This is a genomic window from Geobacter grbiciae (assembly GCF_018531165.1).
GTDB classification, from domain to species: Bacteria; Desulfobacterota; Desulfuromonadia; order Geobacterales; family Geobacteraceae; genus Geobacter; species Geobacter metallireducens.
In genome coordinates this window covers 57,672-114,872 of sequence record NZ_JAHDIW010000006.1, presented here as the reverse complement: position 1 = coordinate 114,872, position 57,201 = coordinate 57,672, and the positions used below count along the sequence as shown (strand labels likewise).

Sequence of the window (57,201 nt, the reverse complement as noted above, 5' to 3'; positions counted from 1 at the left end):
CTTTCTCCTTTTCCTCCTTGGCGCCTGTGGAGAGGACCTGCTCGTCCCGGGAGCCGTCGCGGTAGATGGTGACCCCCTTGCACTCCAGTTTGTAGGCCAGGCGGTAGACTCTCTCCACCTCTTCGATGGTGGCGGCGTTGGGGAAGTTGACCGTCTTGGAGACGGCGTTGTCGGTGTATTTCTGGAAGGCGGCCTGCATCTCGATGTGGTCTTCCGGGGTGATGTCGTGGGCGGTCACGAAGACCTTGCGGACATCCTCGGGAATCTCGGCCAGGTCATGGACGGTGCCGTGCTGGGCGATCTTCTGCATGAGCTCCTCGGAATAGAAGCCCTGATCCCGGGCAATCTCCTCGAAAATGGGGTTTACCTCCACGAGGATGTTCTTGTCGAGGACCTGGCGCACGAAGGAGACTGCGAAGAGGGGTTCCACGCCGCTGGATGCGTTGGCAATGATGGATATGGTGCCGGTGGGGGCGATGGTGGTCACCGTGGCGTTGCGGATGGCACCCTCGCCCGGCCGGTCAAAGGTGGAACCCACGAAGTTCGGGAACGCTCCCCGCACGGCGGCCAGTTCGCGGGAATAGGCGTGCCCCTCGTCGTTGATGAAACGCATCACCTTCTCGCCGAGGCTGATGGCCTCCGGGGAGCTGTAGGGGATCCCCAGGAGGATCAGCATGTCTGCCCACCCCATGACGCCGAGGCCGATCTTGCGGTTGGAGCGGGTCATGTCGTTGATCTGGGGGAGGGGGTAGTTGTTCACCTCGATGACGTTGTCCAGGAAGTGGACTCCCAGGCGGATGACCTCCCGCAGGCGCTTCCAGTCCACGTCGCCGTTCTTCACCATCTTCCCCAGGTTGATGGAGCCCAGGTTGCATGACTCGTAGGGGAGGAGCGGCTGCTCGCCGCAGGGGTTGGTGGACTCGATCTCGCCGATGTGGGGAGTCGGGTTGTCCTTGTTGAGGCGGTCCAGGAAGATGATTCCCGGCTCGCCGTTTTTCCATGCCTGCTTCACGATGCGGCTGAAGACCTTGCGGGCGTTGAGGGTCCCGCAGGGTTTCCCGTCACGGGGGTTGCGCAGATCGTAATCGGCGTCCCTCTCCACCGCCTCCATGAAGGCCTCGGTGAGCCCCACGGAGATGTTGAAGTTGTTGAGGTGCTTCTGGTCATCCTTGCACATGATGAAGTCCATGATATCCGGATGATCCACGCGGAGGATCCCCATGTTGGCGCCGCGCCGGGTTCCCCCCTGCTTGATGGTTTCGGTGGCGGCGTCGAAGACCCGCATGAACGAGATGGGGCCGCTGGAGATGCCCGAGGTGGAACGGACCACGTCGTTGGCCGGACGCAGCCGCGAGAAGGAAAAGCCGGTGCCGCCGCCGGACTTGTGGATGAGGGCCGTGTACTTGACCGCGTCGAAGATCTCCTCCATGGAGTCCCCCACAGGGAGGACGAAGCAGGCGGAGAGCTGGCCCAGCTCGCGCCCCGCGTTCATGAGGGTGGGGGAGTTGGGGAGGAACTCGAAGGAGGTCATCAGGTCGTAGAACTTCTGGGCCAGGGCCTTGGTGTCGGCCTTCTTGTCGAAATTACGGTCAGCAACGGCAATGGCCTCGGCCACGCGCCGGAACATGTCGGCGGGAGTTTCGAGGACTTTCCCGTCAGTGTCTCGCTTGAGGTATCGCTTCTCGAGCACGGTGCGGGCGTTTTTCGAAAGGCCGGGGATATCCACTGTCGTCTTCGTTTCTGCCATAATTTCCTCTCCTTGCGCAGTGTTTGATGAATAATGCAGTATAAAGGCTGTTTGCCATATATGTTGTGGTGCCGCAAAAGAATATCCACAATATGTATGGCCTGTCAAGGAGTAAAAAAAAATGACCTAACGGGTTGATTCAACAAGGCATTACTCCATCGGCCGATTTGCTGTGGGTGCAGGTGGGGTGCTGGCAATTTACATCCCTGAGGTTTTGTGTTAGTTTTTTTCATTTTTCTGGCGGACGGAACAGACCATGGAACATAGCTTGAAATGCACCATTGAGCTGCTCGAAGAGGAAGTCAGCGCCCTCAGGGAGTTGATTGAGGTGGCGAGGATGGTGGTTTCCACCCTCGAACTTGATCAGGTCCTCCTGGAGATACTGACCAGCGCGATGCGCTTTGCCGACGCCTCCGCCGGAAACATTGTCCTTTACGACACCGTTCAGGGGGGACTGACTCTCCACGCCCACCAGGGGTTTACCCCCGAATTCGTCTTGGCCGAGCGGTGGGAAATCCGCCCTGGAGGGGTCACTGAACGGGTTATCTCCGGTGGAGAGATCCTGTTCGTCAACGACACCGAAGATAACCCCCTCCTTGTCGACCCCATTGTCATCAGGGAGGGGATCAGATCTCAGGCCTGCATTCCCCTTAAAGTGCAGAGCCGGCTTGCGGGCATTCTCTACCTGTGCGATTTTGTCCCCCGGGAGTTCGATCGGGAGAGAATGAAACTTCTGGACGTCCTCGCCTCCTTTGCCGCCATGGCCATCGACAATGCCCAACTCCATGAGCGGACCCGGCTCATGGCCATAACCGACGCCCTGACCGGTCTTTACAACCGGCGCTACTTTCAGCAGATGTTCAGTCGGGAACTGAACCGGGCCAAGCGTTACGGCAACCCCCTCTCACTGATCATGATGGACGTGGATGACTTCAAGAAGTTCAATGATACCTATGGACATCCCCTTGGCGACAAGCTCCTGGGGAGCATGGGAGATATTCTCACGGAGGCGCTGCGCAATACCGATTTTGCCTTTCGCTACGGAGGCGAGGAGTTTATCGTGCTCTTGCCGGAAACCGACTTTTCCAGCGCGCTTAATGTTGCGGAGCGGCTCCGGGAGTCCGTGGAACAGAAGAGTGTCGACGAAATGCGAGGGATCGCTCTCAATGCCGTAACCGTAAGTGTCGGCGTAGTCTCCTATCCCCAGGACGGCGAGACCAGCGACGACCTCCTCAATGGGGTGGATGAACTCCTCTATCGGGCCAAGGAGTTCGGCAAAAACAGGGTCTACTACCGGACCATGGGAGAAAAACCATGAGGCGCTCTACAATGGCGACCATAAGGATGCCGTTGGCTCTCTCCGTTTTGCTCGGGATGGTGGCAGTCCTCGGTGGGTGCGGGACGCTTTCGGAACTTTTCGCTCGGGGGAAGACCCTTGTTTCCCCTTCTTCCGCGCAGGTATCGGTGCCTGTCGTTGCGCCTGGTGCGACCGTTGCCAATGAGGAGTCTCCTCCGGTTCCGCTTGCGCTCTCTCCCGAAAACAAACCGGCCGTCGTTCCTCCCCAAGTGATACCGGCGCTTCCGGGGATATCGCGCATCGCACCTCGGATGACCGTGCCGGTAGAGCGGTTATACAGCGATGCCGTTCTGACCGAGGACACGGTCTGGAGCGGCGAGGTGTTTGTGGAAGGCTCACTCACTGTGGCGCCGCAGACGACCCTCACCCTTGAGCCGGGGACTGTCGTCCGTTTCAGGCGGACGGTCCCCGGGGATGGAGCCGGTCCGCTCCTCCTGGTTCAGGGGAGGCTCGTGGTTCGCGGAAACGCCGACGCGCCGGTCCGCTTCACGACCAGCTTTCCCGATCCCCTGGCCGGCGAGTGGCAAGGGATCATCCTGCTCGGCAGCGAGAAGAAAAACATCCTTGAGCAGTGCCGCATCGAGGGTGCGGTCGCCGGCATCGATGCATCCTTTTCCTCTGTGACCCTCAAAAAGGTCTTTTTTGCCGCCTGCGGAACCGGCGCCCGGTTTCAGGACTCCATCGTCACGGTCAGTGGCGGAGAAGCTTCGGACAATGCTGTCGGCATGGAACTCGTCGAGAGCGAGTCGGATATCCGTGACATGATGGTACGCGGCAATCGCCTTGGCATGACGGTGCGTGGCGGCTCCCTCCTCCTGGAAGGGGCCGGTTTATCGGATAACCGGGAAACCGGGTTAACCGGGGCCGCGTCCCGGCTCAGCATCTCCGGCTCTTTTTTCCAGGGAAACGGCACCGGCATTGTCCTCACCGACTGCGAAGGAAAGGTGACGGGTGCGCGGATCGCGGAGAACCGCCACGTGGGGATTCACCTCGTCCGGTCCCGGATTCGGGTATATGGCAACGAAATTGTGTCCAACGCTGACATCGGCCTGCGGGTCGAGGATGGGCAGGGTGTCGCGTGGGGGAACGCCTTTTCGGGCAATGGCCGCTTCGATATCGAAAACGCGGGACGTGACGATTTCAGAGCAATTGCCAACTGGTGGGGGGACCCCGCCCCGCCGCTGGACATGCGTCTTGACCACCAGACCCAGGACCCTGCCAGGGGAAGAATTTTCGTGAACCCGGTGCTCAAGGCGCGGCCGCATTTCCCGACCTTGAATTCCGTTGCTAAATAGCTGACGTCATGGTAGCTTTTTCCTAATGTCGCTTTATCTCGATAATGCAGCAACGTCGTATCCCAAGCCTGAGCCGGTCTATGAAGCGGTGAGCAGGGCCATGCGTGACGTGGGGGTCAGCCCGGGCAGGGGAGGGTACCGTCGCGGCATTGAGGCGAGCCGTCTTCTCTTTGAAACGCGGGAGTCGGTGGCGGCCCTCTTCGGCATCGGCGATTCGTCGCGGGTGGTCTTCACCCATAGTGCCACCGAGGCCCTCAATCTGGCGGTGCTGGGGCTTGTGCGGCCCGGTGACCACGTGGTCACCACCTCGGCGGAACACAATTCGCTCGTCCGCCCGCTCCATCTGGCCGGGCAGCGGGGAGTCGAGATTTCCTGGATCGATGCTGATCGTCGCGGGTTTGTCACCCCGGATCAGATCGCTGCCGCCATCCGCCCTTCGACGCGACTCATTGCCCTTGCCCACTGCTCCAACGTGACCGGCGCCATTCAACCGGTCGCGGAAATTGCCGCCGTGGCCCGTCGCGCCGGAGTTCTCACCCTTGTGGATGCCGCCCAGAGCGCGGGAATGATTCCCCTCGACGTTTCGGCCATGGGGATCGATCTCCTGGCAGCGCCGGGGCACAAGGGACTCATGGGGCCCCCGGGGACCGGCATGCTCTGTGTGGCCGAAGGTGTGGATCTGGAACCGCTTTTTGTCGGGGGGACAGGGGGATACTCCTCGGGCGTGGAACAGCCCGACACCATGCCCGAACGGTTCGAGAGCGGGACCCACAATCTGCCGGGCATCGCCGGTCTCGGGGCAGGTGTCGATTTCATCCGAGCCGTGGGACTGGATGTGATCCGGAAGCGGGAAGAGGAACTGGTCGCCTTTCTCATGGATGGGCTCGGAGCGCTGCCGGGAGTAACCTGCCACGGACCATTGCCGGACGAACCGCGGGGGGGGCTCGTGAGTTTCACGGTGAAGGGAATCGACCCCCAGACCATCGGCTTCCGGCTCGACCAGGAGTTCGACATCTGTGTGAGGGTAGGGCTCCACTGCGCCCCTGCTGCCCACCGGACCATCGGCACCTATCCCGGTGGCGCGGTCAGGGTGAGCCCCGGCTACTTCACTACAGATGAAGAGATCGGTACCTTTCTCCAGGCGATGGGGGAGATTCTCAGCTCTCCGTGAGAGTCCCCTTTCCGTACGGTTATGTCCGTGTTATGTCCCCACCACTCATAATGAATGATTCGTCAAAGGGAGAAGTATGGATAAGCGATTCCTTGTTGCACTCTGCCTCGTAGTGGCATGTCTCGCCGGATGTTCGCTTCCCCCCGAGAAGCCGGTGACCAAGGACGAACTCTACGCAACGGGTATCTACAACTTTTACACCATCAAGGAATCGCCCGAGAGCGTCCTTGCGGCGATCAACCGTGAGGGAGAGGTGATCCTCGACGCCAAGTACCGTGACCGGTCGGTCTTCATCAAGATCCTCGCCCTCTCGTCGGGCCTCCAGGTGCATGTCATCGAAAAATAGCATCCAACCCGCGGGCGGGTATGTAGCGCATTATCTCTAAACTCCATCCACGAAAAGAGAAACCTCGATGAAAAACTTCGTACTCGATACCAACGTCCTCCTCTACGATCCCCAGGCCATTTTCAAGTTTGAGGAAAACAACATCATTATCCCCATTACGGTCATCGAAGAGGTGGACCGCTTCAAGAAGGACATGAACGAGACGGGACGCAACGCACGCCAGGTCTCCCGTTATCTGGACGACATGCGCAAAATAGGGTCTCTCTCCTCGGGCATAACCCTCGAGACCGGCGGGATGCTCCGGGTGGAGATGTACGAGGAGAAGATCATGAAGCGGCTTCCTCCCGAGTTGCGCGAGGAGCGGGGGGACAACCGGATACTGGCGGTGGCCGTCAAGATTCTGGAAGAGAACGGTGGCGCGCCCGTCGTGTTCGTCACCAAGGATACGAACCTGCGGATCAAGGCCGACGCCATCGGCCTCAAGGCCGAGGATTACGAATCGGATAAGGTCGACATCGAAGAGCTCTACCCCGGTTTCACCGAGATCGACGTGGCGGCCGATACTGTCGACCGGTTTCATGGCCAGGGGTGGGTGGAGTTGCCCGGACAGACCTTCTTCCCGAACCAGTGCGTCACCCTGCGGGATGAAGCGAACCCTTCCCATACGGCCCTCGGCAAGTACCGGGTGGGGGATGGGAAAATCACTCCCCTCATCAAGACCGGCAAGGAGGGGGTCTGGAGCATTTTCCCCCGCAACCGCGAGCAGGCTTTTGCCTTCGATCTTCTACTCGACGACTCCATCAAGCTCGTGACCCTCGTGGGGAAGGCCGGTACAGGCAAGACGCTGCTGGCCATTGCTGCGGGCCTCCACAAGACCGCCGAGGAGAACGTCTTCAACCGCCTTCTCGTCTCCCGGCCCGTCTTTCCCATGGGGCGCGACCTGGGTTTCCTCCCCGGAGATATCGAGGAGAAGCTCGCCCCCTGGATGCAGCCCATCTTCGACAACGTGGAACTTCTCCTGTCGGGGCATGAGGCCGAGAAGCGACACAGCAAGGGGTATAAGGAGCTCATGGCCATGGGGATCATGGAAATTGAGCCCCTCACCTACATCCGGGGTCGCTCCATACCGAACCAGTTCATGATCGTTGACGAGGCCCAGAACCTCACACCCCACGAGATCAAGACCATCATCACCCGGGCGGGGGAGGGGACCAAGATCGTCCTCACCGGCGACCCCTACCAGATTGACAACCCCTATGTGGATGCCTCGTCCAACGGCCTCACCTACGTGGTGGAGCGCTTCAAGGAGCAGGCAATCGCCGGCCATGTCACCATGACCAAGGGCGAGCGCTCCGACCTGGCGGAACTGGCGGCGAATCTGCTGTAATGCTCATTCTCACCATCGAAACATCCTGCGACGAAACCGCCGCCGCGGTGGTCCGCGACGGGCGCACGGTGCTGTCGAGCATCGTTGCGTCCCAGGTGAAGGACCATGCCGTCTACGGGGGGGTTGTCCCCGAGATAGCCTCCCGCAAACATCTGGAGAGCATCCCGGTCGTCATCGACGAAGCCCTCCGCACTGCTTCGGTCTCCCTCGACGCCATCGAGGGGGTCGCCGTGACCCAGGGGCCGGGACTGGCCGGGGCACTCTTGGTTGGTACCGCCGTTGCCAAGGCCATCGCCTTTGCCCGCCGGCTCCCCATCGTTGGGGTGAACCATATCGAAGGACACCTCTCGGCCATTTTCCTGGAGCGGGAGGTAGCGTTTCCCTTTGTGGCCCTCGCCGTCTCGGGGGGGCATACCCATCTCTACCGGGTCGACGGCATTGGCCGCTACACCACCCTCGGCCAGACCCGCGACGACGCCGCCGGCGAGGCCTTCGATAAGGTGGCAAAGCTCTTGGGGCTCCCCTATCCGGGCGGGGTTGAAATCGACCGCCTTGCCGCCGAGGGGGACCCAGCCAGCATTTCCTTCCCCCGGCCGCTCCTCCACGACGGCAGCTTCAACTTCAGCTTCAGCGGCCTCAAGACCGCGGTTCTGAACCATGTCCGCAAGAATCCGGTCCAGGAGGATGGCCAGCAACTCCGGGACCTCTGCGCTTCGTTTCAGCGGGCCGCCTGCGACGTGCTCGTGACGAAAACGCTCCTTGCCGCAGAAACCGAGGGGATCGGCCGGGTCGTGGTTGCCGGCGGCGTAGCCTGCAACAGCGCCCTGCGCCGCGATATGGCCCGGGAGGCTGCTGCCAGGGGAATCGAGCTCGCCATCCCTTCTCCTTCTCTCTGTAGCGATAACGCCGCCATGCTGGCGGTTCCCGGTGATTTCTACCTCTCCCGGGGGATCAGCGACGGCCTCTCCCTGGACGCCCTGGCAAACTGGCCCTTGGATACGATCCGGACGAGGCTGGAGTCGTGAGAGGGGAGGGAATTCGCGCCCGCAAGGCGCTGGGGCAGAACTTTCTCGTGGACCGTAATGTTCTCGCACGGATCGCGGACATCGTCGATATGCGGCCCGACGACCGCATTCTGGAAGTGGGGCCGGGAAAGGGCGCCCTCACCGAGATGTTGGCTCATCGATGCGCGCGCCTTGTGGCGGTGGAGTTGGACACGCGGCTCGTGCCGGTACTCCGCCAGGCCTTTCGGGACAACCCGCGAGTGGAGATCGTCCACGGCGACATTCTGGAGATTGACCTGCGCGACCTTCTGGCTTCTGAAGGTGGAGAACGGTGGAAGGTGGCAGCCAATCTCCCCTACAACATATCCACGCCGGTCCTCTTTGCGTTTCTCGACAACCGCGATCTCTTCTCCCGCCTGGTTCTCATGCTTCAGAAGGAGGTGGGCGACCGCCTCGCCGCTTCACCGGGGACCAAGGATTACGGCATCCTGTCGGTCTTTTTCCAACTTCATTTCGACGTGACGCGGGAAATGATCGTCAGACCAGGTTCGTTCCATCCCGTGCCGAAGGTGGACTCGGCCGTCCTGAGCTTTGTCCCCCTCGAAAAGCCCCGCGTGGCTGTGGGAGACGAGCAGTATTTCCGCCGCCTGGTGAAAGGGGCTTTCTCCATGCGGCGAAAAACCCTCTGGAACTGTCTGAAAAATGCCGGCCTGGGGCTTTCCGGGGAGCAGTTGTCTGAAGCCCTTGCAGTGTGCGGGATAGAGGCGGGGAGGCGGGGTGAGACCCTGAGTCTTGACGAGTTCGCGGCCCTTTCCCGGGCCATGATGGCATTGGGGGGGAAATAGAAAAGCCGCCCGGGAGGACGGCTTTCACAGTTGCAGAGGGTAAAATGGCGGGTTAAGCCTTTTTCTTCCGCGGCGCTCCCTTTGGCTTTACCGGCTTCTCGGCGGGCGCCCCTTTCTTTTCCTGGATCTTGGCAGCCCTTACTGCGCGGGCCTTGGCCAGATTATCGGCAAGCCCCCGCTCTTGGGCCATTTTCTTGCGCGCTTCGGAGAACTTCCTGGCAGTCAGGGCCTGGGAAGACGGAATGTTGAACTGCTTCCGGTATTCCCTCGGCTTCATGTCATGGACCTGGGCCAGATGGCGGGTGAGGGTCTTCATCCCTCCTTTGCCGCAGATCATGCAGACGACCTGATCTGCCTGGAAAGCCTTCTTGAGACTGATGACGGGAGCCTTGGTCTCTTCTGCCGGCGCGGCCTCGGGCGCGCCTCCTTCAAGCTGCTGCAGAGTTGTGTACACTTTCTGAATTTCCTGTACCAGTTCCTCGGTGGAAAGTTCTGACATAGCAGCGTGTGAAGAGACAATGCCTGCCGTTAATTCCAACAATGTTGAAGCCATTCGGTTTCCCTCCCTTTGTCAATGAAAGAGTTTATGACGTTATTTAACCTTGTAACGTGAACATTGATCGAAATCAAGCGGCAAATCGCATTTTTACAGAATAAATTACAATTGACGCTCCTTGTGGGATTCTGTTAGGTTTGTTCCGTTGCCCGAATGCCGAAAATTTTGTGTGAAAGGAAAGCCTGCCATGGCGTACATTGAGATAGACGAATCGCGCTGCAAGGGGTGTGGCCTGTGCACGCTCGCCTGTTCGAGAAAGCTTGTAATAATGAGCGACACCGCCAATAAACAGGGGTATGTGGCTGCTATTGCAACCCGTCAGGATCAGTGCACCGGTTGTTCTCTCTGTGCTGAAATCTGTCCCGATGTTGCCATTGTGGTATTCAAGTGATATCGGGCTAATTGTTCGCATGCGCCTGCGGCGAAGTTTGATTTGTCCTGAAAGGTTTCTGCCAGACCGTTTTATCTGATTCATTCACGGAGGTTGCTTTGACAAAGCGTCTGTTCATGAAGGGGAACGAAGCCCTTGCCATGGCCGCCATTGAGGCCGGGTGCCGCTACTACTTCGGCTATCCCATCACTCCCCAGAGCGATATCCCCGAATACATGTCGCGGGAACTCCCCAGGCTTGGCGGCGAATTCATCCAGGCCGAGAGCGAGGTCGCTTCCATCAACATGCTTCTCGGCGCCTCGGCCACCGGCGTGCGGGCCATGACCTCGTCGTCCAGCCCCGGCATTTCCCTGAAGCAGGAGGGGATTTCCTATATGGCCGGCGCGGAGTTGCCCGGGGTGATCGTCAACATCTGCCGGTCGGGTCCGGGGCTCGGCGGCATCGATGCCTCTCAGGCCGACTACTTTCAAGCGGTCAAGGGGGGAGGGCATGGCGGCTATCACATCATCGTCCTTGCCCCGGCGTCGGTCCAGGAAATGTATGACCTGACCATGCTCGCCTTCGACCTCGCCGACCTCTACCGGATGCCGGCGATGATCCTCGGCGATTCCGTTGTCGGCCAGATGAAGGAGTCGGTCATTCCCAACAAACGCCCTGAGCGGAACCTCCCCCCTAAGGACTGGGTCGTCCGCGGCAAGGGGGACGGCGAACAGCGGGTCGTGAAGTCGCTCTATTTGGGGGACGGCGAGTTGGAGGCCCACAACTGGAAGCTTCACGCCCGGTACGGGGAGCTGAAAGCAAAAGAAGCCCGGTGGGAAGAATTCATGCTCGATGATGCCGAGCTCGTTGTCACGGCCTTCGGTTCGGCCGCCCGCATCGCCAAGAGTGCCGTCATGGCCGCCCGCGACAAGGGTCTCAAGGTGGGGCTGCTGCGTCCGATAACCCTTTACCCCTTTCCGGAGAAAGCCTTCCTCGCCGCAACGGAGCGGTGCAAGAAAGTGCTCGACATCGAGCTCAACGCCGGCCAGATGGTGGAGGACGTCCGTCTCTCCGTGGCCCGCGACGCAGAGGTCTTCTTCTACGGCAGGCCCCCGGGGGCTGGTTCTCTCCCCACTCCTGAGGAGTTGCTGGAACAGATCACTAACTATTACGTCTAGGGGGGATCGCCGGGGATGATCTGATTGATGGTTTTTACCGGTCCCCGGTCCCTGATCCCCGATCCCGAGGTTTTTAATGCAACAGGTCTTCAAAAAACCGGTCAGTCTCAAGGATGTCCAGACCCACTTTTGCCCCGGCTGCCATCACGGCACCTTTCACCGTCTCGTGGCCGAGGCCATGGACGAGTTTGGTGTCCAAGAGAGGACCATCGGCGTCGCATCCGTGGGGTGTTCGGTCTTTCTTTACGGCTACTTCGATATCGATGTGGTCGAATCCCCCCACGGTCGGGCTCCGGCGGTGGCCACCGGTGTCAAGCGTGCCCGGCCCGACGCCTTTGTCTTCACCTACCAGGGTGACGGCGACCTGGCCGCCATCGGCACCTCCGAGATCATCCACGCCGCCAACCGGGGCGAGGACATGACGGTCATCTTCGTCAACAACACCACCTATGGCATGACCGGTGGCCAGATGGCCCCCACTACCCTTGTGGGGCAGAGGACCTCAACCTCTCCCTACGGGAGGAACCAGGGGAAGGATGGCTCCCCCATCAGGATGGCCGAGCTCCTTGCCCAACTCGAGGGGGTAGCCTTCTCGGCCCGGGTGGCGGTCAACAATCCCAAGAACCTCATGGACGCCAAGCGGCAGATCAAGAAGGCATTCCGGTACCAGGCGGAGGGTAAAGGGTTTTCGTTCATCGAAGCCCTCTCGTCTTGCCCCACCAACTGGGGGATGGACCCGATCAAGGCAAACGAGCGCGTCGGTACTGAAATGTGTGCCTATTTCCCGCTTGGAGTATTCAAGAACGCTGCTGACCTCTAGTAGATCGCGGCAATCCATAGATTTGCAAGGAGTTTGTCCCCATGCGTCATGACGTTTTTATTTCCGGCTTCGGCGGCCAGGGAGTTCTCCTGGCTGGAAACCTCCTTGGTTACGCAGCAATGGGGGAGGGGAAGAACGTTTCCTTTTTTCCCTCCTACGGGGTCGAGAAGCGCGGCGGTGCCGCCATGTGCACCGTTGTCATCGCTGACGGCGAGGTGGGCTCGCCGGTTGTTGGCAATCCATCGGTCTCCGTCATCCTTAACCAGACTTCCTTCGATAAATACGCCTCCCGGGTGAAGCCGGGAGGGGTCTGCATCGTCAACACCTCTCTTGTGGAAGTGGGCGATTTTTCGAGGTCGGATATCGAACTGATCCCCATCCCCATGAACGAAATTGCCATGCAGTTGGGAGATCTCCGGATGGTCAATATGGTCGCCGTGGGGGCCTACGCCGCAAAGACCGGTGCCGTATCGCTGCAAACCCTTGAAGGTGCCCTGCGCGAGACGCTCCCCGAGCGCAATCACCGATTCATCCCGGCAAACGTCAGGGCCATCGAAGCCGGTGCGCAGCGGAGCGGAAGTTCCTTTTCAAAATAATCTAAAAAAACCGTTGACAGGGTTTGGGATCGTTTGCTATAAGGATGATCCTTGCTCTTGGGGTGTCGCCAAGCGGTAAGGCACCGGATTTTGATTCCGGCATTCCCAGGTTCGAATCCTGGCACCCCAGCCACTACCAACACATGCAAGCGAGGGTGGAAGATAATCCGGCGCAGCACGAAGTAATACAGTTTCGGTCCCATCGTCTAGCGGTTAGGACACCGGCCTTTCACGTCGGTAACAGGGGTTCAAGTCCCCTTGGGATCACCATATGAAGCGGCAAACCTTTTTGAAGGGTTGCCGCTTTTTTTATCCCCATTGTTGCATTGTGTAGGCATAAACCCCTTTAATTTTCCGGCGGCGTTTGCTATTGTTACTACCTTGAAATTTGGTGATTGGAGGGTCCTTACCCCAGCATCTTCACGGGCTTCCCTCAATGGCTGCCATGGAGAAGGCGAGGGCGTTGTTTATCGATTGACTTGAATATGAAAAATTCAATGGAGATTGGTTACGGAATGAAAAAAGCTCTCATTACCGGTATTACCGGACAGGATGGATCGTACCTCGCAGAACTGTTGCTGGAAAAAGGTTACGAGGTCCACGGCGTCAAGCGCAGGGCCTCTCTGTTTAACACGGATCGGATTGACCACCTCTACCAGGACCCCCACGAAACAGGGCGGCGTTTCGTGCTTCACTATGGCGACATGACCGATTCCACCAACCTGATCAGAATCATCCAGTCGGTCCAACCCGACGAGATATACAATCTGGCAGCACAATCCCACGTGGCGGTATCGTTTGAAACGCCGGAATACACCGCCAATGCCGATGCCATCGGCCCCCTGCGGATCCTCGAAGCGATTCGCATCCTCGGCCTGGAAAAGAAGACCCGCTTTTACCAGGCATCAACGTCCGAACTGTACGGTCTGGTTCAGGAAATCCCCCAGAAAGAGACGACCCCCTTCTACCCCCGCTCTCCCTATGCCGTTGCCAAGCTCTACGCCTACTGGATCACCGTCAACTACCGCGAATCATACGGTATCTATGGCTGCAACGGCATCCTGTTCAATCACGAATCACCGGTGAGGGGGGAGACCTTCGTCACCCGCAAGATTACCCGCGCCTTGGCTCGCATCAAGCTGGGATTGCAGGAGTGCCTCTATCTGGGCAACCTTGACGCAAAGCGCGACTGGGGGCATGCCCGGGATTATGTTGAAATGCAGTGGCTCCTGATGCAGCAGGATGAGCCTGAAGACTGGGTCATTGCCACCGGTATCCAGTACAGCGTCCGTGACTTTGTCAACGCCGCTGCCGAAGAGTTGGGGATGAAGATAGCGTGGCAAGGGGCGGGAGTCAATGAGACCGGAACCGATCACTCCGGCAAGGTCATGGTCAAGGTCGATCCGCGCTATTTCCGCCCCACCGAGGTGGAGACCCTCCTGGGCGACGCGGCCAAGGCCAGGGAGAAACTGGGGTGGGCTCCAAAAATCAGTTTCAGGGAACTGGTGTCCGAGATGGTGCGCGAGGACCTGAGAGCCGCCGAACGTGATGAGTTGGTAAAGAAACACGGCTACAAGGCGTTTGACCACCATGAATAAGGATTCGCGAATCTTCGTTGCCGGGTCCCATGGGCTCGTGGGTTCCGCACTTGTCAGGCAATTGCGGTCCCGTGGGTATGTCAATCTCTTGCTTCCCGAGAAGAGGGAACTTGACCTGGCCCATCAGCAGGCCGTGGCGGACTTCTTTGCAAGTCAAAAACCCGACTACGTATTCCTTGCTGCTGCCAAGGTCGGCGGCATCCATGCCAATAACACCTATCCTGCCGACTTCATCTACACCAACCTGATGATTCAGAACAACGTCATTCACCACGCCTGGCTGAACGGCGTCAAACGGCTCCTCTTCCTCGGCTCATCCTGCATCTATCCGAAGCACGCACCGCAGCCCATGCAAGAGGAGCATCTCCTGACCGGTCCCCTGGAACCCACCAACGAGCCCTACGCCATAGCGAAAATTGCCGGCATCAAGATGTGCGAATCCTACAACCGACAATATGGCACCAAATTTGTAGCAGTCATGCCTACCAATCTCTATGGTCCCGGCGACAACTTCCACCCCGAGAACAGCCATGTCCTCCCCGCGCTGATCCGGCGGTTCCACGAAGCCAAGAGGCAGAACGCTTCATCGGTTGTTGTCTGGGGAAGCGGCACACCTCGCCGGGAGCTGCTCTATGTTGATGACATGGCGGAGGGGTGTCTTCATGTCATGGATTTAACGGATGATCAGCTTGCTTCGGAGCTGTTGAGCTACCCCAAGCCGTGTTTCGTGAATCTCGGCACGGGGCATGATGTCACCATCCGTGAACTGGCAGAAACAGTCCGTAATGTAGTCGGGTTTTCCGGCGACCTGGTATTCGATGCATCAAAACCCGATGGAACTCCCCGCAAGCTTCAAGACATCTCACGGATGCACGGTCTAGGATGGCGGCACAGGGTGGAGCTTGAAGAGGGGATTCGGCGCACGTATCAGTGGTATGTGGAAAATTACGCAAAGTGAGGAAGTCGAACGTTGCGATCCGATCTTTCTGCATCTGTCGTAGATACCTTGAGGGCGGCGCTCGAGGATGAACCGCTGCTAGAACTGGCAGTACTGATCGGGAGTGGGGCAACGGGCCGCCGAGGCTTGGAAAGCGACTGGGACATCGCTATTCAGTGGGATCGGGATGTTTCCCTTCTTGGGCACCTGGGGCGAACCGAAAGCCTCCGAAGGCGGCTGGCGTCCATCCTTGGTATAACAGAAGACACCGTCGACCTGATCGACCTCCCCTCGGCCCGCTTGGCCATGCGCGCTGTGGTCGCAGAAGAGGGGATCCCTCTTAAAGGGGAAGACGGACTTCCCTGGCAGCATTTTCTCCGACGAACCTGGCGCGATCTTGAAGATTACTACTGGGAGCAGACCTATGCGGCTTGACCTGTACCAGGCTGAAACGGCATATATCGCCCAGGAACAAACGGCGCTGCTGGATGAGGCCCGTGCTATTTTGCTTTCTGAAAGGCCCCTGTCACGTCTTGAAGAGAACGGTGTACTCCATGCCATACAGGTGCTTGTAGAGAATGCCATCGGCAAGGCAAAGCAGTTGCTCAAGGCAAGCGGAAAGCAGGTGCCTGTATCGGCATATGACAGCTTTCATGCCCTGGCTGACCTGGGGGTGATCAAGGTCAGCTCCCTTGCTGCGTGGAATGCCACCATAGGATTGCGTAACCGGCTAGTCCATGACTACATGAATATCGACATGGGCCGGATTTTAGAACTTGTCAGAAATGAACAGTACCGGTTTGTGACGGAGTTCCTCATGTCGCCTGTGCAGGAAGTGAGTGATAAAGCGTAAACGCTTTTGCGAGAATGAGAGAATTTCCTATTTTGGATCACTACTGTCCGGTTAATAGTTGAATAAGTTCAGTTGGTTGCGCTCAGGATAATCAGCATTTCGCTTGAGAGCCTCCGCAACCAGCGATGAAATGGGCTTTTTCTCGAACAAGTTGACCTCCAGAATCTGTAGAAAAGTGTAGAGCGAACACGGAACCCCCAACTTCTTTTTCGTGATCGCCACCAGCAGATAGATGCACAAGGCAACCCATATCTGGCTCTTCACGGCATTGACTGACGTTCCGATGAACGACTTGATCCGCAGGTGCTGTTTGATCCATTTGAAAAACAGCTCCACCTGCCAGCGCTGCTTGTAAATCGCAGCCACCGTCGCTGCCGGAATCTCGAAGTTGTTCGTGAGAAATACGAGTCGCTTGTTCCGTTCTTTGTCAACATAGCTGACCCGGCGCAGTTTCTCCGGATACCCCTTTTTCGACTTCTGCGTCACCAGGGTGATAATCTGGTCTGCCCGTACACCTGATTCCTTGTCCTTCGGATGGGAATATAACCGCTGGCATTTCAGGTTGTCCTTTGCCCGAACTACGAAGAATGCTCCCTGCTTGTGGATGGAGTGGAGCCGGGCAAAATCGACATACCCTCTGTCCATCGTGTAAATGGCATCCTTTGCAACCGGCAGATGGTCCAGCATCCTGACATCGTGGACCTTGCCAGTGGTAATAGTGACCCAGGTTGGAATGGGACCACGCAGATCAATGAGCGTATGCATCTTGACCGCCGCCTTGGTTTTGCGGAACTCGGCCCATGGGAACAGCGTAAGGCACAGGTCGATAGTGGTCGAGTCAAAGGCGTAGAGCGGTTGCGTAAGCTCAACGGCGATGGCATCAGCCTGGTACAGCTGCTGAGCTATGCCGATCAGTACATGACCGAAGTCTTGGAAGATACGCCAGTCCCTGCGCTCGTTCGCGTCGGCAAGGGTCGTGCGGGAGACATCACCACGAAAGCCGATGTGGTACAGCTTCTCCTGGTGGGAGTTCAGGCAGGTCTCGATATCCCGCAAGCTCTCACGGCCAGCCATCTGGGCATAAGCCAGGCAGAGGAACTGGTCATAGGTCGAGAACTTCTTCTCCCGATACTCGCCACGGTGTCGGCGAACGCAGAGATTGAATTCGTACCGGGGCAGAAACTGCAGAAGTTGTTTGAAAACGGTCGGACCGGTGTGCATTGCTCCCCTCCTGTAAAGGGAGGAAGGCTACACCCAGAACGAATTCATGTCGAAAAAAGAACAATTGTGCCAAAGAGCAATAAAGTTCAACAAGTTACAGCTGTACAATCAAAGTTTACCGGACAGTAGTAATTTTGGATAACGATTCGGTCAGAAGGATAGGGCGGACGTATCAGTGGTATGTGGAAAATGTGAGCAAGGATTCCCGCCGGTCAACTTGATGGATTGCGATATGGAACAGTTGAAGACTGAGCTTGCACCGATTTTCGCAAAATACCATGACGAGATTGTCGCCGCCTATCTTTTCGGTTCGACTGCCAGTGGGCTGACATCCTCTTTAAGCGATATTGATATTGCAGTGTTGCCGCGCAACACGGATAAAGTGAGTGGAGCAACACTGAAATTTCATCTATACGCAGACCTGTGCCGAAAACTGAACAGAAACGATATCGATTTGATGATGATGGGGCTTTCAGGCAATCTTATCTTGAATGATGAGATTCTCCGGAATGGGAAACTTCTCTACGTGACCGACCATGATGCCCGAGACGACTTTGAGCTCAAGGTTCTCCATAGGTGCACGGATTTCAAATTTCAGCGTCGATACGCCATGGGGGTTTAGTGGAGCGCATACGGCAGAAGATAGGAAGAATCAACGAACATCTTTCTATAATTCGCGCAATCAAGGATGATTGCAGTCGCAAATTTGCTGTTGATCCGATATATCGCGGTGCATTGCTCCACTATCTCTATCTGCTTTCTGATGGTTGCATCGTGCTGGCAGAGTTGGTAATAAAGCATAAAGGGTTACGACTCCCTCAGTCTTATGCGGAATCGTTCGATATCCTCGGTGAGAGCAAGGTACTTGATGAGGACTTCGCTTATCGTTTTGCGAGTATTGCCGGTTTCCGTAACTTTCTCGCCCATGACTATGAAAAGATTGATCAGGAAGTAATTTGTGGCGCGATAATGAACAGCCTGAATGATGTAGATATCTTCCTGCAACATATTCGTAAGTCAATGGGGTTAGTTGGTTGATTAAATTGCTCAAGAGCAGTTGGAAGAGAATATTGCATCATGGATAACGATTCGGTCAGAAGGATTGAGGAACAGTTCAAGCATCACATTGGTGTTCTTTTCTGAAGATTGTCAGAGCAAGCTCGATCTGGTGGTTGAAGGACAGCAGATGATTGTGGAGAAGGTAGACCGACTGGGAACCCGGATGGATCGTCTTGACACCAAGGTTGATACGTCGGATGTCAAAGTAGATGTTGTATTTGCCGATCTTTGCGTCCACCGGGCCGACACTGCGGTCCATCACGGGGTGTATCGGGTGAAGTAAGGGTAATTCCCGGGCTTTAAACCGGCATCTGGCACAATGGAGATGATAAATGGCACTTGACGAAATTGACCTGAAAAAGATAGAGGAGCTGTTTAAGCATCAGATCGGCATACTGAATGAGAGTTTTCAGCACAAACTCGACATCGTCGTTGAGGGACATCAGATGCTGAACGAAAAGGCCGACCGCCTGGAAGGGCGGATGGACCGATTGGAAGGACGGATGGACCGATTGGAGGTCAAGCTCGATGCTGTTGCTACCGACCTTGCCGCCCACCGCGCCGACACCGAGGCGCATCATGGGGTGTATCGGGTGAAGGAAGGGTAATAGGGAAAGAGTGGAAGTGCCTCTCATTCTCCTAATTGATCAAAGGTTGCGGAGATGTTATGAGACCGACAAAAGAAGAACTTTTAGCTTTTTTGCAGAGCAAGAAAACAGATTTTCGCCAGGAATTTACCATACAGAAACTAGGTGTCTTTGGCTCATTTGCCCGCGGTACGGCCACTGATGAAAGTGATATTGATCTTGTCGTAGAACTTGAGAAACCAGACTTATACAATCTGATCGGCATCAAACAAGCGGTTGAAGAGGAGTTCGGAGGAAAGGTCGATGTGGTACGACTGCGTCCTCATATGAACAGCATGCTCAAAAAGCGGATTGAACAGGATGCTATTTATGTTTGACCGCGAGCTGCTGGTAGCTGACATCACCAACATCATCTGGGATCGACGCCGTTGCGGCCTACCTTTCCGCCCACAGGGCCGACACACCGAGGCGCATCATGGAGTGTATCGGGTGAAGGAAGGGTAGGGGGGGGCTCCGCAGCTGCCAGTTCTCTGAAATGGATCCAGAACCGTTACGAAGGGGCACCGGAAAGGTCAAGTATCATGGAACGCATGATTCAGATTCATATCGAGAAATTGCCTGAAGGGGTGTATCTAGCGACGTCAGATGACATTCAGGGACTCGTTGTCCAAGGTCGTACCGTCAGTGAAACATTGGAAATTGCTCGTGACGTGGCACGACGCTTGATTGAAGCGCAGACGGAACGAAAAAAAACCATAAAGCTGAAACCCATCAGAAAGAGTTTTGATCTGGATTTGGTAGTCGGAAACTGATATGGGGCGCCTGTCGGGATTTCGTTATCGTGAGATTATCAAACGTCTCAAGGCCTTCGGATTCGTTTTCGATCGACAGGCGGCAGGGAGTCACGAGATTTGGTACAACCCTGATAAAGACAAGTATACGACGATTCCGAACCACGCCGGCGACATGCCTGAAGGGACTCTTAGGGCGATACTGAAACAGGCTGAAATAGATCCTGAAGATTTTCTGAAAACCGGCAAGTAAGATGATGCTGTTATTTTCCGAGTGAAGGGCGAAGTGGGAGCTTTTTTTGCCGGGAAATATGGGGAGTGTCCCTCATTTCCCCTCCTCATTTCCCCTCATTTCCCCCAGACTGATGATCGTTTTGATCTTGTTGACCTGAAGATCGAGACTCTGAACAAGAAGATCAGCGCCGTTGCAGCTGATCTTTCCGCCCACCGGTGCGACGCCGAGGCGCATCATGGGGTGTGTTGGGTGAAGGAAGGATAACAGGTGTGGATTGAGGGTACGTTTTTCCGCGTGCTGCCCGTTTCTATATGACGTAGCACGTAGCAAAAGCGGACATGTGGCAATGAGAAATATGGGGAGTGTCCCTCATCTCCTCATCTCCCTCTTTATTGTCGGAAAAAATGGAGAGAGTCCCTCGTTTCCCCCCCTCATTTCCTCCCATTTCCTCCTCATTTCCCTCATGACAGCATAATGAGAACTGACAATAATACTTTGTGGGAGTGTCTTTTGAAAATCCATCCACTTTCCGACGTGCAGGCAAAGCAGATCGGCCAGGGCACCAGTATCTGGCAGTATGTAGTGGTGTTGCCGGGTGCTGTGATTGGTTCAGATTGTAATATCTGTTCACATTGTTTCATTGAAAATGCCGTAGTTATCGGTGATCGGGTCACGATCAAGTGTGGTGTGCAGATCTGGGATGGGTTGCGTGTTGAGGATGACGTGTTCATTGGCCCCAATGTCACGTTTACCAACGATCTGTTTCCAAGGAGCAAGCAACACCCTAAAGAGTTTGCCAAAACAGTCATTCAAAAGGGCGCTTCTATAGGTGCCAATGCCACTATCCTTGCCGGTAGCACAATTGGCAGGAATGCCATGGTTGGCGCGGGTGCTGTGGTTACGAAAAGCGTCCCGCCAAATGCCATCGTGGTGGGGAACCCAGCACGAATAACCGGTTATGTTTCGACGATTCCTGCTCAGCAAAAGCATTCCGAGATTGAAGTAGGTGAGAATATAGGAACTGTTGGTCAGTCGGCAATTCCGGGCGTGCAGTTTGTCCGTTTGCCTATCATCCCTGACCTGCGGGGCAGTCTCTCCTTTGCAGAATTCGGTCAATATCTCCCTTTTATCCCTAAACGCTATTTTCTTGTCTTTGACGTGCAGAGTCGTGAAGTGCGCGGCGAGCATGCACACAAGGAACTGCACCAGTTCCTGGTTTGTGTCAAGGGGGCCTGTTCGGTCATGGTTGATGACGGTAACTGTCGCGAAGAATATATCCTCAATACGCCAGGCGCGGCTTTGCATATCCCTCCTCTGGTCTGGGGCGTACAGTACAAATATTCTCCAGATGCAGTTCTGATGGTGCTTGCTTCGGATGTCTACAAACCTGAAGATTACATTAGGGATTATGACCAGTTTATTGCCTTGGTGAAGAAATGATTATTCCCTTCCTCGATCTAAAATCCCCCTATCTTGAACTGCAAGCAGAGCTGGACGATGCCTATCGGCGTGTCATGGAATCGGGGTGGTACATACTAGGCAAAGAGGTTGAAGCGTTCGAGGCAGAGTTTGCAGAGTACTGTCAGGTTAAGCACTGTATCGGTGTGGGGAATGGCCTTGAAGCCCTACATCTTATTCTGCGGGCCATGGATATCGGACCAGGCGATGAAGTCATTGTTCCATCCAACACCTATATTGCAACATGGCTTGCCGTCTCATATACGGGCGCCACTCCGGTACCAGTTGAACCAGATGTAATTACATATAATCTCAACCCGGTCTTGATTGAAGTAGCAATAACTAAAAACACCAAGGCGATACTTCCGGTCCACCTTTACGGCCAAACCGCCGATATGGATCCGATAAATGCGATTGCTGCTCGGTACGGCCTTAAGGTTGTAGAAGATGTTGCACAATCACATGGCGCACGCTACAAGGGTCGACGCGCCGGTTCATTGGGTGACGCAGCCGGGTTCAGTTTCTACCCCGGGAAAAACATGGGCGCCTTTGGTGATGGCGGCGCGATCACCACAAATGATGATCAATTAGCAAAAAAAATACGGGTGTTGCGCAACTATGGTTCACAAATAAAATATCATAATGAGATCAAAGGTTATAATTCACGACTTGATGAACTGCAGGCAGCATTTTTGAGAGTGAAGTTGACAAAACTGGACGAATGGAATGAAAGGCGTAAGCAGATTGCTGCTAGTTATCTGGATGGTTTGAAATCGAATGAGCATCTTGTTTTGCCACATGTTCCTGAATGGGCGGATCCTGTCTGGCACCTCTTTGTATTAAGGTGCAAAAATAGGGATGTTTTGCAAAGACAGTTAAACGAAGCAGGAATCGGCACGATGATTCACTATCCGATCCCTCCGCATCTTCAGCCAGCGTATTCAGAGCTTGGTTTCTCTGAAGGAACATTTCCAATTTCGGAAAACATTCATGTTGAGGTGCTTAGCCTTCCAATGGGACCGTCGATGTCAAAAGCACAAGCGGAATTTGTTATAAAAACAATGAATCGGATTTTAATACCTTGAATCTCATCAAAACAAGTCTGCTCAATGGTATTGCTGTTGTAATTAGATTGTTTACTTCTATTGGCCTGAACAAGGTTCTTGCATTATATGTGGGGCCTGCAGGTTATGCAGTTATCGGTCAATTCCAGAATGCTATGGGCATGTTAACCTCCTTCGCCAGTGCTGGAATAACTACCGGTGTAACCAAGTATACTGCCGAATATTTTGATGATGAGGAGCAGCAGCACACAGTATGGCGCACTGCAGGAACTATAGTTTTCTGCGGTTCATTGTTTGCCTCACTCGGCATTGCACTTTTTCACCGTTCACTAGCCCGAATGTTTCTTAAGGATGAAGCCTACGCAGGTGTATTCCTCTGGCTGGCTGCTACGCTGATTCTTATGGTTTTTAATGGGCTTCTTTTAGCTATTTTGAACGGTAAGAAAGATATTCGCCGTTATGTAACGGTAAATATTACTGGAAGCTTGGTATCGTTGATAGTAACTGGCATCTTGGCCAAAGTTTGGGGATTGTATGGCGCGCTGGTTGCCTTAGCCATCAATCAGTCAATTGTTTTTATAGTCACGTTTGCAATGTGCCAACGAGCGGCTTGGTTTCGTGTTGCCCATATCATCGGTCCTATAGACCTGATAGCAGCACGTAACTTGGGCAAATTCATGCTCATGGCGCTTACCACTGCTGCTGTTGGCCCAACGAGCCAAATCATCGTTCGGGATCATCTGGCAACAAAATTCGGTTGGACAAGTGCAGGCCACTGGCAGGCAGTAACAAAAATTAGCGATATTTATTTGATGCTTATAACAACAACTCTTAGTGTTTATTATCTCCCGAAGCTGTCTGAGATCAGAGATATTACAGAGATAAAGAAAGAAATCCTGCGAGGATATAAACTTATTCTTCCTCTTACTGTAAGTGGGGCTAGTATTATTTATTTATTACGAGACTGGATAGTTGAAATATTGTTTACAAAAGACTTTTATCCAATGACTGAGTTGTTTGCATGGCAACTTTCCGGGGATGTTGTTAAAATTTGCAGTTGGTTGCTGGCTTATGTAATGTTAGGCCGGGCTTTGGTGAGAACCTTTATTTTTACTGAGATTCTATTCGGCACTACATTTATTGGGTTTACTTTTGTTTTTACGAAATATGTTGGGCTAAAAGGTGCAACTGTAGGGTATTTTATCAATTATGTTGTGTACTGGATTACCATGATATATTTAATACCAAAGTTCATAAATGGACGAAGGCACATATCAGCAATTTGACGGTATATTGGTCGTAAACACATGAGAGATACGGTAATAATATTTTGTAAATGTATGAATATGGGAGGGACAGAAACCCTGACCATTCGTCTATTAAATTGGTATAGACAAAATAATTACAGATCAATACTTCTTACATTAGACGAAATAACAAGCATGACATTGCTAGAAGATATAAAAAAAATTAATATAGAACATTATGTTTATAATCACAATAAAAGAGAATTTTATTCGTGCAAATCTAACAAATTGACATTTAATTCAAAAGACAATTGTTTGATAATAACTCATTTTATGCCAGAGTTTTTTGAATGTTTTTCTATGTTAACAGAATCAAAATATAGTTGTAAATTTAGACACACTATCTACATTGTACATCCGTATTCCACTTATATGGTTAGTAAGAAAATTGCTTTTATTGGGAAAGGATTGATAGACTATTTGTTGAAAAAAAATGTTATAGTTTTTATGGATGAAACTTGCATTGAAAAATGTGTGAATTATTACGGACTGATACCTGAAGAGTATGATCTAACAGTACTCAGGCTTCCCATATCAGTGAACTGTGAAAATATAATTGCAAATAGAAATAAAATATTTAATATATTAACTGTTTCACGATTCGAATTCCCTTTTAAGGGTTATGTTATCGGGTTGATAAAATCATTTGAAAAACTCTATACCGTTAACAATAACATATCATTAACAATCATTGGTTATGGGGAGGGAAAGGATTCTGTGCTTAGGGCAATCCGTGACATGCAGCCAGTGGTTGCAGAAAAAATTAGTGTTATAGACCAAGTCCCTTATAGTAAGTTGAATGAATATATTTTGAAATCTGACGTTTTTGTGGGTATGGGTACAACCATTCTTGATGCTGCTCAGATGAGTAAAATTTGCATAGTTGCTATTGCATACCAAATGTCTGATCATGCAGCTGGCTTTCTCCATGATAATTATAAAAACATTGGAGAGATATACGATAAAAGTAATAATTACCCCTCTATTTATAACTTATTGAATAAAGCACTAGATTTCAATAATGATGAATTTAAATATTATTCTGATTACACGTATAGAATAATAAAGGAATGCTATAATATTGATGTCATAGCGCCAAAACTATGGCAAAACACTTCATATTTATTTACAATAAATGCATATTTACTTGTCAAATTATTAGCAGCGTTAAATGTCCTAATTACGCTTATAGCTAAGAAGTTTATTAAACGTGAATATAATGCGAATGGTAATTAATGTCGGTTTATGATATTGGCATTTATAACTGCTCATTTCTGAATTAAGTAGTTTTAAATTACATATTTTGAACGATTTGCATACCTTTTTTTCATCAACATCGTAACAACATAACTTAACTATATTAGCACTTTATATTGAATTTATTGTTTTATCATATATATAATACTCATCTCTAAGGATTCTGTGCAGAGTTTACTAAATGGACATTCACGTATTATCCTACGGATTGGGCAATCAGCTTTCTCAATACGCTTTTTTCATTAACAGGCGACAACTAATGCAGCGTGCTTATGCTTTTTACGCGTTTAAGCAACACAACGGATACGAGCTTGATCGTATATTCGGTCTTAAAGAAGGACTGCCTTGGTATTTGCAATTTGTACGAGTTGTATTCCGTCTTGGAATATCCCGCCGATTCTACTCTAAGCGAACGGCCGATTTTGTACTTTCACTCTTCCGTATAAAAGTCATAGATGAAGCGTACAATTATGAATTCGATCCTTCACTACTAAAGCCTTGGTTTGGAATACGTATACTTTATGGTGGATGGCACGACTCCCGTTATTTTCACCCTTCTGAAGCTGCTGTGCGTACTGCTTTCTCATTCCCGCCACTCGATGATGTAAACGATGCTATCCTTCAGCAAATTGATGCCGTTTACGGTGTTTCTATTCACGTGCGTCGCGGGGACTATTTGAAGGGGATAAACTCGAATCTTTTTGGAGGTATTGCTACTCTTGAATATTACAGGAATGCAATAGGTTGGGCCATTACTTATTGTAAGCATAGAAGTTTAGAGATTAAATTTTATGTCTTCTCTGACGATATTGACTGGTGTAAGCAAAATCTTGGATTAAGGGATGCCGTTTATGTTAGCGGTAACAGCAAGACTGATTCGTGGAAAGATATCTTACTTATGTCTCACTGTCGTGCCAATATTATTGCAAATAGTACTTTCAGTTGGTGGGCAGCATGGTTAAATCAGCAGCCAAATAAAGTAGTAATTTGTCCAACAAAATTTATTAACACAGATTCTCCAAATCAAACAATTTATCCAGCTGCTTGGCATCAAATAGAAGGTTGAATCCAGCTATGGTTATTAAAAAAATTATATTTACTATAGTTGCTCGTAATTATTATGGTCTTGCACAGGTGTTGCGGCAATCTATTATCAAATACAACGATGACATAACATTCTATGCATTTATTGCTGATGGTATTCCTAGTGATAATCGTGCACTGTTCAGTGCTGATGCTATTGATGTAAATGTAGTAATGCAGCACTTTGTTGCTCCTGAAAAGTTACAGGAGATGGCTTTTAAATACAACCTTACTGAATACTGTACTGCTATTAAACCGTTCTGTTTTGAGTACCTTTTTAACCAAACAGATGTTGATCAAATTATTTATCTAGATCCAGATATTTTAGTTTTTTCTTCACTGACTCCCGTTTTTGATTGTCTGCAATATGCCTCAATCGTGCTGACCCCACACATTTTATTCCCATCCTCGCTTGAGGGCAAACGGTCTGATAGAGGGATTATGGCCACTGGTATTTACAACCTCGGCTTTATAGGGGTTTGTCGATCTAATACTGGATTTACATTTATTAGATGGTGGAGGCAGCGGCTTCTTGATCAGTGTTTCATTGACAGCCATGACGCTTTATTTACTGACCAAAAATGGGCTGATTTTATTCCAGGACTCTTCCCTAGCGAAGATGTTTGTGTGCTAAGGCATTCTGGCACAAACATTGCTCCTTGGAATTTTCATGAGAGGGAAGTATTGATTACAGAAGAGGATAGTCTAGTTGTACGACGTCGACTAGATCCAAATGAATCATTGTTACTTAATAATGAGTGTAAGCAGGAACCAATTATATTTGTGCATTTCTCTGGTTTTGACTACACTTTGTTATGTAAAGGCGAGGCAGTTCAGTATAACATCAGTGGCTTAAGTATATATAATGATCTTCAGTCGTTAATTGATATATATGTGGCATCTATCCAAGCACAAAAGGAAACAGTCCTCAAGTTTTTAGGCATGACCTATGGCTACGAATCATTTCAAGATGGCAGCCTAATAATTTCTTTTCATCGTCGCTTATATCGTTCAGCTGTTGAGTCTGGGCACAATGTCGGCAACCCATTTAGCACTGATAATCATAGTTTTCATAGTCAGCTTGTTAAACATAAACTTTTATTAAACAGGGCCGTGGTTAAGAAATCTGATCGATCTAATAAATATAATTATCCGAATCTAAGCGATAAATTGATTATAATTAATAGAATGATGAGAGTAATTAGAAAAATCATTGGTTTAGAAAACTTTCTTTTGTTGTTGCGTTTAATGCGCCCGTATTCTCGAGCAGAGGCACAACTTCATAATGTTTATCAGAATATGAATAAATTATAGCAATCTATTATAGTTTCTTGATGTTACCTTGTCGAATTGATAACAATGATAGTTGATTGTATTATATATAATAGTTGGTTGATATGCATGATATAGTATATATATTACTATTTGTATTTGTTGCTGTCTCTGCGTTTGTTAGCAGTCTATGCCAAGATAAGGCTCTTAAATTTATACTGTTTTCAGCATCGACATTTTTTATGAGTGCTATAATAGCATTCCGATGGGAAATAGGTACAGATTGGAATTCGTACTACGAATATTTTGTAGGAATAAAAAATGGGTCAGGAAGTTCATATGATAATCATTTTGATATAGGATTTTATTTGCTTAACTTTGTTATTGCAAATATAAACGGGAATTACACAATATTTTTAATAGTAACTACAGTTTTATCCACCGTTTTGGTGAACTATATCATTTATAAAAAATCGAATAATCCGCATCTTGGTCAATTGATTTTCTTGGGAAACTATTTACCAATCCATTTTATGGGAAGTATAAGAAGGTCGATAGCGATTACATTCGTATTCTTATTTCTTATTTATTCAATACAATATAAAAATAAGATCAAATCTTATATCATTATGATGTTCGCTTTTGCCCAGCATAAAACGTCTATAATAGGAATAACTAAATTAATTGTGCCAAAGAAACGTTTTTCTGTAAAGGTTATAATTGCTTTAATTGGTGCTGCATATTTTATCAACTATATTGGTTTAATTGACCTTATCTTGGAAAAATTATTAATGATTACCGTTGGAGGTCCTGATATTGGGCTTGTGAAAACTATAGCGAACTATTCAGGTGAAAACTATAAATTATACTCTCCAGAAAATGTAAATCCACAGATGCAATCATTATTATCCATGATAAAAAAAATAATTTATTTATTCTTTTTCACAAGAGGATTAGCTCGCAATTCAAATTCGTTAGATGATATTTCACTCAACATATATGTAATTGGAATTATGATTTATACACTTTTTATTGGTGCTATGGTTATACAGGTTTTGTCAGTGTATTTTCTATTTATGGAAGTTCTATTAGCTTCTCGTGTGTACAGTAAATTGCGTTTATATGAGAAGAGAGTTTTTCTAATTTACATATTAGTAATATCGTATGCATCCTACGATTCCAATCTTTCAGTGTTCCCAGAATTGTTTAGCCCATATAGGAGTGTTTTATTTTAGCAGGTTGTCGAAAAACTAAACCGCTTTGATTCTGATCTCAGAGCCTTTTATTTATTCAACTAAACTATGGGACAGCAGTGAGATGAAAAACATATTAATTATAACTGGGGTATTGCCCCCCAAAGTTTGTGGTGTTGGTGATTATACAAAAAACTTACTAGACACTGAAATAGGTAAATTATGGTCACCTTATGTCGCAGAATCTTGGAGATTTAGAAAACTATCATTCATACTTAAATCGATTGATCAAAGAAAGCCAGACGTAATATTTATGCAATATCCAGCCGAGGGTTATGGGTGGTCACTTGTCCCTCATATGCTTTTAATTTACTATGTATTTATAAAAAAAATAAAATTCATTACTGTATTGCATGAATATTCAAGTCTTTCATGGAAAAGTCGTTTTTTTATCAGGAACATTCTTTCTAAATCGTCACAGCTTATATTTACTACAAACTTTGAGTTGAATAACTTAGCTAAACATGTTCCAGGCATATTATCAAAAGCAAATGTATTACCGATTCTTTCCAATATTCCTAACCCAAAAGAAATAAAACAAATTTCAGATAGATCGATAGATATTCTATACTTTGGTCATATTCGTCCCAATAAAGGTATCGAAGATTTCCTTAGAGTTATATGCTCGAGCAAAATAGTAAACAAAAATCTAAGTATTAAGTTAGTTGGGCAAATTCCAAAAGGCTATGAAAATTATATAAAATCGCTTCAGGCTATTTATCCTCAAGTTATGAACATCACTACTTTAAATGCAGATCTTGACTTGGTTCATACCATGCTTGGTGAAGCTAAAATTTGTTTTCTTCCTTATCCAGATGGTATTTCAGAACGACGTGGATCATTTTTGGCAGCAATTCAACATGGATCTGTAGTGGCTTCATACGTTGGGACATGGACTCCTAGCGGATTAACAAGTGCATTCATTCCACTGGAAAGAGGTCATGAGGCTGAAAAGATTTTATATTTCCTATCAAACAATGAATTGTTAACTAGTCAACAACTTAATTCAATTTCCTACCATAATGAATCTGGGATCACAAATTGGAATGAGCTATCAAATGCATATTTAAAAATATCTGAATTATAGGCGAAATTATTAATATCTGCTTTGCAAATGAGTGCAAACTTTATACTGAGTAGGTTATAATGAAGGTTATCGTTAATTTATATCATATAAAATCAACTAATGGACTTTATTTCTATGCTCTTGATTATATCAAACAGTTAGATGGTAGAATATTAAAAATACTTGTCAGGCCTAAGCTGTACGAGCATATAATTAATACTTTTCCAGCTCTTACAGTAAAAATATGTAGTTGGGTAAGCTTGGTGAGAGAGTTGTTTTCAGCAGATGAAACTAATATGCTGATCTATACTCCAACGCCACACCCGATGCCTTTTTTAAACAATCAGTTAATTGTAATGCACGATTTTTATCCGTTTAATTATGGTAAGTATTCAACCTTAAAGAAACTACTTTTAAAAATATCACTAGCAAGTTCAAACTGTCGCGTTGCGTATATTAATAAATCTGAAATGCTTCCATCCATACTAAGCATGGGCATTGAGGAGAAAAGATGTTTGTTTGCACCGAATAGATTTCCATCTAAATTGGATATTGAAACTAGATCTAACTATAAACGGGGGGCAATTCTAAAAGTAGCGCTTGTGGGTACGGATTCACCCAAAAAAAATTACGATGAACTATTTCATATGATTGTAGATTATAATGTAACTGATAAATTCATTTTTTATATATATGGACATGAAAACAAGTACTATCACGATCTTTGCGCTGATTTTAAATCAATAAATATCTCGATCATTAATAGTGATACTGTGACGCTAGAGCAGTTTTTTGTAAACATCGATATTCTTGTTTCTGTTGCTAACCATGAAGGTTTTGGTCGCCCAATAGCCGTTGCTTTATTGCTAGGTGTTCCTTGTTTTCTGCTTGAACGTAAAGTATTTAAGGAGTTTTTTGATCCTGGCGCTATTTTCTATGAAACAGTATCCGAGATGGTGCTTGAGATGATATCTTATACAACAAAGGAACTACCTGAAGTTAATTTTCTACCTTCGTCTGAATATATTATGGCTTACGAGAATGCACTTGCTGTACTATCCCAAAATTAACATGTTGCATTACTGCTGCCTCAGAAAAGCATACGGTTTTAAATCGATCAAGTGCCTACAACGGCTCTATATCATACACTTGGCGAATTGCCGGAACCTGTTGTAATCCACAGATTCAGATGAAGTCTCATATTTATGCCTCGTCCGCAGAATCTGTGGGTAGTTGGCTGAAAAAATAAGGGCATTGCCCCTCCGTGAAGGATAAGATTGTTTTTGCGAGAAACGATCAAGTCCGACACGGGAGAAGCAATGCTTATCAAGACTGTACTGAACAAGTTCGAGCGTTTCAAGTCCTTCATTTACGGAGATTGCCGACTGGCGAAAGTCGGCGGCTCAGAAGCACTGGTCATTGACATCAAGGCTCGTCGCAACAGCAAGCCCGAATGCCCGGAATGTGGCAAGCGAGGCAAGACATACGACACGCAACCGGCCCGACTGTTCGAGTATGTGCCGATCTGGGCGTTCAAGGTCTTCTTTCGCTACGCTCCCCGTCGGGTTCTGTGCCCAATCCATGGGGTAAAGGTTGAATCCCTCCCCTGGGGGTATGGCAAAGAGCAAATGACGATCTCGTACCAGGTCTATCTTGCCCGGTGGGCTCGGCGACTCTCCTGGAAGGAAGTTGCCGAAATCTTTAAGACCAGTTGGGACAGCATCTTTCGGGCGGTGCAGTATGCTGTCGATTACGGCCTGGCAAACAGAAACCTTGATGGCGTTACGGAAATCGGTGTTGATGAAATTGCCGTCTTCAAGGGCCATCAGTATCTTACGATGGTCTATCAGCTCAATGCCGGCGTCAGGCGTCTTCTCTGGTGTGGTCCGCAACGTCGGATAAGAACGCTACTGCGCTTCTTTCGGGAATTCGGCAAAGAACGCAGCGCCAAGCTCAAGTATGTCTGCAGCGACATGTGGGCACCGTATCTCAAGGTTATCGCCAAGCGGGCACCCAATGCCGTGAACATCCTCGACCGCTTCCACATCATGCGGAAGTTTAACGAAGCGATTGACGAGGTTCGGCGCACCGAAGCCAAGGAGTTCAAGGCCGCCAAGCAGGAGAACGTCCTGGAAAAGGGCCGTTGGTTGCTGCTGAAACGGCCGGAAAATCTGTCCGAGAAGCAGACGTCACGATTGGGAGATTTGCTCAAGCTCAACCTCTCATCAATCAAGGCATATCTGCTGCGCGAGGACTTTCAGCAGTTCTGGGACTACCAGCGGTCTGACTTTGCTGGCAAGTTCCTCGACGACTGGGTCATCAGGACAATGCAAACTGACCTGGAACCGATGAAGAAGGTTGCCAGGATGTTACGCAACCACAAACCGATGATTCTCAACTGGTTCAAGGCAAAAGGCCGACTTTCCAGCGGCGCGGTAGAGGGTCTGAACCTCAAAGCAAAACTGACTATCAGAAAAGCGTACGGTTTCCGAACCATCAAGTGCCTGCAAGTGGCGCTATATCACACACTTGGCGACTTGCCAGAACCCCTGTGTCACCACAGATTCTGCTAAAGAGCCATATTTATTGACCTAATCATATAAGTGGACGTAGTTTCCATTAAATTACAGTTGCTGGTATACCAAGGATATGGCTTCTAAATTGTATATGAAACTATAATCATGACTAATAACAGTACAAAAGTGTGTGTATTACTTGCTACCTACAATGGTACGAAATGGTGTCTCGATCAGGTCAAATCAATATTAAATCAAGAAGATGTTAACTTAGAAGTTTTTGTCAGCGATGATCTTTCTTCCGATTCAACAACTGATTTACTAGCTTTATTGAATGATTCTCGTATTCATATTCTAGCTAGTTCATACAAGTTTGGTTCAGCTTGCCAAAACTTTTTCAGATTAGTTAGAGATGTTGACTTTTCTGAATATGACTATATAGCTTTTGCTGACCAAGATGATCTTTGGAACCCAAATAAGCTTTCTTATTCAATTGAGCAATTGAACGCACATTGCGCGGATGCGTTTTCTTCCAATGTTACTGCTTTTTGGCCTGATGGTAGAGCTAGATTGATTGTTAAGGATCAGCCCCAAAGAGAGTGGGATTTTTTGTTTGAGTCAGCTGGGCCAGGCTGTACTTTTGTTCTTACCAAAAAGCTTGCGTGTAATTTGGCTAATTTTTTACACAATAATTATGAAAAGACAAAAGGTGTAGCTTTGCACGACTGGTTTACCTATGCTTTTGCGCGCAGCAATTCTTATAGTTGGTGGATTGATTCTCAACCAACTATGATGTATCGACAACATGAGTCTAACGAGTTTGGTGTTAATAGCGGTGTTACAGCGGCACTGTCACGATTTAGGAAAACAAGTAATGGCTGGTATCGCAATCAGGTGATTCTTATCGGTGATCTTGTCGGAGCGGAGGATTCCTGGCCAATTAAGCGTATGAGACGATTTTCTCTTTTGGACAGAATGTTGCTGCTTTTTAATGTCTTTGCATTCCGTAGGTCGTTTCGGGATCGAATAGCATTATTTTTTTTACTATTGTTGCCGCAGAAAAAATAGCTTTACCGCGGAATATTCAACATGCAACCAAATACCTATTTTCTGCATAACATCCTCGTTACCGGCGCAACCGGCTTTGTAGGTAGTTTTCTCTGCTCGCGTCTGCTTGCCGAAGGGATGTCTGTCCGTGGAACCTTTCTAGTTACTGAAAATCCCGATTCTCTTGTCAAGGGCACTGAACAGGCATTGATCGAACCAATTGGGCCTGCCACATTCTGGGGCCATGCGCTTGCTGGTGCTGGCACGGTTATCCACCTGGCGGCTCGTGTGCATGTGATGCGGGAGCGTGCTGCTGATCCGTTGAAAGAGTTCCGGTTTGTAAATACAGAGGGGACTGCACACCTTGCACGGGAAGCTGCCAAAGCCGGCGTCAAACGTTTCGTCTTTATGGGCACGATAGGTGTCAATGGCGACAACTCGGGAGATGCCCCTTACATTGAATCCAGCCCGCCATATCCCCACAACCCTTATTCTGTTTCGAAATATGAAGCCGAACAACTGTTGCGGCAGATATCTTCCGAGACAGGCATGGAGGTTGTGATAATCCGTGCACCCCTCGTCTATGGGCCGGGAAATCCTGGTAATTTCCTCTCTCTGCTGAAGGCTGTCAACGGCGATTATGGATTCAAAACTTTGAATTTTGGATTGAAAGTCTTACCCCTCCCACTTGCCTCAATCAATAACAAACGTAGCCTGATCTATGTCGGCAACCTTGTTGATGCACTGGTAACTTGCGCAACACATCCTGCCGCAGTTGGGCAGACATACCTCGTCAGTGATGGTGAAGATGTTTCTACTCCCGAACTTATCCGTCGTACGGCCGCGGCTCTTGGGGTGCCGGCACGACTGTTCCCATTCCCAGTTCCTCTTATGAAGCTTGCTGGTAAACTGATTGACAAGAGTGCTGCGGTCAATCGGCTGACCGGTTCTCTGACTGTTGATAGCTCCAAAATCAGGCGGGAGCTTGGCTGGCAACCGCCGTTTACCATGGAAGAGGGATTGCAGGAGACTGCAAAATGGTTCGAAAAGCAAGGTTGAATTTTGGATGTCGAATTCTGGATGACTGGCAAAAGAGCAGATTTGGCATGTTTTATCCTTGCAAATCATGGAGTGATATTCCAAAATTACAAATATGATATCCCGCGCACTTTATCCATTCCTGTCAGAGGCGCTTGACTCTTCACCTGCCGTCGCGTTGCTGGGGCCACGCCAGGTCGGCAAGACCACCCTGGCCCTTGAGATAGGCAAGGTGCGCGGCGCACTGTATCTGGACCTTGAATCCGAGCAGGATCTCGCCAAGCTTGCCCAGCCCGAATTGTATCTTGAGGATCATCAGGACAGGCTGGTGATCTTTGATGAAGTGCATCGTCTGCCAGGATTATTCCCTGTATTGCGTGGATTTATTGACAAGGGGCGCCGTGCCGGATTGCGCACGGGGCGCTTTCTTCTGCTTGGTTCTGCTTCGCTTGATTTGCTGAAACAGTCCGGCGAAACATTGGCCGGGAGGATTTCCTACCTTGAGTTATCCCCTTTTAATATCCTTGAAACAGGCGAGAGGACATCAGAAGATCTCTGGGTTGCAGGCGGGTTCCCGGAAAGCCTGCTGGCGAAAAACCCGCGCCAGAGCCTGCGCTGGAGACAGGATTTCATCCGCACCTATCTTGAACGCGATATTCCGCAGTTCGGCCCGCGGATAGCCGCAGAAGCGTTGCGCCGTTTTTGGGTAATGCTGGCCCATAATCAAGGGGGGGTACTGAATGCGGCTCAATTTTCACGCAATCTGGGTGTGGATGTAAAAACCGTCACTAATTACCTTGATCTGCTTGTTGATCTGATGCTGGTCCGTCGTCTCCCACCCTGGCACGGCAATATCGGGAAGAGGCTGGTCAAGTCACCAAAGGTGTATGTGCGTGACAGCGGCCTTGTGCATGCATTGCTCGGCATACAGGATAAAGAGGGTTTGCTGGCGCACCCGGTTGTCGGGCAGAGCTGGGAGTGTTTTGTGGTGGAAAATCTCCTTGGGGCAGGGATTGGGGCTCCGCAGGGTTTTTTCTACCGGACCGGCGGAGGTGCTGAAATAGATCTGCTGCTGACATGGCCTGACGAGGAGATATGGGCTGTGGAGATCAAGAGAAGCCTCAGCCCCAGGCCTGAACGGGGATTTTACTCGGCCTGTTCCGATCTGGCCCCGGCGAAAAAATATGTCGTGTACCCTGGTGCCGAACGCTATCGAATTGCACCTGACATAGAGGCGATTCCACTCCCGCAGCTGGCTGCCGAAATTCACGCAAAGGCAATTTTGAATGTTGAATTTTGAATTTGTCTCACGGGCAGGATCCCACATGAAAAGAGTATTCGATTTAGTTCTGTCATTTCTGCTGATGCTGGTTTTTTCTCTTCCGATGCTCGTGACGGCTCTCCTGGTGAAATTGACCTCAAGGGGGCCGATACTCTACTGGTCAGACCGGGTGGGTAGGAACAACGCCATCTTCAGAATGCCCAAATTCCGCACTATGCGCACTGATACCCCGGCAGTGGCAACCCATCTCCTCAGCGACCCTGACCGCTGGCTGACCCCCATCGGTAAATTCCTCCGCAAAACCAGCCTTGACGAATTACCGCAGCTGTATAGCATTCTGAGGGGGGACATGAGTTTTGTCGGCCCAAGACCTGCATTGTTCAATCAGGACGATCTCGTTGCCCTGCGGACCGAGAAGGGGGTTCATCGGCTTACCCCTGGCCTGACCGGCTGGGCACAGATCAATGGCCGCGATGAATTGCCCATACCTGTCAAGGTCGAGTACGACGCATACTATTTGCAGAACCGCTCTCTTTTCTTCGACCTGAAAATAATGATTTTGACTGCAATCAAGGTGTTACGCCGCGATGGTGTGACCCACTAAGTTTATACAAATACAAGCAAGTGAAGGGACCGCCGTCAACCATGCTCAAACCATTCACCTTCATGCTCTCCCAACGTCGCCTGATGGTCTTCGCCCTCGATACGGCGTCCATCGCTGCGTCGTTCCTCCTCGCCTTCCTCCTCCGCTTCGACTTCACCTTTCCGCCGTTGTACCACGAAATTATCAAGGACGGCCTGCTGGTTGTCCTGCTTGTAAAGCCTCTGGTTTTCCTTTTTTCGGGCATGTACCGCAGTATCTGGAAATACGCTTCATTACAGGACGGCATCGAAATTTTCAAGGTAGTAACCCTTTCCACGCTCATCACCTCCTTTGTCCTTTTTTTCCTGCATGATACCAGTGCCATGCCCCGTTCCATCTATGTGCTCGACTGGGTTCTGCTCTTTGCCATGGTATCGACGTCACGGCTTCTGTGGCGGGTCTACCGTGAGACCTACATCATCCCCCGCTACCATACCGGCAAGCGGACGCTGATCGTCGGAGCCGGCGAGGCGGGCAACCTGCTATTGAAGGAAATAAGAAAGCAGAAAAATCCAGCAAACCAGGTCATCGGATTCCTCGACGACGACCCGGCAAAGCAGGGGATGCGCCTGGGAGGGATTCCGGTTATGGGTGATCTCGGCCGCCTTCGGGCCGCCATCCGGAAGCACCGGATTGAAGAGGTCATTATCGCCATCGCGACTGCCCAGGGTGCGGTGACGCGCCAAGTCGTCTCCTGCTGCAAGGAGACCAAGGTCAGGTTCAAGACCCTGCCGGGGATCAAGGATATCATCGATGGCACGGTCTCCATCTCCCAGATCAAGGATGTGGAGATAGAGGACATTCTCGGCCGGGAGCCGGTGAAGCTGGACCTGGAAACCATCCGGGGATACCTGACCAACAAGCGCGTGCTGGTGACCGGCGCGGCAGGGAGCATCGGCAGCGAGCTCTGCCGCCAGGTGGCGGCATTTTCTCCCTACAAGCTCCTCCTCTTCGAGAATGCGGAAACCCCCCTCTATCAGATCGAGAAGGAGCTTGCGTCAAACAACCCCAATCTCAGGATAATTCCGGTCATCGGTGATGTGCGGGATCAGACTCGGGTCGAGGCGATTTTCGATGAGTTCCAGCCCGAGGTGGTCTTTCACGCGGCAGCCTACAAGCATGTGCCGATGATGGAGTATAACCCGGTGGAAGCGGTTACCAACAACATCGGCGGTACTCGAACGCTGGCGAATGCAGCCCATCGCTTCGGGGTAAAGAATTTCGTCATGATCTCCACCGACAAGGCGGTGAACCCGACCAATATCATGGGGGCTTCGAAGCGGGTTGCGGAGATGTATGTCCAGAGCCTGGCGAGGAAGAGTCGGACAAATTTTACCACGGTCCGTTTCGGTAACGTGCTGGGGAGCAACGGGAGCGTGATCCCGCTCTTCAAGGAGCAGATCAAGGCGGGAGGGCCGGTTACGGTCACCGACCCCAAGGTGATCCGCTACTTCATGACCATCCCCGAGGCGTGCCAGCTGGTGCTCCAGGCAGGGTGCATCGGCAACGGCGGCGAAATCTTCGTGCTCGACATGGGGGAGCCGGTCCGCATCCTTGACCTGGCGGAAGAGCTGATCAGGCTTTCGGGGTTTGTTCCCCATGAGGAGATTGATATCGTTTTCACCGGCCTGCGGCCCGGCGAGAAGCTTTTCGAGGAACTGCTCATCGACGGCGAGGGGATCAAGCCGACACGGCACGGGAAGATCAAGGTTCTTGCGGCCATGGATTCCGATTTCGATGCCGTAGAAAGGAATCTGGGCGTTCTCTTTGCCATGGCCGGGAACGCCGACATCGCGGGTATCGTGAAGCAGCTTCGGGTGCTTATCCCGGAATTCTCGCCCCAGTATTCTTTCAACGGTCCGGCCCCCATTGCGTTCCAGCGGGTCCGTCCCGATCTTTTCCCACCCCCGTCTTCGAAGGTGGTCAAGCTTCAGAAGTCATGATGGACCGCCAATGACGGTGTAATCTGACCTGATTCATTGACATCCTTTCCGCTGACTGTTATCGTTTTTTTGAAATGTGTAAGCATGTTGACGGGGGGCATATGATAAGAACGCAAATTCAGTTGGAAGAATCCCAGGTGCTTATCCTGAAAAAAATGGCGGCAGCCAATCATACATCCATGGCCGAACTTATCAGGCAAGCGGTCGACTTTTTTGCCAGGAGCAAGCACATGGGGCAGGATTCGGAACTGCGACAACGGGCAATGGGTGTTTCCGGTCGATTCAGTTCGGGCGTCAAGGATCTGTCGGCGGAGCATGACGCCTATCTGGCCGAGGCTTTCGAGGAATGAGTGTTTTTATCGACACGTCGGGGCTTCTGGCGGTTCTGGACAAGGATGATCTCCACCACGCGCGTGCGTCACGGGCATGGCGCGAAATCCTTTCATCCGACGATATCCTCGTAACGACAAATTATGTAATCGTTGAAACCATTGCGTTGACGCAACATCGCCTGGGAGTTGAGGCGTCTCGGGCATTCCAGGAGGAAATTGTTCCGGTGTTGCACGTACGGTGGGTGGACAGTAAGTTGCACAATGCCGCCATGGCTATTCTGCTTGCGGTTGCCCGCCGTAAATTGAGCTTGGTGGACTGTGTGAGCTTCGAGCTCATGCGCATGGAAGGGATTGTGTCGGCCTTTACTTTTGACAGGCATTTCAAGGAACAGGGGTTCATCTGTGTCCCAGCATGATTCATTGTTTATTCCCGGTACCAGGACGCTTCGCACAGTTTTGCTTGCGATCCTGGCTCTTCCGATGCTTGCTTCAAGCGCATCGGCACTTTCTTCCCCCAACATCCCCCTGGACAGCCCCGTCTATTCCTATCTTGAAAAGCTGGCCGGTTTCGGACTGGTGCAATCAGACGTGGCGGGGATCAAGCCCTTTTCCCGGGCCGAGGCTGCGCGTCTTCTGCTGGAGGCGGAGTGGAACCTGGAGGCGGGGGGGGGCTCCAGTGATCCGGCGTTTGCCCGGTCGCTCCTGGATGAGCTGCGCCGGAAGATTCCCCGCGAAGCGGCCCTTTACACGGAGCCCGACAAAGCGTCGGCCGTGGATGTGAACCCCCTGTCGAGCGCCCGGGTCAGGTACGTGTACATGGATGGCAAACCCCGTTCCTACGAGCGGCCGGTCCACGACCCGGGCAACGACGGTGTGTTCGGCATCGGCTCGGGGCTACGCCCCTCCAACTCCTATCCGTCCCCTGTGCAGCAGCACGGTACCGAGGGGACCCCCCTCATGGAGAACAACGAGGGGATCATCTACCGGGGCGGCCATAATGCCGAGCTGCGGTTCAGCGCCGAAGCCCACGTGAAGAGCGTGGCGTCCGCCCTGGTGGAGCCGCAGCTTTCCTATAGCAGGGGAGGGGACGGGGCTACGGTGAAGCTCGTCAAGGGGTACCTGAAGCTCGGCGGCGGTGGGCTGGAGCTGGAGGTGGGACGCGATGCCAACTGGCTGGGGCTCGGGAGCCGCGGAACGGTGACCCTGACCAACAATGCCGAGAACTTTGACCTGGTGAAGCTATCGAGCCCCGAGCCCATTCAACTGAAGTATATCGGTGCCATCAAGTATACCTTCATCGGCTCCCGCTTCGATGCCACCGTGACCAACGGCGTGGAGCGCCGTCCCTGGTTTCTCGGCGCGAAACTGTCGGTGAAGCCCGTTGATATCTTTGAATTGGGGATCAATCTGGGGAAGGAGTTCGGCGGGCCGGGGGTGAACAACAGTTTCGGCGATTACGTGCGGGGGATCGTCGGCGGTACAAACGCCGACAATACCAACAACCTCGCCGGGGTGGAGATGCGGGTGAGGCTGCCGTTCCTGCGTAATACCGAGATCTACGGCGAGTTTTCCGGGGAGGATTCTGCCTCGTTCTGGCCCATCGTGGAGAGCTACGTGGCCGGCTTCTTCATCCCCCGTCTCACTGCCGGCGGCAGGGACGACCTCCGCTTCGAGTTCTTCAAGGGGAACAACATCCTTTACACCAGCGGCACATTCCCGGAGGGATACCTCTATAAGGGGATGCCCATCGGCCACTCCCAGGGGGGGGCGGTCATCGAGTTCTATCTCCGCTACAGCCACTGGTTCTCGGCGCGGAACAATCTGGCGCTGGAGTTCTACCGCACCGACCGGGGCCACGAGGGGAGGGTGAAGGTGGACGCCGCAGGCAACTTTGATCCGAACGGCGTCATGCAGGCCATCGAGAAAAAGCATGCCGGCCGGATTTCCTGGACCCTCCCGGTCCATGGCGATCTGGACATGAACCTTCTATACGGGATCGAGAAGGTGGAAAATGTTGACCTGCAGGACGGGAATGACCGCACCAACCAGCTCTTCAAGGCGGAGTTGCGGTATCGGTATTGAGTGAGTGGAGGAGTAGGAGCAGGATGGTGAGGGGCTCTTTGCCTCATAGCTGTTTTTGTGGTAATACTTTCTATGTATTACTTTCCCGGGAGGAATGATCTCTATGCGTATTACCACAAAGGGCCAGGTGACGATCCCGTGTGACGTGCGGGAAAAAATGGGTTTTACCCCCCATTCGGAAATTGAGTTCGTGATTGAGGGGAACACGGTTTATCTGTGCAAAAAAGAGGGGACGGGGGCGCGTGGCAAGAAACTTGTGGAGCGCATGCGCGGGCGCGCAACGGTGCGCATGAGTACCGACGAGATTATGGCGCTCACCAGGGGAGAGGATTGATGGCCGGCCAGGTTCTGGTCGACAGCAATGTTCTACTGGACGTGCTCGAAGACGACCAGAAGTGGTATGGATGGTCGTCGGAACAGCTGGCGCGATGCGCCGAGAATTCAGTTCTTGTGATTAATCCGATAATCTACTCGGAGGTTTCCATCGGCTTTGAGCGGGTGGAGGATATTGAGGATGCTCTGCCCGGCTCAGAGTTCGTGCGGAGGCCGCTGCCGTGGGAGGCCGCATTCCTTGCGGGCAAATGTTTTCTCACCTATCGCAGGTCCGGCGGAATTCGCAGATCTCCCCTCCCTGATTTTTTCATCGGCGCCCATGCCCTCGTTGACGGGATGGAACTCCTGACCCGCGATGCGGCACGGTATCGTACCTACTTTCCGAGGCTGAGGCTTATTGCTCCGTGACAGAACGAGCCAGCGCTTTCTCCAACGCCCTTCGCGCCTCTTCCTCCCCATGCACCAGACGGATGGATCGGGGCGGCACGGGGATTCCGCGCACGAAATTGACCAGATCTTTCTGGTCGGCGTGGGCCGAGTAGCCGCTGATACTGTGGACCGTGGCCCTGAGGGGATAGCTGCCGCCATCCAGATCGATGCTGGTATGTTCCCCAGTGCCGGTACGCGTTTGCGCTGCCTCAAGGATTCCTCTCCCCGGCGTCCCGTGGGCCTGGTAACCGACAAAGAGAATGTCGGTGCGCGGGTCACCCATGAGGGCTTTGAGGTAGTTGACGATGCGCCCTCCGGCGCACATGCCGCCGGCGGCGATGACTACGCAGGGGCGGGCGGTCCTGCGGAGGTAGTCCACGGTGGCCCGGTGGTCGTTGTGGTTTTCGATGACCGTCATCTGCTCGAAGGAGAGGGGATGGCGCCCCTGGGAGACGACCTCTGTCGCTTCCTGGTCCCAGAGATGGCGGAGCCGGTCGTAGACCTCGGTGACGCGGAGGGCCAGGGGAGAGTCGACAATGATTTCAAGGTCGTCCCAGGGGAGGTTCGTGGCCGCCTCGTCATTCCTGTGTTCGGCGATGAGAGATTCAATCTCGCAGAGGAGTTCCTGGGTTCTGCCGATGCTGAAGGCAGGGACGAGGAGGGCTCCCCGGTTTTCCAGCGCCCGGACGATGACCTGTCGCAGTTTTTCCCGCCGCTGTTCCCGCCCTTCATGGAGGCGGTCGCCGTAGGTTGACTCCAGCACCAGGATGTCGGCCCGCTCCGGTGGTGCCGGGTCGGGGAGGAGCGGCGTAAAGGGGGCTCCAAGGTCGCCGGAGAAAACCACGACCGTTTCGTTGTCGCGTCGCGATGCGGTTGTTTCCTGTACCGATGGGCGGGCGACGCGGAGTTCCGCATAGGCCGAGCCGAGGATGTGCCCCGCCTGCTGAAGGCGGAGCGACACATCCATGCCGTCCCAGGTACCGACCTTGTGCCACGTTCCGTAGGGGAGGGGGGCAAGGCGCTTTTTCATGGCCCCGATGAACCGCTCGATGAGTCCCTCGTCCCTGGTGATCCCCACCTTGACGGCGTCCTCGAGGACCAGGGGAAGGAGAAGGGCAGAGGCCTCGCTGCACCATATTGGCCCCTGGAAGCCGGCCCCCAAGAGGTGGGGTATGCGGCCGCAGTGGTCGATATGGACGTGGGTCAGGACCAGACCCTGGACCCGGTCGAGGGGGAAATCGATGAAAGGGGTGTGCTTCTTCCCCTTTCCGGCGTCCGCATCACGTCCCTGGAGCAGACCGCAATCAATGAGAATGCTTGCATTTTCGGAGATGACGAGTTCGTGGCACGACCCGGTTACGCCGTATTGCCCGCCGTGGTGAATGATTTCCATGGGCTCCCCTGTCAGTCTGATCGTAACGAATGAGAAGCTAATAATAAACTCGCCAGGGAAAGTCAAGGGAGATCAGGACGCACCGGGGATTGGGGCTCCGGCGGGAAGAGTGTTTTCGAGTTGACTGGCGGGGTGGGAACGGGGTACTTATCCATGTTCGTTACGCCGCGTTGAGCATCTGAATTTATCGGCACATGAGGGACCAATGAAGCGATCCATACAATCTGCATTTCTGTTTTTCCTGGGAGGGGTGCTTGCCATTGCCGCAGTCGCTTGGGCGGTCGAGCCCAACGGCGCCGGCAGGGATTACACCGGCAGCCAGTGGGATGTTTCCGGACCGGGGGGGGGATACGGCGTTCAGACCGCTCCGCAGGCAGGCGGGTACATGATGCAGGGAGCCCCTCTGTCGGGGAGCGGGTATGCCGTTCAGGGAACCCAGCAGCCCGGCGGGTATGGGGTGGCAGCTCCGGGTGGATATGGCGCTCCTCAGGTTCCAGGCGCGATCCAGTACCAGCAGGATACCGAACAGGAGCAGGGGCTTCGCCTCATGGACGAAGGCAAAGAGGTTGAGCAGGGGCCGAAACTGCTGCTCAAAGCGGAGCCGGGCGACGGCATGGTGTCGCTCTCCTGGACCGTGACCGGCGTGCGCCGCAAGGCCGAGGATATCCCTCCCCGGTTTGTGGTGCTGTACGGGAGCGAACCGGAGAAGTATCTGAAGGCCGTACCGGTGGGCGACGCCACCAGCTTCCGGGTGCGGGAGCTGAAGAACAACCAGATCTATTATTTCAGGATACAGGGGCTCCCCGGTCCTGGCCAGCGCCAACTGAAGGCTCTCGTCTCGGAAGAAATGAAGGCGATGCCCGTGCCGGTGGAAGAGTTGGGCTCGCCCCTGGAGCGGGCCTTTGCCCGCAAGAGCCCCACCCTTCTCGACAAGATCGAGCCCACGCCGGTGGACCGGACCCTCAAGCAGTTCGGCTACGACTTTTTCAGGAACAGCATCGCCAACCTGCCGGCGGTGGATAATCTGCCGGTCGGTTCCGATTACGTGATCGGCCCGGGTGATAAACTGCGGATCGACGTCTGGGGGAGCCTCCAGGCCCGCTACGACGCACCGGTGGATCGCAACGGCGAGGTAACCATCCCGCGGGTCGGCGCCGTCAAGGTGTGGGGGCTTACCTATGGCCAGGCCAAGGACGCCATCAACAAAGCCTTCTCCCGGTACTACAAGGGGTACGAACTCAACGTCACTCTCGGCAGTCTCAGGACCATTCAGGTCTACGTGGTTGGTGAGGTTGAGGTGCCCGGCACCTATAATGTCAGTTCCCTTGCCACCGTCATCAATGCCCTTGCCGCGGCAGGCGGGCCATCCAAAAACGGCAGCCTCCGCTCGATCCGGATTTCCCGGGGGGGGAAGGCGGTCCAGGAGATCGACCTCTACGACATGTTCCTGAGCGGGGACCGGAGCCGTGATATCCGCCTGGAGAACGGCGACACGGTCTTCGTGCCGGTCATCGGGCCGGTGGTTGCCGTGGCGGGGGAGGTCAAGCGGCCCGGCATTTATGAGGTCAAGGGGAAAACGGCCCTGCCGGCGCTTCTTGCCATGGCAGGGGGGATAACCGCTGCCGGCGACACGGGGCGGATTCAGGTGGAGCGGATCGAGGGGAACAGTACCCGGGTGGTCGCCGATTACGTGACCGACGGGAAGTCGCCGGACATGGAACTGGCCAAGGTCGAGGTGCGGGATCACGACATGGTGAACGTCTTCCCGGTCCGCGAGGCAATGCGCGAGGTGGTGACCCTGGCGGGGAATGTGGCACGCCCCGGCCCCTATCAGTTCCGGAAGGGGATGCGGGTGAAGGATCTCATTCCTGACGCGTCGGTTCTTCTTCCCGAGTCATACCTGGAGAGTGCGGAGATTACCCGCCTCTCGCCCACCGACTACCGCCGCGAGGTCATGACCGTCAATCTCCGTGAGGCCTTGAAGGGGAATCCGGCCGACAACGTGGAACTGCAGGAGCAGGATACGATCAAGATTTTCTCCCGGGACGAGATGGTTGAGCGTCCCCGGGTTTCCATCAACGGACAGGTGGTAAATCCCGGCATCTATGACTACTTTCCCCGCATGACGGTCCGCGACCTGGTCACCGCTGCCGGCAGCCCCAAGCGCAACGCCTACCTGGAGAGTGCCGAACTGACGAGGGTGGCTGTTGGCGGCAACAGTGCCAAGGCGTCCCGCCTGGAAATCAATCTGGGCAAGGCCCTTGCCGGAGACCCGGCCCACAATCTGGTGCTGGAGCCCGAAGATGCCCTGATCGTACGGGGAATCGAGAACTGGCTTGAGGCCACCGATCGCTTCGTGACCCTGAGGGGAGAGGTGAAATTCCCCGGAACCTACTCCATTGCCAAGGGGGAGCGCCTGAGCTCGGTCATTGCCCGGGCCGGCGGCTTCACCGACAAGGCCTATCTGAAGGGGGCCAAGTTCAAGCGGAAGTCGGTTCGCGACGAGCAGCAGAAGAGGATGGACGAGGTGATCACCCGGACCGAGCAGGAAATCCTCCGCAAGCAGGGGGAACTGGCGGCGGTTGCGGCCTCCAAGGAGGAACTCGAAGCGACCCGCACGGCCCTGGAAGGGCTCCAGAAGAGCCTGGCCAAGCTGCGGGAGTCAAAGGCCGAAGGGCGTGTGGTGATCCGCCTTGCCCAACTGGACACGTTCAGGAAGTCTCCCTATGATCTGGAGCTCATGGGGGGAGACATCCTCGAAGTGCCCCAGGTTTCCAGTGTCGTGAGCGTCATGGGGCAGGTCTACAATCCCACCTCCTTTGTCCATCTCCCGGGTGAGGATGTGGCCCACTACCTGAAGGATGCCGGCGGGGCCACGCGGGACGGCGAAGAAGACGACATGTACATCATCAGCGCCGACGGGTCGGTCATCAGCCGCCATCAGACCTCGTTCGGCATCAGCTGGAGTGATTCCCAGCGTCGCTGGACCTTTGGCGGGTTCCTGGCAACGCCCCTCGATCCGGGGGACACCCTGGTGGTGCCCCAGAAGCTTGAGCGGATCGCCTGGATGCGGGAAATCAAGGACATGACCACTATCCTGTCGCAGGTTGCCCTGACCGCCGGGGTGGTTGTGGCGGCCGGGCTGTAGGGGCGAGACGACATGACTGATCCCATGAAAAATGAACAGATCGTCGGAGAGGACGAGATCAACCTTCTGGAACTGCTCCAGGTGCTGGTGCGGCGTAAACGGCTCATTGTCGTGATGTGTGTTGCCGCGGCGCTCCTGTCGGCGGCGTACAGTCTCACCCTGCCCAATATCTATACCGGCACGGCACGGGTGCTCCCTCCCCAGAAAGACGGGGGAGGAGGTCTGTCGGCTCTGATGGGGCAGGCGGGGGCGCTAGCGGGACTGGCTGGCGTTGGGGGACTGGGCGGTGGTGCAGATCTCTATGTGGGAATTCTGAAGAGCCGCTCGGTGGCCGATGCAGTGATCAAAAAACTCGACCTACAGAAGGAGCTGAAGGCCAAGACTCCTGATGAATCCCGAGCTGCTTTACAGGGCCTGGTAAAGATTCAGGCCGGCAAAGACGGAATCATTACGGTTGCCGCCGACAGCAGGAACCCCCAACTGGCGGCCCGGTTGGCCAACACCTTTGTCGATGAACTGGGGAAGAAAAGTGTCGAGCTGAATCTGACCAAAGCCGGAACGGAACGGATTTTTCTGGAGAAGCGGCTCGACGTGGTGAAAGCCGACCTCAAGAATGCGGAGGATGCGCTTCGGCGGTTCCAGGAGAAGAACCGCGCCTTCAAGGTTGACGACCAGGCCACCGCCACGATCGAAGGCGCTGCGAAACTCAAGGCCGAGATCGTCTCGAAGGAGGTGCAGCTTGCCTCGTTGCGCAGCTACCAGACCAACGAAAACCCCGAAGTGAAGGCCGTTGAGGCTGCCCTTACCAAGCTCAGGGGGCAGTTGGGCGTCCTTACCGGAGGGGGAAGAAGCAATGACCTGATGCTATCGGCAGGCGCCATGCCGAGTCTGGGGCTTGAGTACGTGAGACTCATGCGCGAGGTGAAGACCCAGGAGGCCATATTCGAGCAACTCACCAAGCAGTTTGAGGTGGCCAAGCTGGGAGAGGCCAAGGATTCTTCTTCGATTCAGGTGCTCGATGAGGCAGTCGCTCCCCAGAACAAGAGCAAGCCCAAGCGGTCTCTGATCGTCATATTGTCGACGGTCACGGCGTTGTTTCTGGGTATTTTCATTGCGTTCATCCAGGAATATGCCCAGAAGATGAGCGACGAGGACCGCACCCGGTGGAACGAGATCAGGGAATCCCTTTCGCTAACCCGGGCTCGGCGCGGTTGACCGGCGAGATACTGTTTGAATGGAGACCACATGAACGACAATGCCAAAAAATTCCCTTCCCTTCGTTTCCTTTTCCTCGCGGGGTGGGTGGGAACCATCATCTGGCTTTCGCTTGACCCGTCTCCGCCTCATCCTTCCATCGGGCTCATTGGGTGGGACAAGTTCCAGCACGCCTCGGCCTACGGGCTCCTTGCCCTGCTGTGGGGGAATTTTCTGGTGACGTACCGCCGGTGCCAACGGAACTGCTGGCTCATGGCCTTCGCGGGTGCCGTCGTTTTCGGCGCCCTCATGGAGGTGGCCCAGGGAGTCCTGACGACGGCCAGGACAGCCGAGTTCGGAGACCTCGTTGCCGATGCGGTTGGAGCAGGTGCCGTGAGCCTTGCTGCCTGCGCTTGGAGTGCGAGAAGACTGTCCTTGGCCTTTGTCGTGGCCGTGACGCTTCTTGCGGGTGCGCGACCTGCCCGAGCCGATGACAACGGAGTGGGGGCCTTTGTGCGTGACGAGGCCGTAACCCTTCGCGACGAGACCGGGGAATTTCTCGCTGCTCCCTTCCGGACCGACAACAACGCCATTTGGAAGACCCTGGCTGTTGCCGGTGCTGTCGGGCTTACCTACATATACGACACTGACATCCGGGACAAGGTGCAGGAAACAAGGGGAAAGACCCTTGACCGGGCAGCCGATGCGGGGAACGTGATCGGCAATCCCTTTGTTCACCTGGGGGTTGCCGGTGCCGTCTGGGGCGGGGGGCTCCTTGCCGATTCACCCCGATGGCGGGACACGGGGCTCATGATGGGGGAGGCGGCGGTCATCGCCGATGCCGCCACCTTGGTCCTGAAGCAAGCCGTCGGCCGGGCGCGCCCCCTCACGGGGAGCGGCAAGGGGAGCTTCCGTCCCTTTCAGTTCACCTCCGATTACGATTCATTCCCTTCCATGCACACGGCCAGCTCCTTTGCCATGGCCTCGGTCATCACCCGGACCTCGGGGAGCGTTCCGGTGGGGGTTCTCTCCTATGCCACCGCCGCCTTTGTGGGGTTTTCACGCATGTACGAGGACAAACACTGGGCAAGCGACGTGCTCCTGGGCGCTGTCATCGGCGAGTTGGCAGGGCGGGTCGTCACAGACCATTACGCGCGGAAGGGGAGTGTGACCCTGGTCCCTTCCGTCAGCGGATCGTCGGCTAGTTTAATGCTGGTAAAGAAGTTCTAGATTAAGGGGTAATGGTTTTTCAGGCCTCACCCGGTCCCTGATCACCGGTCCCCGATTCCGGAGGTTTTTTAATGCTTTCCGCAGTCATCTTCGATTTCGACGGCATCATCGTCGATACCGAGCCGCTCCATTACCGGGCCTTCCAGGCTATTCTCGAGCCTCTGGGGCTCGGCTATGCCTGGGAGGAGTATGTGAACCTCTATATGGGGTTTGACGACCGCGATGCCTTCCGCGAGTCGTTCCGGATGCATGGCAGGATTCTGAACGATCATGAACTGGAACTGCTTATCGACCGCAAGGCCGCGGCGTTCCAGGAGATCATCTCCAGCGGCGTTGCTCCCTATCCGGGAGTTGTCGAACTCATCCGATCCATCAACGGTACCTTCCCGTTGGCGCTTTGCAGCGGCGCCCTCCGGTGCGACATCCTCCCCATACTGGCGGGCCTCGGCCTGTCCAACTCCTTCGACGTGATGGTCACCGCCGAAGAGGTGACTGCCAGCAAGCCCGATCCCGCCAGCTACGCCCTTGCCGTGGAGCGGCTCGCTGCTGCCTTCGCCGACCGGGGGATTCTCCCCGGCCGCTGCATCGCCATCGAAGACACCCCTGCCGGCATCGCCTCCGCCACCGGCGCCGGCATTCCCGTCATCGCCGTCACCAACAGCTATCCCGCCGCGATACTCAGCGGCGCCGTCAGGGTGGTTGACTCCCTTTTGGGCATTGGCTTGGAAGACCTGAAAGATGTGACCTGTAGCCAGTGAACCTTCCCATAGAATGGTTTTTCCGGTCCCTGGTCCCTGGTTCCCATGACCCTTCCCATTGAAGACATCCTGCCTCAGCTGACATCCTCCCTTCAGACCCACAATTCCGTGGTCATTCAGGCTCCGCCCGGAGCCGGCAAGACGACGCGTGTTCCCCTTGCACTCCTGGATGCCCCATGGCTCCGGGGGAAGGGAATTGTCATGCTCGAACCGCGACGGCTCGCAGCAACCAATGCCGCCCGCTGGATGGCGTCCACCCTTGGCGAGGAAGCGGGAGGGACGGTGGGCTACACGATCCGCTTCGACCGGAAGGTGTCGCGCCAAACCCGGGTGGAGGTGGTTACCGAGGGAGTGCTTACTCGCCGGCTCCAGACAGACCCGCTCCTCGAGGGGGTTGGCGCGGTGATCTTCGACGAGTTCCACGAGCGGAGCATCCATGCGGACCTGGCCATGGCCCTCTGTCGCGACGTGCAGCAGGGATTGCGGGAGGAGCTGCGGATCATCGCCATGTCGGCGACCCTCGAAGCGGCGCCGGTGGCAGGGCTTCTGGGGGACGCGCCGATCATTACGAGCGAGGGGCGGAGTTTTCCCGTGGATATTCGCTATCTGCCCGAGGATTCCCGCGACCCCCTCCCTATTTCCGTCTCCCGCGCCATTCGCACGGCCCTTGCTGTCACAGAGGGGGACATCCTCGCCTTTCTGCCGGGAGTAGGGGAAATCCGGCGTTGTCACCAATTCCTGCAGGAAGGGGATGCACTCCCTTCGTCACCCTTGATCGCACCTCTCTATGGCGACCTCCCCTTTAACGAACAGGAACGGGCCATTCTTCCCGCCGAGCGGCGCAAGGTGGTGCTCGCCACCAACATCGCGGAAACGAGTCTCACCATCGAAGGGGTGCGGGTGGTCATCGACGGCGGTTTCTGCCGCCGGCTGCGGTTCGATCCCGGGTCGGGGCTTGACCGGCTCGTTACGGAGCGGATTTCGGTCGCCTCCGCCACCCAGCGGGCAGGGCGGGCCGGCCGGGTCGGTCCGGGCATCTGCTTCCGACTCTGGTCCGAACACACCCAGCGGACCCTCATTCCCGCCGACCCTCCCGAGATCGCCACCTCCGACCTGACACCGGTGGCCCTTGACCTGGCTGCCTGGGGGGTGACCGATGCCTCCACCCTTTCGTGGCTCACGCCCCCTCCGAAATCCTCTTTGGAGGAGGGGCGACAGCTCCTTGTTCAGCTTGAAGCCCTCGACCACCACGGCCTGATCACCGAGGTCGGCCGACGGATGGCAGAGCTGCCGGTCCATCCCCGCCTCGCCCACATGCTCACCAGGGCCGTCGGGAGGGGCGTTGGCCCCCTCGCCTGCGACGTGGCGGCGATCATGTCGGAGCGTGACCTCGTGAAGGCTTCCGGAGGGGCGGCGTTGGAGCGGAGCGAAAGCGACATGCTCGTTCGGGTTGAGGTGCTGAATGGGTGGCGGAAGGGGCGGCGCTTTGCAGGGGGGGATGCCGCGGCCTGCCGCACCGTCGACCGCTCTGCCCAGCATCTGCGCAGGTTGCTCGACCTCGGGAAGGAAAATGCGGTTGCCGGCGCGGACGCCGACATGGTGGGCCTTCTGCTCGCCTGGGCCTACCCGGATCGAATCGCGCTGCGCCGCGGTGACGGCGGGCGCCGGTATCTCCTTGCCGGAGGACGCGGGGCGCTTCTCTCTGAACGAAGCTCGGTCCATGACGAGCCGCTTCTGGTGGCCCATGTGGTGGAGCGGGGGGAGAGGGGAGACGACCTGATCCGCCAGGCAAGTGCTCTGACGCTGGAAACCTTCAGAAGGGAGTTCTCCGACGGCATCGTCACCGGGAGGAACGTGTTCTGGGATGAGCGGGAAGGGAGGGTGGTAAGCTGCGAAGAGGAGCGGTTCGGTGCCCTCGTCCTCGGAAGCAGGCCATCCGCTGCCACGGCTGACGAGGTGCGAAGCGCACTGGTGGAGGGAATCGTGAGGGGGCCCGGCCTGTCAGCCCTTAGCTGGTCCACGGCCGCACGCCGGTTCAGGGCGCGGGTGCGGCTCATGGCCCGCATTTTTCCCGACGAGGGATGGCCCAATCTCTCCGATGAGGCCCTCCTGGCAACCCTTGGCGAGTGGCTGGGACCTCACCTGGACGGGGTACGGCGGCTTGCCGACGCGGCTGCGCTGGACCTGCTCCCTCCCCTGCAGGGGCTCCTCCCCTGGAATCTGCTCCGCCGCCTCGATGAAGGGGCGCCGACCCATCTGGTGGTTCCGAGCGGTTCGCGGGTCCCTATCGATTACGGAGATGACGGGACACCGACCTTGGCGGTGAAGCTCCAGGAGATGTTCGGCCTTGCCGAGACCCCCACCGTGGCGTGGGGGAGGGTGCCGGTGGTTGTCCATCTCTTGTCGCCGGCTGGCCGGCCCCTTCAGGTGACCGCAGACCTGCGGGGGTTCTGGAACGGGGCCTACCAGGAGGTGAAAAAGGAAATGCGGGGACGCTACCCAAAGCACCCGTGGCCCGATGACCCGTGGACTGCCATACCCACGCGCAGGACAAAGGGGCATGAGAGAAAATAGTAAGATGTTTGATATAGTTGTGGAGTCAGTGGATATTGCTTAAATAGAGGGTTCCGTCCGCCTGGACGATGCGACGGATGGCATCGACTTTGCGCCGGTTGGCGGCACTCCCCATGGACGGTCCCCCAGCCAGGAAGGTGGAGGTGATGTTGGTTTCGCCCCGCCATGCCTCGAAGTGGAGGTGGGGGCCCGTTGAGCGCCCCGTGGAGCCCGAGAGGGCGATGGGGGAGGTGCCGTCCACTGAGTCATTTTCAGCAACAAGATTGACGGAATTGTGGGCATAGAGGGTAATGGTTCCGTCGCCGTGGTCCACGATGACCATGTTGCCATAGCCGCCGCGCAATCCGGCAAAGACCACCCTTCCCGGAGCCACCGGACGGACGGCGGTTCCTTCGGCAACGGCAATGTCGATTCCGTGGTGTTCGCGAAGGTTGCCGTTGATGGGGTCGTGGCGGAGTCCCACCAGGGAGGAGATTCTCCCGTGGACGGGAAGGGTAGGGGAAAACGTGGGAGATGATGCCTGTGACGGCTTTTCGCCGATGCCGGTGGCGGCCAGATGGCCGGGTATGCTCCGTTTGCCGCGGCGAGGGACAGGCCGCTCCTTCATGACCAGCGTCGCACCGCTCTTCCCGGGGGCATCGGTGAAGCAGACCACTCCCTCTTCATCCACATAGCGGTAGATGTCGGCGACTCCTTCCCGGGGGAGGACAATAACGAGTGCAGCGATTATGAGGGTGCTCTTTCTCATGGTTTGGACTCCGGTACTATACCTATCGGCATCAGTGCCTGCAAGCTTGAGATGAGAGTATATTTTTCGTGCGATGCTTCTGATTTGTGCATGGTGATTCTGTTTGTGCCTTATTTTTAAGCTGATTCGTTTCCGTTCCTCGCATTAGAGTGTGCTTTTGTTGTGAAAAGTATTGTAATCGTTAGTGAAAACAAAGTCTGCCGTTTTGGGCAAAGTATTTGCTTTGCCCATGAATAGTATCGACGGACAAGGTTTCCTGGAATCTTGCTTTTGAACCCTGACGCACCTATAATCAGCCAGTTTTTAACCATTTCCAAGAGGGGGTGCTGTGTCTTGAAAAAAGTCGAAGCGATCATAAAGCCGTTCAAGCTGGACGAGGTCAAGGAAGCCCTGAACGAGATCGGCATCCAGGGGATTACGGTCGCCGAGGTGAAGGGTTTCGGCAGACAGAAGGGGCATACGGAGCTCTACCGGGGCGCCGAGTATGTGGTTGATTTTATTCCCAAGATCAAGATGGAGATCATTGTCGGCGACGATATTGTCGGAAAGGTTGTCGAGACCATCGAGCAGGCCGCCAAGACCGGCCGCATCGGTGATGGCAAGATATTCGTGACACCGGTGGAGGAAGTGATCCGCATCCGCACCGGTGAGCGGGGCGAGGACGCCCTGTAGAATCACTACTATACGCCAGGTAGTTTTACCATTGAAAGGAGACGTTTTGATGACACCACAAGAAGTAGTAAGCTTCGCCAAGGAAAACGGCGCGCTGATGGTTGATTTCAAGTTCATGGATTTCGTGGGGACATGGCAGCACATTTCCGTACCCATCACGGAGTTCAGCGAGGATACCTTCGAAGAGGGGCAGGGGTTCGACGGCTCTTCCATCCGTGGCTGGCAGCCGATCCACGCCTCCGACATGATCCTTCTCCCCGATCCCGACACGGCCAAGATGGACCCCTTCGTGGCGGTGCCGACCCTGTCGCTGATCTGCAACGTCTTCGATCCGATCACCAAGGAAGACTACACCCGCGATCCCCGGAACATCGCCCGCAAGGCCGAGGCCTACCTCAAGTCCACCGGCATCGGCGAAATCGCCTTCTTCGGTCCGGAAGCCGAGTTCTTCATCTTCGACGAGGTCCGTTACGATTCCAGCTCCAATCAGTCCTTCTACATGGTCGATTCCGTGGAAGGTGCCTGGAACTCCGGCCGTGAAGAGTTCCCGAACCTGGGCTACAAGCCGCGCCACAAGGAAGGGTACTTCCCCCTCTCCCCCACCGACTCCCAGAACGATCTTCGCAACGAGATGGTGATGGAGCTCCAGAAGGTTGGCATCCGGGTCGAGTGCCAGCACCACGAGGTTGCCACTGGCGGCCAGGCCGAGATCGACATGCGTTTCTCTTCCCTGGTGGACATGGCTGACCAGCTCCAGTGGTTCAAGTACGTCATCAAGAACGTTGCCTACAGAAACAGCAAGACCGTAACCTTCATGCCGAAGCCCCTGTACGGCGACAACGGTTCCGGCATGCACTGCCACCAGTCCATCTGGAAGAACGGCCAGAACCTCTTCGCCGGCGACAAGTACGGCGGGCTCTCCCAGATGGCCCTCTGGTACATCGGCGGCATCATCAAGCACGCCAAGGCCCTCTGCGCCATCACCAACCCGACCACCAACTCCTACAAGCGCCTGGTGCCGGGCTTCGAGGCTCCGGTGAACATGGCATATTCCAGCCGTAACCGCTCGGCATCCATCCGGATTCCGATGCTCTCCACCAACCCGAAGGCCAAGCGGATCGAGTACCGGACCCCCGACCCCTCCTGCAACGGCTACCTCGCCTTCGCCGCCATGCTCATGGCCGGCCTCGACGGCATCGAGAACAAGATTGATCCGGGGCAGCCTCTCGATAAGGACATCTACGGTCTTTCCCCCGAAGAGCTCAAGGATATCCCGTCTGCTCCCGGGACCCTTGAGGACGCCCTCAACGCCCTCAGGGATGACCACGAGTTCCTCCTCAAGGGGGACGTCTTCACCCCCGACGTCATCGAGAAGTGGATCGAGTACAAGATGGAGGCCGAAGTCAACCCGGTCCGGATGCGTCCGGTTCCCCTCGAGTTCGCCCTGTACTACGACATCTAGGCCGATAGGCGGTACTGCATCATCACGAAAGGCGGGAGCGATCCCGCCTTTCTTTTTGTCCTGTCGCCCCGTGCTATGAAGCCAAACCGTTCTTGACTTTCCGCGGCCGTTCCGGCTAGTATGCTCCGCTATGACACGCGAAACCAGGCAGATTCACGTAGGAAATGTCGCCATCGGCGGGGGAGCCCCCTGCTCGGTGCAGTCCATGTGCAACACCGACACCCGCGACGTGGCAGCCACCCTTTCCCAGGTTCTCTCCCTTTCATCGGCGGGTTGTGAGATCGTCCGCTGCGCTGTGCCCGACATGGCGGCGGCCGAGGCGCTGGGTGAGATCAAGCGGCAGAGCCCGATCCCGGTCATCGCCGACATCCACTTCGATTATCGCCTCGCATTGCGGGTGCTCGAAGGGGGGATTGACGGCCTGCGCCTCAACCCCGGCAATATCGGCGAGCGGTGGAAGGTGGAGGAGGTGGTGAAGGCCGCCCGGGAGCGCCTCGTGCCGATCCGGATCGGCGTCAATGCCGGTTCCCTGGAGAAGGAGCTCCTCGGAAAGTACGGTCATCCCACCGCCGAGGCCATGGTCGAGTCGGCCCTGGGCCATGTCCGCATCCTCGAGGATATCGGCTACGACCAGATCAAGATCTCCCTCAAGGCCTCCGACGTTATGAAGACCGTGGAAGCCTACCGGCTCCTGGCCCAACGGGTCGATTACCCACTCCATATCGGCATCACCGAAGCCGGCACCATCTTCTCCGGCACCATCAAGTCCTCCGTGGGGCTCGGCATCCTCCTGGCCGACGGCATCGGCGACACCATGCGCGTCTCGCTCACCGGCGATCCCGTGGACGAAGTGCGGGTCGGCTTCGAGATTCTCAAGGCCCTGGGGCTGCGGCAGCGGGGAATCAATTTCGTTTCCTGCCCCACCTGCGGCCGCTGCCAGATCAATCTGATCGGCGTTGCCCAGGAGGTGGAGAATCGCCTCGCCGCCATCGATACTCCTCTGACCGTGGCTGTCATGGGGTGTGTGGTGAACGGTCCGGGCGAGGCGCGGGAGGCCGATGTGGGGATCGCCGGAGGGAAGGGTGAAGGACTCCTTTTCCGGCATGGCGAGATCGTCCGCAAGGTCCCCGAAGCCGAGATGGCCGATGCCTTGATCGCCGAGGTGGAGCAGATGGCCAAGGAAAAAACACACTCATAGAGGTTCATTTAATGCGCTATTCCCAGTATTTCATCCCCACGGTCAAGGAGACCCCTTCCGACGCCGAGGTCGTTTCCCACAAACTCATGCTCCGTGCCGGCATGATCCGCAAACTGGCTGCCGGTATCTACAACTATCTTCCCCTGGGGCTTCGCTCCATTCGCAAGGTGGAGCAGATCGTCCGCGAAGAAATGAACCGGGCCGGCGCCATCGAGCTTCTCATGCCGAGCGTCCAGCCGGCCGAGCTCTGGCAGGAATCGACGCGGTGGGAGCAGTATGGCAAGGAGCTTCTCCGCTTCAAGGATCGTAAGGATGCCGAGTTCTGTCTCGGGCCGACCCACGAGGAGGTCATTACCGACCTCGTGCGCCGCGAGGTGAAGAGTTACCGGCAGATGCCCCTGAACCTCTACCAGGTCCAGTCCAAGTTCCGGGACGAGATCCGTCCCCGGTTCGGCCTCATGCGTGGCCGCGAGTTCATCATGAAGGATGCCTATTCCTTTGACGTGAGCTCCGAGGCTGCCGATACTTCCTACGACAAGATGTACCAGGCCTACCGCCGCATCTTCCAGCGCTGCGGCCTCAAGTTCCGGGCAGTGGAGGCGGATACCGGCTCCATCGGCGGCTCCTCGTCCCACGAGTTCATGGTGCTTGCCGATTCGGGTGAGGATGCCATCGTCTCCTGCACCGCCTGTGAGTATGCCGCCAACGTGGAGAAGGCCGAGGCCCGGCTCTTCCCGTCCGAGCATGCCGAGCCCCGGGAACTGGAAAAAGTGGAGACCCCCCAGAAGCGGAGCGTCGAAGAGGTGACCACCTTCCTCGGCATTCCCGCCTCGTCACTGGTGAAGACCCTCCTCTGCGTTGCTGACGGAGAGCCGGTGGCGGCGTTGGTGCGTGGCGACCACGACCTTAACGAGATCAAGCTCAAGCACCTTCTCGGCTGCGAAGAGTTGGAGATGGCCAGTGAGGAGATCGTGGAGCGGGTTACTGGCGCTCCCGTCGGCTTTGCCGGCCCCGTAGGGTTGAAGATCAAGATCATTGCCGACTTGACGATCCAGGGAATGAAAAACTTTGTCACCGGCGGCAATGCCCGTGATCTCCATTTCAAGAACGTGAACATCGGTAGGGATTTTACCCCTGCGCTCATTGCCGACATCCGCAACGTGGTCCACGGCGACCCCTGCCCCCGCTGTGAGGCCGGGCACCTGGAGATGTGGCGCGGCATCGAGGTCGGGCACGTCTTCAAGCTGGGAACCAAGTACTCCGAGTCTCTCCGGGCGACCTTTCTGGACGCTGACGGCAAGGAGCAGGTCATCTTCATGGGATGCTACGGCATCGGCATCAGCCGGACCGTGGCCGCATGCATCGAGCAGAACCACGACGCCGACGGCATCATCTTCCCGATCCCCATCGCGCCGTTCCACTGCATCATCTCGGCCGTCAGCACGAAGGATGCGGAGGTCGTGGCC

56 protein-coding genes and 2 tRNA genes (2 of these 58 running past the window's edge) are annotated in these 57,201 nt (G+C 54.1%); 52 read left to right on the top strand and 6 right to left on the bottom strand.

All coding sequences use genetic code 11. The features are described 5' to 3' along the window. Nucleotides 1–1,747 carry the 5' portion of a vitamin B12-dependent ribonucleotide reductase gene (locus KJB29_RS09635; RefSeq protein WP_215734397.1) on the bottom strand. The gene continues 482 nt to the left of window position 1, outside the view, so 1,747 of the gene's 2,229 nt are visible here — the first part of the coding sequence; the start codon lies at nt 1,745–1,747; its stop codon lies off the left edge, out of view. A gap of 256 nt (nt 1,748–2,003) precedes the next feature. On the opposite strand from KJB29_RS09635, the gene KJB29_RS09630 reads away from it, so the two are divergent. The 7 genes from KJB29_RS09630 (at nt 2,004) to rsmA (ending at nt 9,152) form a co-directional block, all read left to right on the top strand. After that, nucleotides 2,004–3,065 carry a sensor domain-containing diguanylate cyclase gene (locus KJB29_RS09630; protein WP_215734396.1) on the top strand — a complete coding sequence of 354 codons (1,062 nt, stop codon included), beginning with the start codon at nt 2,004–2,006 and terminating at the stop codon, nt 3,063–3,065. Beyond that, nucleotides 3,062–4,399: a right-handed parallel beta-helix repeat-containing protein gene (locus tag KJB29_RS09625; protein WP_215734395.1), complete on the top strand. Its 1,338-nt coding sequence runs from the start codon at nt 3,062–3,064 to the stop codon at nt 4,397–4,399. The genes KJB29_RS09630 and KJB29_RS09625 overlap by 4 nt, the downstream gene beginning before the upstream one ends. Before the next feature lie 25 nt (nt 4,400–4,424). Continuing rightward, nucleotides 4,425–5,570 carry an aminotransferase class V-fold PLP-dependent enzyme gene (locus KJB29_RS09620; RefSeq protein ID WP_215734394.1) on the top strand — a complete coding sequence of 382 codons (1,146 nt, stop codon included), beginning with the start codon at nt 4,425–4,427 and terminating at the stop codon, nt 5,568–5,570. A 76-nt stretch (nt 5,571–5,646) separates the two neighbouring features. Next, a complete protein-coding gene (locus tag KJB29_RS09615) occupies nt 5,647–5,916 on the top strand; it encodes a hypothetical protein (protein ID WP_215734393.1) in 270 nt (89 codons plus the stop codon). 67 nt (nt 5,917–5,983) lie between these two features. Continuing rightward, nucleotides 5,984–7,303, top strand: coding sequence for a PhoH family protein (locus KJB29_RS09610; RefSeq protein ID WP_004512064.1), 1,320 nt, complete (start codon nt 5,984–5,986; stop codon nt 7,301–7,303). After that, a complete protein-coding gene (gene tsaD / locus KJB29_RS09605; protein ID WP_215734392.1) occupies nt 7,303–8,328 on the top strand; it encodes a tRNA (adenosine(37)-N6)-threonylcarbamoyltransferase complex transferase subunit TsaD in 1,026 nt (341 codons plus the stop codon). The genes KJB29_RS09610 and tsaD overlap by 1 nt, the downstream gene beginning before the upstream one ends. Continuing rightward, nucleotides 8,325–9,152, top strand: a complete 828-nt coding sequence (gene rsmA / locus KJB29_RS09600) for a 16S rRNA (adenine(1518)-N(6)/adenine(1519)-N(6))-dimethyltransferase RsmA (RefSeq protein WP_215734391.1) — start codon at nt 8,325–8,327, stop codon at nt 9,150–9,152. Before tsaD ends, rsmA begins: the two co-directional genes overlap by 4 nt. 52 nt (nt 9,153–9,204) lie before the next feature. On the opposite strand, the gene KJB29_RS09595 is transcribed toward rsmA, so the two are convergent. After that, complete coding sequence (locus KJB29_RS09595; protein WP_215734390.1) at nt 9,205–9,705, bottom strand: Ros/MucR family transcriptional regulator; 501 nt, start codon at nt 9,703–9,705, stop codon at nt 9,205–9,207. Between the two features lie 190 nt (nt 9,706–9,895). Between KJB29_RS09595 and KJB29_RS09590 the strand changes: the two genes are divergently transcribed. The 10 genes from KJB29_RS09590 (at nt 9,896) to hepT (KJB29_RS09545) (ending at nt 16,060) form a co-directional block, all read left to right on the top strand. Then, nucleotides 9,896–10,099, top strand: a complete 204-nt coding sequence (locus KJB29_RS09590) for a 4Fe-4S dicluster domain-containing protein (protein WP_215734389.1) — start codon at nt 9,896–9,898, stop codon at nt 10,097–10,099. A 98-nt stretch (nt 10,100–10,197) separates the two neighbouring features. Beyond that, nucleotides 10,198–11,256 carry a 3-methyl-2-oxobutanoate dehydrogenase subunit VorB gene (locus tag KJB29_RS09585; protein ID WP_215734388.1) on the top strand — a complete coding sequence of 353 codons (1,059 nt, stop codon included), beginning with the start codon at nt 10,198–10,200 and terminating at the stop codon, nt 11,254–11,256. A 76-nt stretch (nt 11,257–11,332) separates the two neighbouring features. Then, a complete protein-coding gene (locus tag KJB29_RS09580) occupies nt 11,333–12,076 on the top strand; it encodes a thiamine pyrophosphate-dependent enzyme (RefSeq protein WP_215734387.1) in 744 nt (247 codons plus the stop codon). A gap of 41 nt (nt 12,077–12,117) precedes the next feature. Further along, nucleotides 12,118–12,672, top strand: a complete 555-nt coding sequence (locus tag KJB29_RS09575; protein WP_215734386.1) for a 2-oxoacid:ferredoxin oxidoreductase subunit gamma family protein — start codon at nt 12,118–12,120, stop codon at nt 12,670–12,672. Between the two features lie 58 nt (nt 12,673–12,730). Then, nucleotides 12,731–12,805: transfer RNA gene (locus KJB29_RS09570), tRNA-Gln, on the top strand. 62 nt (nt 12,806–12,867) lie between these two features. Further along, a tRNA-Glu gene (locus KJB29_RS09565) sits at nt 12,868–12,942 on the top strand. A 245-nt stretch (nt 12,943–13,187) separates the two neighbouring features. Then, a complete protein-coding gene (gmd, locus tag KJB29_RS09560) occupies nt 13,188–14,270 on the top strand; it encodes a GDP-mannose 4,6-dehydratase (RefSeq protein ID WP_004514786.1) in 1,083 nt (360 codons plus the stop codon). After that, nucleotides 14,263–15,228, top strand: a complete 966-nt coding sequence (gene fcl, locus KJB29_RS09555) for a GDP-L-fucose synthase (protein WP_004514785.1) — start codon at nt 14,263–14,265, stop codon at nt 15,226–15,228. Before gmd ends, fcl begins: the two co-directional genes overlap by 8 nt. Nucleotides 15,229–15,240: 12 nt before the next feature. After that, nucleotides 15,241–15,642, top strand: coding sequence for a nucleotidyltransferase family protein (locus KJB29_RS09550; RefSeq protein ID WP_004514784.1), 402 nt, complete (start codon nt 15,241–15,243; stop codon nt 15,640–15,642). Further along, on the top strand, nt 15,632–16,060 hold the full coding sequence (hepT, locus tag KJB29_RS09545; protein ID WP_004514783.1) for a type VII toxin-antitoxin system HepT family RNase toxin: 429 nt from the start codon (nt 15,632–15,634) through the stop codon (nt 16,058–16,060). Before KJB29_RS09550 ends, hepT (KJB29_RS09545) begins: the two co-directional genes overlap by 11 nt. A gap of 51 nt (nt 16,061–16,111) precedes the next feature. Here hepT (KJB29_RS09545) and KJB29_RS09540 read toward each other — a convergent pair whose 3' ends face one another. Further along, the gene (locus KJB29_RS09540) at nt 16,112–17,281 is read right to left on the bottom strand and encodes an IS4-like element ISGme2 family transposase (protein ID WP_004514806.1); all 1,170 of its coding nucleotides are present in this window, start codon (nt 17,279–17,281) and stop codon (nt 16,112–16,114) included. Nucleotides 17,282–17,513: 232 nt separating this feature from the next. On the opposite strand from KJB29_RS09540, the gene mntA reads away from it, so the two are divergent. Beyond that, complete coding sequence (mntA, locus tag KJB29_RS09535) at nt 17,514–17,903, top strand: type VII toxin-antitoxin system MntA family adenylyltransferase antitoxin (RefSeq protein WP_004514710.1); 390 nt, start codon at nt 17,514–17,516, stop codon at nt 17,901–17,903. Then, the gene (gene hepT / locus KJB29_RS09530) at nt 17,903–18,319 is read left to right on the top strand and encodes a type VII toxin-antitoxin system HepT family RNase toxin (protein ID WP_011365802.1); all 417 of its coding nucleotides are present in this window, start codon (nt 17,903–17,905) and stop codon (nt 18,317–18,319) included. The genes mntA and hepT (KJB29_RS09530) overlap by 1 nt, the downstream gene beginning before the upstream one ends. A 76-nt stretch (nt 18,320–18,395) precedes the next feature. Here the strand turns inward: hepT (KJB29_RS09530) and KJB29_RS09525 are convergent, their stop codons facing one another. After that, nucleotides 18,396–18,602, bottom strand: coding sequence for a hypothetical protein (locus KJB29_RS09525; RefSeq protein WP_187148467.1), 207 nt, complete (start codon nt 18,600–18,602; stop codon nt 18,396–18,398). A gap of 70 nt (nt 18,603–18,672) precedes the next feature. Here KJB29_RS09525 and KJB29_RS09520 point away from each other — a divergent pair, with 70 nt between their 5' ends. The 24 genes from KJB29_RS09520 (at nt 18,673) to KJB29_RS09405 (ending at nt 41,337) form a co-directional block, all read left to right on the top strand. After that, nucleotides 18,673–18,948, top strand: coding sequence for a hypothetical protein (locus KJB29_RS09520; RefSeq protein ID WP_004514706.1), 276 nt, complete (start codon nt 18,673–18,675; stop codon nt 18,946–18,948). Between the two features lie 59 nt (nt 18,949–19,007). Further along, nucleotides 19,008–19,304 carry a nucleotidyltransferase family protein gene (locus KJB29_RS09515; protein ID WP_004514705.1) on the top strand — a complete coding sequence of 99 codons (297 nt, stop codon included), beginning with the start codon at nt 19,008–19,010 and terminating at the stop codon, nt 19,302–19,304. A gap of 204 nt (nt 19,305–19,508) precedes the next feature. After that, nucleotides 19,509–19,739, top strand: coding sequence for a type II toxin-antitoxin system HicB family antitoxin (locus KJB29_RS09510; RefSeq protein ID WP_011365806.1), 231 nt, complete (start codon nt 19,509–19,511; stop codon nt 19,737–19,739). A 1-nt stretch (nt 19,740) separates the two neighbouring features. Then, nucleotides 19,741–19,971 carry a type II toxin-antitoxin system HicA family toxin gene (locus tag KJB29_RS09505; RefSeq protein ID WP_004514704.1) on the top strand — a complete coding sequence of 77 codons (231 nt, stop codon included), beginning with the start codon at nt 19,741–19,743 and terminating at the stop codon, nt 19,969–19,971. A 492-nt stretch (nt 19,972–20,463) separates the two neighbouring features. Continuing rightward, entirely contained in the window at nt 20,464–21,393 is a 930-nt protein-coding gene (locus tag KJB29_RS19550; protein ID WP_011365808.1) for a WxcM-like domain-containing protein, read from the top strand. Continuing rightward, entirely contained in the window at nt 21,390–22,496 is a 1,107-nt protein-coding gene (locus tag KJB29_RS09495; protein WP_004514702.1) for a DegT/DnrJ/EryC1/StrS family aminotransferase, read from the top strand. The genes KJB29_RS19550 and KJB29_RS09495 overlap by 4 nt, the downstream gene beginning before the upstream one ends. Next, the gene (locus KJB29_RS09490; RefSeq protein ID WP_004514701.1) at nt 22,493–23,761 is read left to right on the top strand and encodes an O-antigen translocase; all 1,269 of its coding nucleotides are present in this window, start codon (nt 22,493–22,495) and stop codon (nt 23,759–23,761) included. Before KJB29_RS09495 ends, KJB29_RS09490 begins: the two co-directional genes overlap by 4 nt. Before the next feature lie 393 nt (nt 23,762–24,154). Further along, a complete protein-coding gene (locus KJB29_RS09485) occupies nt 24,155–25,018 on the top strand; it encodes a glycosyltransferase (RefSeq protein ID WP_238378986.1) in 864 nt (287 codons plus the stop codon). A gap of 202 nt (nt 25,019–25,220) precedes the next feature. After that, entirely contained in the window at nt 25,221–26,105 is an 885-nt protein-coding gene (locus KJB29_RS09480) for an alpha-1,2-fucosyltransferase (RefSeq protein WP_004514699.1), read from the top strand. Nucleotides 26,106–26,113: 8 nt separating this feature from the next. Next, on the top strand, nt 26,114–27,436 hold the full coding sequence (locus KJB29_RS09475) for a glycosyltransferase (RefSeq protein ID WP_004514698.1): 1,323 nt from the start codon (nt 26,114–26,116) through the stop codon (nt 27,434–27,436). A gap of 83 nt (nt 27,437–27,519) precedes the next feature. Beyond that, entirely contained in the window at nt 27,520–28,629 is a 1,110-nt protein-coding gene (locus KJB29_RS09470; protein WP_004514697.1) for an EpsG family protein, read from the top strand. Nucleotides 28,630–28,711: 82 nt separating this feature from the next. Further along, nucleotides 28,712–29,734 carry a glycosyltransferase family protein gene (locus KJB29_RS09465; protein WP_004514696.1) on the top strand — a complete coding sequence of 341 codons (1,023 nt, stop codon included), beginning with the start codon at nt 28,712–28,714 and terminating at the stop codon, nt 29,732–29,734. A gap of 59 nt (nt 29,735–29,793) precedes the next feature. Beyond that, the gene (locus KJB29_RS09460; protein WP_004514695.1) at nt 29,794–30,783 is read left to right on the top strand and encodes a hypothetical protein; all 990 of its coding nucleotides are present in this window, start codon (nt 29,794–29,796) and stop codon (nt 30,781–30,783) included. Nucleotides 30,784–31,032: 249 nt separating this feature from the next. Then, nucleotides 31,033–32,286, top strand: a complete 1,254-nt coding sequence (locus KJB29_RS09455; RefSeq protein WP_004514804.1) for an ISL3-like element ISGme6 family transposase — start codon at nt 31,033–31,035, stop codon at nt 32,284–32,286. Nucleotides 32,287–32,394: 108 nt separating this feature from the next. Further along, nucleotides 32,395–33,297: a glycosyltransferase gene (locus KJB29_RS09450; protein ID WP_004513172.1), complete on the top strand. Its 903-nt coding sequence runs from the start codon at nt 32,395–32,397 to the stop codon at nt 33,295–33,297. 21 nt (nt 33,298–33,318) lie between these two features. Continuing rightward, nucleotides 33,319–34,335, top strand: coding sequence for a UDP-glucose 4-epimerase family protein (locus tag KJB29_RS09445; RefSeq protein ID WP_004513171.1), 1,017 nt, complete (start codon nt 33,319–33,321; stop codon nt 34,333–34,335). A 94-nt stretch (nt 34,336–34,429) separates the two neighbouring features. Further along, nucleotides 34,430–35,614, top strand: a complete 1,185-nt coding sequence (locus KJB29_RS09440; RefSeq protein ID WP_004513170.1) for an ATP-binding protein — start codon at nt 34,430–34,432, stop codon at nt 35,612–35,614. 25 nt (nt 35,615–35,639) lie between these two features. After that, nucleotides 35,640–36,200, top strand: coding sequence for a sugar transferase (locus tag KJB29_RS09435; protein WP_004513169.1), 561 nt, complete (start codon nt 35,640–35,642; stop codon nt 36,198–36,200). Nucleotides 36,201–36,262: 62 nt separating this feature from the next. Beyond that, nucleotides 36,263–38,182, top strand: coding sequence for a polysaccharide biosynthesis protein (locus KJB29_RS09430; RefSeq protein WP_215734444.1), 1,920 nt, complete (start codon nt 36,263–36,265; stop codon nt 38,180–38,182). Between the two features lie 101 nt (nt 38,183–38,283). Beyond that, entirely contained in the window at nt 38,284–38,532 is a 249-nt protein-coding gene (locus KJB29_RS09425; protein WP_215734385.1) for a ribbon-helix-helix domain-containing protein, read from the top strand. Continuing rightward, on the top strand, nt 38,529–38,930 hold the full coding sequence (locus tag KJB29_RS09420) for a type II toxin-antitoxin system VapC family toxin (protein WP_215734384.1): 402 nt from the start codon (nt 38,529–38,531) through the stop codon (nt 38,928–38,930). The genes KJB29_RS09425 and KJB29_RS09420 overlap by 4 nt, the downstream gene beginning before the upstream one ends. Nucleotides 38,931–38,994: 64 nt before the next feature. Then, complete coding sequence (locus KJB29_RS09415; protein ID WP_215734443.1) at nt 38,995–40,596, top strand: capsule assembly Wzi family protein; 1,602 nt, start codon at nt 38,995–38,997, stop codon at nt 40,594–40,596. A 103-nt stretch (nt 40,597–40,699) separates the two neighbouring features. Further along, nucleotides 40,700–40,930, top strand: a complete 231-nt coding sequence (locus KJB29_RS09410) for an AbrB/MazE/SpoVT family DNA-binding domain-containing protein (RefSeq protein ID WP_215734383.1) — start codon at nt 40,700–40,702, stop codon at nt 40,928–40,930. After that, nucleotides 40,930–41,337: a type II toxin-antitoxin system VapC family toxin gene (locus KJB29_RS09405; protein WP_215734382.1), complete on the top strand. Its 408-nt coding sequence runs from the start codon at nt 40,930–40,932 to the stop codon at nt 41,335–41,337. The genes KJB29_RS09410 and KJB29_RS09405 overlap by 1 nt, the downstream gene beginning before the upstream one ends. Here KJB29_RS09405 and KJB29_RS09400 read toward each other — a convergent pair. Beyond that, nucleotides 41,324–42,751, bottom strand: coding sequence for an MBL fold metallo-hydrolase RNA specificity domain-containing protein (locus KJB29_RS09400; protein WP_215734381.1), 1,428 nt, complete (start codon nt 42,749–42,751; stop codon nt 41,324–41,326). The two genes, KJB29_RS09405 and KJB29_RS09400, sit on opposite strands and share 14 nt — an antisense overlap. Before the next feature lie 205 nt (nt 42,752–42,956). Between KJB29_RS09400 and KJB29_RS09395 the strand changes: the two genes are divergently transcribed. The 5 genes from KJB29_RS09395 (at nt 42,957) to hrpB (ending at nt 51,655) form a co-directional block, all read left to right on the top strand. Beyond that, nucleotides 42,957–45,899, top strand: a complete 2,943-nt coding sequence (locus KJB29_RS09395; RefSeq protein ID WP_215734380.1) for an SLBB domain-containing protein — start codon at nt 42,957–42,959, stop codon at nt 45,897–45,899. A gap of 12 nt (nt 45,900–45,911) precedes the next feature. Next, on the top strand, nt 45,912–47,114 hold the full coding sequence (locus tag KJB29_RS09390; protein ID WP_215734379.1) for a GumC family protein: 1,203 nt from the start codon (nt 45,912–45,914) through the stop codon (nt 47,112–47,114). Nucleotides 47,115–47,144: 30 nt separating this feature from the next. After that, a complete protein-coding gene (locus tag KJB29_RS09385; RefSeq protein WP_215734378.1) occupies nt 47,145–48,323 on the top strand; it encodes a VanZ family protein in 1,179 nt (392 codons plus the stop codon). 71 nt (nt 48,324–48,394) lie between these two features. Next, nucleotides 48,395–49,081, top strand: coding sequence for an HAD family hydrolase (locus KJB29_RS09380; RefSeq protein ID WP_215734377.1), 687 nt, complete (start codon nt 48,395–48,397; stop codon nt 49,079–49,081). 45 nt (nt 49,082–49,126) lie between these two features. Further along, entirely contained in the window at nt 49,127–51,655 is a 2,529-nt protein-coding gene (gene hrpB, locus KJB29_RS09375) for an ATP-dependent helicase HrpB (protein WP_215734376.1), read from the top strand. Between the two features lie 25 nt (nt 51,656–51,680). Here hrpB and KJB29_RS09370 read toward each other — a convergent pair whose 3' ends face one another. Beyond that, nucleotides 51,681–52,403, bottom strand: a complete 723-nt coding sequence (locus tag KJB29_RS09370; protein WP_215734375.1) for a peptidoglycan DD-metalloendopeptidase family protein — start codon at nt 52,401–52,403, stop codon at nt 51,681–51,683. Between the two features lie 333 nt (nt 52,404–52,736). On the opposite strand from KJB29_RS09370, the gene KJB29_RS09365 reads away from it, so the two are divergent. From KJB29_RS09365 to KJB29_RS09350, 4 genes are all read left to right on the top strand, one after another. Continuing rightward, a complete protein-coding gene (locus tag KJB29_RS09365; protein WP_004513157.1) occupies nt 52,737–53,075 on the top strand; it encodes a P-II family nitrogen regulator in 339 nt (112 codons plus the stop codon). Between the two features lie 49 nt (nt 53,076–53,124). Beyond that, entirely contained in the window at nt 53,125–54,537 is a 1,413-nt protein-coding gene (gene glnA / locus KJB29_RS09360; RefSeq protein WP_004513156.1) for a type I glutamate--ammonia ligase, read from the top strand. Between the two features lie 130 nt (nt 54,538–54,667). Further along, nucleotides 54,668–55,735, top strand: coding sequence for a flavodoxin-dependent (E)-4-hydroxy-3-methylbut-2-enyl-diphosphate synthase (gene ispG, locus KJB29_RS09355; protein WP_215734374.1), 1,068 nt, complete (start codon nt 54,668–54,670; stop codon nt 55,733–55,735). 11 nt (nt 55,736–55,746) lie between these two features. Further along, nucleotides 55,747–57,201, top strand: partial view of a proline--tRNA ligase gene (locus KJB29_RS09350; protein ID WP_215734373.1) — the 5' portion only. Its footprint extends 258 nt past the window's final position; 1,455 of the gene's 1,713 nt are visible here — the first part of the coding sequence; it begins with the start codon at nt 55,747–55,749; the stop codon falls past the right edge of the window.

Bases quoted from the DNA above. Each gene is read 5' to 3' on its own strand.
- KJB29_RS09480 (WP_004514699.1), top strand. From the start codon at position 25,221: ATGGACATTCACGTATTATCCTACGGATTGGGCAATCAGCTTTCTCAA.
- KJB29_RS09455 (WP_004514804.1), top strand. From the start codon at position 31,033: ATGCTTATCAAGACTGTACTGAACAAGTTCGAGCGTTTCAAGTCCTTC.
- KJB29_RS09515 (WP_004514705.1), top strand. From the start codon at position 19,008: ATGAGACCGACAAAAGAAGAACTTTTAGCTTTTTTGCAGAGCAAGAAA.
- KJB29_RS09430 (WP_215734444.1), top strand. From the start codon at position 36,263: ATGCTCTCCCAACGTCGCCTGATGGTCTTCGCCCTCGATACGGCGTCC.
- KJB29_RS09400 (WP_215734381.1), bottom strand. From the start codon at position 42,751: ATGGAAATCATTCACCACGGCGGGCAATACGGCGTAACCGGGTCGTGC.
- KJB29_RS09380 (WP_215734377.1), top strand. From the start codon at position 48,395: ATGCTTTCCGCAGTCATCTTCGATTTCGACGGCATCATCGTCGATACC.
- KJB29_RS09385 (WP_215734378.1), top strand. From the start codon at position 47,145: ATGAACGACAATGCCAAAAAATTCCCTTCCCTTCGTTTCCTTTTCCTC.
- KJB29_RS09370 (WP_215734375.1), bottom strand. From the start codon at position 52,403: ATGAGAAAGAGCACCCTCATAATCGCTGCACTCGTTATTGTCCTCCCC.
- KJB29_RS09625 (WP_215734395.1), top strand. From the start codon at position 3,062: ATGAGGCGCTCTACAATGGCGACCATAAGGATGCCGTTGGCTCTCTCC.
- KJB29_RS09485 (WP_238378986.1), top strand. From the start codon at position 24,155: ATGGTTAGTAAGAAAATTGCTTTTATTGGGAAAGGATTGATAGACTAT.
- KJB29_RS09405 (WP_215734382.1), top strand. From the start codon at position 40,930: ATGGCCGGCCAGGTTCTGGTCGACAGCAATGTTCTACTGGACGTGCTC.
- KJB29_RS09580 (WP_215734387.1), top strand. From the start codon at position 11,333: ATGCAACAGGTCTTCAAAAAACCGGTCAGTCTCAAGGATGTCCAGACC.
- glnA (WP_004513156.1), top strand. From the start codon at position 53,125: ATGACACCACAAGAAGTAGTAAGCTTCGCCAAGGAAAACGGCGCGCTG.
- KJB29_RS09630 (WP_215734396.1), top strand. From the start codon at position 2,004: ATGGAACATAGCTTGAAATGCACCATTGAGCTGCTCGAAGAGGAAGTC.
- KJB29_RS09575 (WP_215734386.1), top strand. From the start codon at position 12,118: ATGCGTCATGACGTTTTTATTTCCGGCTTCGGCGGCCAGGGAGTTCTC.
- ispG (WP_215734374.1), top strand. From the start codon at position 54,668: ATGACACGCGAAACCAGGCAGATTCACGTAGGAAATGTCGCCATCGGC.
- KJB29_RS09590 (WP_215734389.1), top strand. From the start codon at position 9,896: ATGGCGTACATTGAGATAGACGAATCGCGCTGCAAGGGGTGTGGCCTG.
- KJB29_RS09510 (WP_011365806.1), top strand. From the start codon at position 19,509: ATGGAACGCATGATTCAGATTCATATCGAGAAATTGCCTGAAGGGGTG.
- fcl (WP_004514785.1), top strand. From the start codon at position 14,263: ATGAATAAGGATTCGCGAATCTTCGTTGCCGGGTCCCATGGGCTCGTG.
- KJB29_RS09475 (WP_004514698.1), top strand. From the start codon at position 26,114: ATGGTTATTAAAAAAATTATATTTACTATAGTTGCTCGTAATTATTAT.
- tsaD (WP_215734392.1), top strand. From the start codon at position 7,303: ATGCTCATTCTCACCATCGAAACATCCTGCGACGAAACCGCCGCCGCG.
- KJB29_RS09410 (WP_215734383.1), top strand. From the start codon at position 40,700: ATGCGTATTACCACAAAGGGCCAGGTGACGATCCCGTGTGACGTGCGG.
- KJB29_RS09465 (WP_004514696.1), top strand. From the start codon at position 28,712: ATGAAAAACATATTAATTATAACTGGGGTATTGCCCCCCAAAGTTTGT.
- KJB29_RS09420 (WP_215734384.1), top strand. From the start codon at position 38,529: ATGAGTGTTTTTATCGACACGTCGGGGCTTCTGGCGGTTCTGGACAAG.
- hrpB (WP_215734376.1), top strand. From the start codon at position 49,127: ATGACCCTTCCCATTGAAGACATCCTGCCTCAGCTGACATCCTCCCTT.
- KJB29_RS09495 (WP_004514702.1), top strand. From the start codon at position 21,390: ATGATTATTCCCTTCCTCGATCTAAAATCCCCCTATCTTGAACTGCAA.
- KJB29_RS09460 (WP_004514695.1), top strand. From the start codon at position 29,794: ATGAAGGTTATCGTTAATTTATATCATATAAAATCAACTAATGGACTT.
- mntA (WP_004514710.1), top strand. From the start codon at position 17,514: ATGGAACAGTTGAAGACTGAGCTTGCACCGATTTTCGCAAAATACCAT.
- KJB29_RS09395 (WP_215734380.1), top strand. From the start codon at position 42,957: ATGAAGCGATCCATACAATCTGCATTTCTGTTTTTCCTGGGAGGGGTG.
- KJB29_RS09425 (WP_215734385.1), top strand. From the start codon at position 38,284: ATGATAAGAACGCAAATTCAGTTGGAAGAATCCCAGGTGCTTATCCTG.
- KJB29_RS09415 (WP_215734443.1), top strand. From the start codon at position 38,995: ATGCTTGCTTCAAGCGCATCGGCACTTTCTTCCCCCAACATCCCCCTG.
- KJB29_RS09445 (WP_004513171.1), top strand. From the start codon at position 33,319: ATGCAACCAAATACCTATTTTCTGCATAACATCCTCGTTACCGGCGCA.
- KJB29_RS09610 (WP_004512064.1), top strand. From the start codon at position 5,984: ATGAAAAACTTCGTACTCGATACCAACGTCCTCCTCTACGATCCCCAG.
- KJB29_RS09540 (WP_004514806.1), bottom strand. From the start codon at position 17,281: ATGCACACCGGTCCGACCGTTTTCAAACAACTTCTGCAGTTTCTGCCC.
- KJB29_RS09435 (WP_004513169.1), top strand. From the start codon at position 35,640: ATGAAAAGAGTATTCGATTTAGTTCTGTCATTTCTGCTGATGCTGGTT.
- gmd (WP_004514786.1), top strand. From the start codon at position 13,188: ATGAAAAAAGCTCTCATTACCGGTATTACCGGACAGGATGGATCGTAC.
- KJB29_RS09505 (WP_004514704.1), top strand. From the start codon at position 19,741: ATGGGGCGCCTGTCGGGATTTCGTTATCGTGAGATTATCAAACGTCTC.
- KJB29_RS09520 (WP_004514706.1), top strand. From the start codon at position 18,673: ATGGCACTTGACGAAATTGACCTGAAAAAGATAGAGGAGCTGTTTAAG.
- KJB29_RS09615 (WP_215734393.1), top strand. From the start codon at position 5,647: ATGGATAAGCGATTCCTTGTTGCACTCTGCCTCGTAGTGGCATGTCTC.
- KJB29_RS09620 (WP_215734394.1), top strand. From the start codon at position 4,425: ATGTCGCTTTATCTCGATAATGCAGCAACGTCGTATCCCAAGCCTGAG.
- KJB29_RS09390 (WP_215734379.1), top strand. From the start codon at position 45,912: ATGACTGATCCCATGAAAAATGAACAGATCGTCGGAGAGGACGAGATC.
- hepT (WP_004514783.1), top strand. From the start codon at position 15,632: ATGCGGCTTGACCTGTACCAGGCTGAAACGGCATATATCGCCCAGGAA.
- KJB29_RS09470 (WP_004514697.1), top strand. From the start codon at position 27,520: ATGCATGATATAGTATATATATTACTATTTGTATTTGTTGCTGTCTCT.
- KJB29_RS09450 (WP_004513172.1), top strand. From the start codon at position 32,395: ATGACTAATAACAGTACAAAAGTGTGTGTATTACTTGCTACCTACAAT.
- KJB29_RS09595 (WP_215734390.1), bottom strand. From the start codon at position 9,705: ATGGCTTCAACATTGTTGGAATTAACGGCAGGCATTGTCTCTTCACAC.
- KJB29_RS09440 (WP_004513170.1), top strand. From the start codon at position 34,430: ATGATATCCCGCGCACTTTATCCATTCCTGTCAGAGGCGCTTGACTCT.